Origin of the sequence: Kribbella antibiotica, from assembly GCF_004349055.1 — a bacterium.
In the GTDB taxonomy this organism is placed as follows: Bacteria; Actinomycetota; Actinomycetes; order Propionibacteriales; family Kribbellaceae; genus Kribbella; species Kribbella antibiotica.
Window position 1 is genome coordinate 57,278 of record NZ_SMKX01000002.1, and the last position, 57,048, is coordinate 114,325.

Below are 57,048 nucleotides of genomic sequence, written 5' to 3' on the forward strand. Positions count from 1 at the left end.
CGACGGCCGAGCCGCCGATGCGGAAGTAGATGTCGTGCAGCGACGTCGGGTTGGCGCTGTGGTCGGCCGATGAGTTCGTCGCGCCGAGCTCCATCAGCAGCGGCGAGTTGGTCGGGGCCGCGTCGATCAGCAGACCGGCGAGCTTGACCCCGTCCACGTCCGCGACCGAGAAGGCCGACGTACCGTTGGTCGGCATGATGGTCGCGAGACCGAGGCCGAGGACGACGGTGTTCGCGCGGTTGACCCGCAGGGTGTCGCTCAGCCGGTAGACACCGGGCGTGAACAGCAGGTCCTTACCGGCCGCCAGCTCCGAGTTCAGCGTGGCCGCGGTGACACCGGGCTTGGCGATGTAGAACTGACTGATCGGCAGCGACTGACCGGCCGGCGTACCGTTCGCCCAGCCCGGACCGGCCGAGTTGGACTTCAGCGCCGGGACGAACACCTGGTAGGCACCGGCGTTGTCGATGTACAGGTACGGCTTCTCCCGGATGATCGGGGTCTGCGCGACCTTGGTGTACGGCGGGTCCGGGAAGCTGCCCGCAGGCGCGTTCTCGGCGCCGACGAAGACCATGTTCCAGTTCTGGCCGGTCCAGCTGCCCCAGCGCGTGTTGCGCGAGATCCACTGCTGCTGGGTCCCCGAACGCACCTGACCGTCGACGATCGTGTCGGCCATGAAGCCGCCGCTCGACCAGCCGCCGTCGTCCAGCGCGAGGTTGCCCTTCAGGTGCATCCGCCGGTACGCCGATGCCTGGCTGACCGCCCAGCGGTCGAGCCCACCAGGGGGTGTGACCGTGAGGCCCTCGGCACCGCGCCAGAAGTTGTGGGTGGCGTTCTGCGGCGGGAACCAGTCGGCCTCGACGTGCACCGCACCGTTGATGTTCACGCTGCCCGGCGTCAGGCCGAGACCGGCGACCTGGGTGAAGAAGCCGACGTTCGCGCTGACGTTGTAGCTACCGGGCTTGAACAGCAGGGCGTACCGCTGCTCGCCGTACTGGTTCTCCTCCTGCTGGTTGAAGACCTGGTCCAGCCGGGACTGGATCTGGCTGGCCGGCATCGACGGGTCGAAGACCGAGACGTTCGGGCCGAGGTCCGGCGTACCGGGCGGGTTCGGCGGAGTATCCACTGACGTGATCCTGAACGATTGGGCGGCGCTTCCGTTGCAGGTGAACTGCACCAGCTGGACGCTGTCCGCGGTGGAGGCCGATGGTACGTCGAGACACTTGCCGCTGTTCCGGTTCACCAGGTGGTAGGCGCCATCCGCCTCCTCGACCGGCAGCCACTGCTGGTTGTTCCCGCCGCCGTACGCCCACAGGTGGACGAGCGCGTTGTCCGCCGTCGAAACGTTGGAGACGTCGACCACCTGAGCCGGGGCCGAGCGCACATTCACGCGCACATAGCCGCCGCTGGTCGGCTGGAACTGCCATTGCTGAGCGGTGCTCGCGTTGCAGGCGTACTGCTGGACGACGGTCCCGTTCGCCGTACCGGCCGAACGTGTGTCGAGGCACTTGCCGCTGTGCTTGGCGGCCACGGTGTTCCAGGCGGTCGGTGAAATGGCGGCGTTGGCCGACGGCGGCTCAGCCACGGTCAATCCGGCGGCAACGACACCGGCCAGCACCGTGCCGATCAGGACGGTCCGTCGGCGCCGGCGGTGTTGATGCTCGACGGGCGGCGGTGGGCGGAGATGGGCAGCTCCGGGCATGGGATCTCCTCGGTTGGGGCGGCAGAGGTCCGCTTAGGAAAGCGGATTCCCATCCTTAATTCAAGACCTGATCGAAGTTCCGGAACTAAAGTTGGAGCATGCGGATCTCAGTTTCTTCGGACATGGATCAGCCGGTCGCTCGCGCAGTCGTCGCGGAGCTGACCCGGCGCGGGCACCAGGTGACGGCGTACGGGGCTCTGACTCCTGACAGCGATCCCCAGTGGGCGGTCTGCTCCGAGGCGGCGGCGCATGACGTCACGGCCGGTACGGCGGACCAGGCGATCGTCTGTTGCTGGACCGGAACCGGCGCGTCGATCGCCGCGAACAAGGTGCCGGGGATTCGGGCGGCGCTCTGCACGGATGCCTACACAGCCGAGGGCGCCCGCCGCTGGAACGACGCGAACGTCCTCGCGTTGAGCCTCCGGCTGACCTCCGAGCCGCTACTCGAGGAGATCCTCGACGCCTGGTTCGCGACCGCCGCCAGCACTGACGAAACCGACCGCGGAAACATCGAGCGGGTCAGCAATTGACCGCCACCGCCGCCGACGTCCGAAAACTTTGCGTTATAGCGCCAAATTCTTCGAAAAGTGAGAAGAATTCCCGTGGTGATGGCCGATTACGGCCAGCGCACAAGGCAACGAAATCCTTGCAAAAGAGAGACTGGTAACTGAAGAATCCCCTACATCCAGCTGATTCGTGGGGAGTGTGTTTTTGGCACTCCGTGGCTTCTGGGGTGAGGCAACGTGCTCGGATCGCTCGACTCCGCTCATCGCCGTGTTCTCGAAGTGGCGGCCGTGATCGGCGCACTGCGGTGGGAGGTGCTGCTGCCTGTCGCTGAGGCCGACGACGGTCTGGTGTTCGCGGCACTGAACGCGGCCACCGAGCTCGATCTGCTGTCCGGAACGCAGGGAGCGGACTGGAATCCCGGAGCGCGCGAGGCGGTGCTTGGCGGACTGCCCGGCTGGCAGCGATCCATCCTGACCCGGCGGGCCGTCACAGTGATGCTCGACCTCGCCGAGCGGGCTGTGGAGGCTGAGACGGCTGCACTCTGGCGGCAGCGTGGGGCAGAGCTGTACGAGGAGTCCGGTGATCTCGACGAGGCGGGAGAGCTCTACCTGCTGGTCGCCCGGGACGGCTCTGTTCGAGGCGATCTCACCATCGCCGACACCACCCTGGCGGGGGCCCGGCGCTGCGGCATGCCGGCGGTCCGGATGGCCATCGAAGAAGTCCGGCTGGCCTGTCTCAAGGGGCAGTACCAGCGGGCCGTGGCGATCGGTTGCGAGGTGGTCGAGAGTGCCACCGGCGAACAGCACCTCGAGCTCTGCCGCCTGCTCGCCTGGGCCGCGATCGCCGCCCAGGACTTCGAGCTCTGCAAGGCCTTGATGGCGCAGGTCTGGGACGAGGACGACTGGGCTTCGGCCGGGGTCCGGTCCCGAATGGCCACGCTGCTGGGTGAGGAGGAGTTGGCCGAGAAGTATGCGCAAACAGCGATCCTGTACGCCGAACGGACCGGTGACCCGGAGGAGCTCTACCTGGCCGAGCTGGCCAGGGGGCACTGCGAACTGGCGCGCCGGCCGGACCTCGCCGCGGTCGCTTTCGGCCGGGCCCGTCGGGTGGCCGCTGAGCATGGGCTGGTGAGCTTGCGGGTGGTGGCCCTGCTGCGGATGGGCCACGCCGAGATGCTGTCCGGTCCGGAGGCGCCGTCCCTGCTGTCAGCTCGGGATCTGGCTGAAGAGTGCGGGCTCGCCGGCCTCGTGCTGCAGGTCGATCTGCTCCGGGCCGAGCTCCTCCTGCTCACCGAGGGCCCGGCCGCGGCCTCCGCGCTGATCGCCCAGGCACAGGATTCCGCTGTGGCGGCGGAGCATCCGCACCTGCGGCTGAGGGTCGGCCTGCTGTCGATCTACGCCCGAGCATTCGCCGGGGACCAGGTCGGCCTGGAGCGGGCGATCACCGAGGCCGGCCGGTATGGGCCGTTCCCGGAGCCGACGCGGAGTCTGGTGGAGTCCCTGCGAGCCGCCGCCCAGGTCGCGGTGGGCAACCTCGACCAGGGCGGTCCGGCTCTGGCGGCAGGGGTGGCGGACGTCCGAGGGGCGGATCTGCTGAGCACTCAGCTCGTCGGGCTGGCTCAGGTTCTGATCGCGGCAGCCGGTAGGACCTGGCAAGGGAGATCCGCGACCGCCCACCCACTGGCCGCTGTTGCTGCCGACTATGCCGCAGCGGTGACGGCCGGGCTTGACGGCAAGGCCACCGAGGCTGCCGAACTGCTGGCCCGAGCCAACTCCGGGTCGGCTCCGTACAAAGGGGTGAGCGGACTGCTTCGCTTTCCCCTGCTCGTCTCGCAGGCCGAGAAGGGTTGGGGTGAACCGCTGTCCCAGTTGAGGGCCGATCTCGTTGCACATCAGGAGATCGGCAGTACGGGTCTCGCCGAGGCGAACCGTTGGCTACTCCGATCGGCAGGGGCGAAGGTTCCGCACTCGACCGGACACGCTGAGATTCCGAGCGGCCTGCTTGCCGCCGGTGTCACCAAGCGGGAGATGGATGTGCTGACGATGCTGGCCACGGGCGACACCAACGCGGAGATCGCCGAGCGGTTCGGCCTGTCGGTCCGGACGGTCGAGACGCACGTCTCCAGCTTGCTCCGCAAGACCGATCTTCGCGACCGGCGTCAGCTCCGAGCGGCCTGCCTGCAACGCCGCTTCGACCACGTCTGACAAACCGCCCAGGCAATTCATTCTCGGTGGTGACCACTGAGTGGTGGCCGGGGGCCGCGCCGGTGGCCACTGAAAACTTCGGTGGTCGGCACGGAAGAACGCACTCTGCTATTCCCGCAGGATTGTGCCTAACCGAAAAGAAGTAAAGGCAGGAATGGCAGAAAGCAGGAGAAGATGACGATTAAGCGTGGGGCAACCAGGGCGGCGGCGATCGTGCTCGCGGGAGCCGGTCTGCTAGCGGGGGCCGGTGTGCAGCAGGCGGTGGCCGCCGACCCGCCGGGCGACCCGAACTTCAACAGCTGCGACCTCAGCCAGAAGGCGAACGAACTTGCCGGTTGGGACGACCAGGGCAAGTACAACGTCGTGGTCTGGAAGGAGAACCACCGGTACAGCTCCGTCTTCCACGGAGTTGTCGCCGAGGGGGAGACCGCCGACTACGACTGCAACGGCAGGTCCTTCGGCAAGTACTTCTGGAAGGTCTTCCGCAGCGGTGAGTTCACCCGCCAGGGTGACGGCGGCTATCGCAACTGGGCCTTCTACGGGGTCTGGACCCGCACCGGCAACACCGTCACGTTCCACAACCGCTGACCGCATTTCCCGCCCAGATACCAGGAGACAGCTATGCGAACCACTTACCAGCGGTTGATGGCACTGTTGATGGCCGGCGCGGCCAGCGCCGCGGTGCTGGTCCCCGCGACCGCCGCCCAAGCGGCTCCGGCCGCGGCTCCCGTCGCGTCCATCGCCGCGGCCCCTGCCGCGACTGCCGCCGATCCCGGCCCAAGGGTCGAGGTGATCGCGGCCTCGGTCAACATCACCAAACAGTTGATCAAGCTCATCGACGGCGCCATCCGCGCCAACCAGAACCGCGCCGGCTACGTGAAGTCGCTGAGCGAAGCGGCCTTCCATGAAGCCGACGGCCAGTACAACGTGATGGTCATCAACGATGCGAACCGGCGAGTGTGGAGCCTGAGCGACGTGGTCTACGAAGCCAAGGCCAGCGGACACCACGGCACCTATCACATCTTCGTCTTCAAGGCCGGTTTCATCCGGAACGAAGGCGACGGCGGCTATATCAACTGGGCCTATCAGGGCTGGTGGAACCGCGACGGGAAGACCGTCAATTTCCACCGGCCGTGAACCCGAATACCGCCCGATGTGAAGGGACTGGAAAATGAAACGTACGACCTTTGCCGCCGCATTCTTGCTGGCGTCGGCCACCTTTCTCGGAGCCGCCGCGCTCCCCGCCTCCGCAGTCTCCCAGGCCGCTGTCTCCCAGGCCGCTGTCTCCGAGCCGACGGGTTCGGTCTCCGTGGCCGCTCCCGCGAAGGCGCAGGGCGATGGGATCACGGTCTCGATCGCCCGGGACGAGATCGGCGCCGGCTTCGAGATCGCGAAGCAGATCTCCGCCCTCGATATCAAGCAGTCCTACGCGTCGTTCACCCAGAAGAGTGTGGATATCGCCTTCAACCAGGCCGGCCGGCGCTACAACGTCATGATCTTCAACCTCGACCAGGGCTATGACCATCGCCTGGCCGGCGTGAAGGTCTACGCGTCCGTCCGGTTCGCCGAGATCTACTACGGTCTCTGGGTCCTCGAGGAAGGCAGCTTCGCGAACACCGGCGACGGTGGCTACCGCAACTGGGCCTACTACGGCTGGTTCGACCGCCGCGGCCAAACGGTCTTCTTCCGCCGCCCGTAACCTGTGCGTCCGCAGAACCCGGTGCTACCGCATCGGGTTCTTCGGACGTAAGGCTTGAATACCGGAATCATCCCATTGACTCATTCTCTCCGCCGTCCGCAAACTCCGGTACATGACGGCAGAGAATGGACTGAACTCATTCCATGAAAGGAATGATATTCGGCTGGGACTGGTCGGTGCCGGGAGTGTTGCCGGGCTGTATGTCGAGGCTGCGGCAGGGCTCCCTGAGCTGGCGATCACGGCGGTCTGCGACGTACGGCGGGAGGCCGCGCAGGCGCTCGCTGCGCCACTGGACGCCCGCGTGTACGACGATCACCGGGCAATGTTTGCCGCCGGCAACCTGGATGCCGTCGTCATCACGTCACCGCACTCGCTGCACACGCCGATGGCCGAAGACGCGGCCGCCGCAGGTCTGCACGTGCTGATGGAAAAGCCGATGGCGACGACCGTGGCCGATTGCCGGAGAATGATCAAGGTCTGCGCGGATTCCGGCGTTCGATTGGCCATCGGCAATCTGCAGCGCTTTGTCCCGGCCGTGCGCCAGGCCGCCGAAATTCTCCGGTCCGGGCAGCTCGGCCGACCGCTGCTGATCACCGAGCGGCGGGCCGTCCGGTACGACCCCGAGTCCCGCCCGGCCTGGTTCTTCGATCCGGAGCTGGCCGGTGGCGGAATCATGATGAACATCGGCGGTCACAGCATCGACAAGGCTCAGGTGCTGACCGGCGAGAAGGTCGTCGCGGTCAATGCCCGGATCTGGCGGCGTCCTGGGATCGCCGTCGAGACCGAAGCCTCCGGCGTGATGGAACTGTCGGGCGACATCCAGCTCACGTTCTCGATCACCAGCACCGGACTGCCCCCGCAGGACGAGACGGAGGTCGTCTGCGAGAACGGCGCCCTCCGGCTCTCCCACACCGGCGGGCTCTGGATGTTCCGCGACGGCCAAGCCGTGCACCTGAAGGACCGGACCGGCCACGACGAGATCGTGACCGCCTTCCGCGACCAGCTCGTCGACTTCACGGGGAGCGAGACCCCGAGTGTCACCGGCGACTACGGCCTCTCGGTCGTGGCCGCCGTACAGGCCGTTTATGACTCGGCCGCCGATCGAACCCTGCAGCGAACGGAGTACTGATGAACCTCAACCGGATCACGCGAGCGGCGCTGGCCGCCGGGCTGGCCCTGGCCACCCTCGCGGCCTGCAACAGCAACGGCGCGCAGTCGGAAGACCCGAATGGTGTCGTCACCATCAAGTGGCAGGGCTACAGCCAGGAGCGGCTCGATTTCTACCAGGAAGCGGCGGCCGAGTTCCGCAAGGAGTTCCCGAACATCAATGTCGTCCCGGAGGAGCTGGCCGAGGCCGACTACAAGCAGGCCCTGCCGCTGAGTTTCCGGAGCAAGAACTCCCCCGATATCTACACCTACACCTGGCCGGCCGCCGGTGAGTACTTCGAGCTGGCCGACGTCATCAACAACAAGTGGGCTGTTCCGCTGGACGATTCGGTGCTGCCGGCCGCCGCCTTCCCATAGAACTCAGCCGGTCCCGCTTCCGCGACACCTCGAACCTGATGGAGCCGATCTACAGCCAGGGCGGCAAGATCTACACGACGCCGCGCCCGCCCGCGACCGGCACCATCGGCTTCGGCTACCTGTATTTCAACAAGGACGTCATCGCCAAGGCCGGGCTGACCGGCAAGCTGCCGGCGACGTGGGCCGAGTTCACCGCCGCCTGCCAGGCGATCAAGGACAAGGCCGGTGCAAGCTGCCTGGCCCAGTCGACCCAGGGACCGGACGAGATCGAACGGATGCTCACGACCTTCGTCGGGGTGAACAAGAAGGGCTACACGCCGAGCAAGGTCTCCCTGCAGACCGGCAAGTACACCGAGACCTCCGACCCGCAGTTCACCGAGGCGCTGCAGTACATCCGGTCTCTGTACGAGCAGAAGTACGTCTTCCCCGGTCAGTACGACAAGATCGCCGCCCGCCAGGCCGTCGTCGCCGGCAAGGCCGCGTTCTACTTCGACGGCGGCTGGATGTCGTCGGTCTTCCCGCAGACCTTCAAGTTCAAGAACTTCGGCGTCGCGCTCCCGCCGGCCAAGACCACCCCGGCACCGGGCGGGTACGCCGGCCGGATCGCTCAGGGACCGCCGTTGCCGGAACTGTTCATCAGCTCGCAGAGCAAGCACCCGAAGGAAGCCACCCAGTTCCTGGAATGGATGACCCGGCCCAAGGGCTGGTTCTCGGAACACTTCACCGCCAAGGGCTTCGACCTGCTCCCCTGGATCGACCCGGCCGATGCCGCGAAGTGGCTGCCGAAGGACAACATGGCGCGGGAGCTGATCCCGCTCGACCCGAAGGTGCATGTCCTGGCTCCGGTCCCGGCGCTCAAGTGCCCGGATCTGGCCAAGTCCGAGGCCATGAGCAAGGTCGACCGGATCCAGGAGAACCTCGTCTACAGCACCGTCAACAAGTACCTGCAGAGCGGCGGTGACTGGCCGGCGCTGGCCAGGGAGGTCGAGGACAAGCAGAACAAGGTCTTCGAAGCCCAGCTCAGCAAGGAGGCCGCGGCCGGGCTCAAGGTCTCCACCGACTGCTACGCCGAGCCGGACTGGGACGGCCTTACCCCGTTCAAGTTCGCGAAATGAGTCGCCGTACAGATCTGGGGAAGATCTACCTGGTCCTGATCCCGTTCCTCCTGCTGTTCCTGGCCTTCACGGTCTGGCCGCTGGTGCGGACCGTCCAGTTCAGCCTGCACGACTTCGACGGCATCGGTGCCCTCGGCGACTCGCCCAACGTCGGGCTCGACAACTACAAGACGGTCCTCACCGATCCCCTGTTCGGCAAGGCCTATGCCAACACCTGGGCGTTCACGATCGGGCAGACGCTGATCAAGCTGCCGCTGTCCTTCCTCATCGCCCTGCTTCTCACCCGCCCGTGGCTGCGCTGGCCGGCCTTCTTCCGGACCGTGTTCTTCCTGCCCTGGTTGATGCCTGCGTCGATCGTGGCGATGGTCTTCGGCTACCTGCTCAGCCCGTCGGACGGCGCGATCAACCAACTGCTCACCGCGCTGCACCTGACCGATCAGCCGATCGACTTCCTGCGCTCGGGACCGATCGCGTTCGCCACGATCGCCGTCATCTCGACCTGGCAGATCATGGGTCAGTACGTGATCTTCTGGATGGCGGCCCTCCAACTGGTCCCGCCGAACCTGCTGGAGGCCGCCGAGGTCGACGGCGCCGGTGCCCTGCAACGGCTGTGGCACATCATCTTGCCGCTGGTCCGGCCGATGGGCGTCATCATCGCGTCGCTCGGCCTGATCTGGTCGCTCGGCATCTTCGACTGGGTCCAGATCCTGACCTCCGGCGGGCCCGGCACCGATACCTACGTCATCAACTACTACGTCTACGAGATGGCGTTCGCCCAAGCCCGCCCACAGTTCGGTACGTCGAGTGCGGCCGCCTTCGTCTTCGGCATCACCGTGCTGATCGTGTACGCACTGGTCGGCAAGCTGGTCGGCCGCGCCCAGCTCAAGCGGAAGGAATACGGGGTCTAGTCATGCGCACCCAACGATGGACTCCACGCTCGGTCCTGCTGGTCGTCGTCCTGCTGGCCGTCTCGTTCATCTACCTCTACCCGTTCCTGTGGCCGGTCTTCTCGTCGTTCAAGTCCTCCAACGAGATGTACACGGCGGGCTTCAAACTCTGGCCCGAACACTGGACCGGCGAGAACTACGGCCGCGCCTGGACGACAGCGAACTTCAGCCGCTACCTGTTCAATTCGGTCTTCTACAGTACGGCGAGCACCGCCATCACCGTGATTGCGTCAGCGCTGGCCGGGTACACGCTCGCCCGCTACAAGTTCCCCGGCAGCCGAGTGATCGGCGTACTGATCCTTGCGTTCCTTTTCATGCCGACGGCAACGAGTGTGCTGCCGATCTTCGAGCTCATCCAGACCATCGGGCTGCTCAACACCGTCTGGGGTGTGTTGCTCGCCCTCACCGGCGGCGTCGGTTTCAGCACCTTGTTGTTCCGCGGCTACTTCAGCGCGATTCCGCAGGAGCTGTTCGATGCGGCCGCGATCGACGGGGCCGGCTTCTTCCGCACCTTCCGGCTGATCTTCCCGCTGGCCAAGCCGATCATCGCCACAACTGCGATCCTCGGCTTCACTTCCAGCTGGCAGGAGTACTTCGTGCCACTGATCTTCACCCTCGGCAATCCCGAACTGCGCACCGTCTCGGTGGGCCTCCGCGCGTTCACCCAGCAGTACAGCGTCGACCTGTCCGGCTTCGCCGCCGCGGTCACCTTGTCGATGGTTCCGATCGTTGCCGTCTTCCTCTTCTTCCAGCGCTACTTCATTGAGGGCTTGGCCGGAGCGGTCAAGGACTGACCTGTCGGGTGGTGACCGCGTGCACGGCGGTCACCACCGCGTCGATCTCCGGGATCTCCTGCTCACCGTCGCGGCACACCACCACGCTGTACCGCTTCGCATCGACAGCCTCGAGCGGCACCCGCCGGATCGAGCTCTCCGGCGCACCCGGCGTCAGATCCGGCGCGATCGTCACACCCCAGCCGACGCCCGCCAGACCCAACGCAGTCGCGACATCGCCGACCGTGGCGGCCACCCGCGGCCGGAAGCCGGACCCGGAGCAGAGGCCGAGCAGTACCGTGCTCAACGGATGGTTCTGGTAGACGATCCACGGCTCTTCGCGGAGCTGCTCGATCCGGCAGCTCTCCAGCTCGGCCAACTCGTGCTTGGCGGGCACGCACAGACTCAGCGGATCACACCCGAGAATCCATTGCCGTAAGCCGGGCTCGGGGAGTGGCGGGCCGGCGCCGAAGGTCGAGAGGATGACCACGTCCAGCCGGCCGCGTTTCACCTCCTCGGCGCCCTGCTGGTCGCTGATCGCGACCAGTGAGATCTCGAGCCGGGGATAACGCTGGCGCACCTTGGTGAGCGCCGTGCTCATGATCGGCGGACCTTCACGAAACGGGATGCCGATCTTCAGGTGGCCCGCCACCCCACCGGGCTGCCGCAGCGCCGACTCGGCGGCGCGGAGCTCGACCAGGATGCGTTCGGTGTGCTCGATCAGCCGGCGACCGAGCGGCGTCAGCGTGACCGTCTTGCCACCGCGAATCAGCAGTGAGACTCCGGCCGATCGCTCCAGCGCCGACATCTGCTGGGACACCGCCGAACGCGTGTAGCCGAGCTCGCGGGCAGCACCGGCGATCGAGCCGTGTTCGGCCACGGCCCGCAGGACGAGCAGTTTCGCTGTATCGAGCATGCGTCACCTCTGTTAACGCTCCATGACCTCAAGCGTCAACCTACGCCTATTGCTGCGCGTGGGACAGAGCTTGTTCTCTTAGCTATGGCCCGTAAATTGAGCGAACTCCAGCGCATCCCCACTTCGGGCGCTCGCGCCGTCGAAGCCTTCGCGATCGACGGCCGGGAACTGCTCGCCATCCCGCAACTCGCGTACGACGTGCCCGGGACAGCAGCCGGGATGAACGCCGGAGACAGCAACACCGAGTTGCTCATCCTCGAGCGGCAAGGCGCTGAGTACGTCGCGTTCGCCACCCTGCCCGCACCCGGTGGTGAGGACGCGGAGTTCTTCACGATCGCGGATCGGTCCTTCCTCGCAGTCGCTTGTATCCGCACCGGCTCCGGCCCGTACGGGTACTTCACCGACTCGTTCATCTACGAGTGGAACGGCACCGAGTTCGAGCTGTTCCAGGCGATCCCGGCCTTCGCCGCCAAGCAGTGGAAGCACTGGACGATCGGCGACCGGCACTTCCTCGGACTGGCCCAGGGGCTGGCCCTCCCCCACTTCGAGGGCCGCAATCGCGACTCGGTCATCTTCGAGTGGGACGGCAGCAAGTTCGGTGAGTTCCAGACCATCCCCTCGCAGTGGGCCTACAACTGGCACGCGTTCGAGCTGGCGGATCAGCACTTCCTCGCGCACGCCGATCACGTGGGCGAAAGCGTTCTCTACCGGTGGACCGGTTCCCAGTACCTGCCGCACCAGCCCTTGCTCGCACGGACCGGCCGAGCCTTCGCCACCTTCTCGACGTACCTGATCGTGGCGGGCCTGAGCGAACCACCATCGGTACTGCGCTGGGACGGCGACCGTTTCGCCGCCAACGGCACGCTCGACGGACTGGGCACCCGCGAACTCACGATCGTCGAACACGACGGACACACCTACCTGATCCGGATCAACTTCATCCTCGGTACGCCGGCCGATCCGCAACCGTCGTTGACCTCGCAGCTCTACGAGTGGCGCGACGGTTTCGAGCTGCTCGCCGATTTCCCGACCACCGGCGGCACCGACGCCGAGGTGCTGAGCGTCGACGACGGGATCGTCTTCGCCGTCTCGAACTCGCTCAGCGCCGAGATCAGATTCGCAGGAGAGACCGTCATCTACCGGCTGGCGGACTGATGATGGACCGCTACGAGTCACCCGCGTTTGCCCGGCTCTTCTTCGCCTACACCGGTTCGCCACGCAGCATCGGCGGCCAACTCACGCTCGCCTCCGAACGCCGGTACGCCGCCGCCCCGCTGATCGTCGCCACCCACGGCGACCTCGCGCTCTACCCCGGCAACGGCGCCGAGCCCACGATCGAAGGCTTCCGCCTCTCCACCCGCGGTTTCAAAGAGCTCACCGCCGTCTCACACCTCGGTCCCGCGCTCGCGACCCTGGCCAGGATCAAGGAGCTCGACCCCGACGGTCCCTGGCCAGCCGGCGCAGCAGAACTGCTAGCCGCAACGCAGGAGACACGAGAAGCCAACTCACCCGAGCTCTGGCGCGACCTCGTCGGCATCAAGAGCTTCGCCGGCCGCGAACCCGCCATCGCCGCGATGATCGACCACGCCTGCCTGGTGACCGAGCGATTCCTCCAGCGTGCGCTCGAAAATCCGTCGTCCCTGACCGCAGAGACCGTACGCCGCGATGCGCTGGAGGGTCCGTCGGACGAGCTACCGGTTTCGCTCAACCGCATCATGGTCGCGACCTTCTATCTCTTCGGGATGGATCTCGGCCACCGGCTGATCACCTGGTTCGACGGCCTCGGGCTCCCCTGGGAGGACACGATGGTGATCATCGCCGGCCGCCAAGGCCGTCCCACCGCCGGTGTCACCCGCGACAGCAACAGCGTCGCCGGCATCATCAGCGCCGCCTCCCGCAACCGGCTCCCCGAAACCAGCCTGCTGATCGCTCCCCACGCTCCCGTCTTCCCGACGTACGACGGCAGCAATCTCGATGCGGTCGCCGCACTCGAACCGGAGTACCGGCGGCTGTGGTCGGGCGTCCGCGCGACCACCGAACTCGGCGAGCAGATGTTCGCCGGCTACCCCCGTTTCGAACCAGCGCGTACCGGCGGCCAACGCATCCGCCCCGGTACGGCGACCATCAGCGAGCTACCGGCCATCGACGGCCCGGCGGACTGGTTCGCACTGACCTCGCGGCTGCGGCTCGTGCTCGAGGATCCACGCCAACTGCTCTCCGGAGCCATCACCGATTTCGCCGCCCGGCAACTCGTTGACAACGGCAACAATCCGGCCCAGCTCTTCGTCCCGGGACTGGACGGCGAGCCGTATCCCCTCTGCAGTGTCCAAGGAGAGGCATCATGAGACGTCCAGTCAACCGCCTACGCACGGGCAGCGCCCTCGTCGCGCTGCTCGCTCTGACCACCGCCTGCGGCCTGGCCGCCGAGAAGCCGGCCGACCAAGCGACCAGCACCGAGCCGATCGTCATCGGCATGTCTCTTCCACTCAGCGGGCCGGTCGCCGACCGCGCCAAGCCCGGGATGGAGGGCTACCAGTACTGGGTCGACGAACTGAATGCGGCGGGTGGCCTGCTCGGTCGCAAGGTCGAACTCAAGGTGCTGGACGACAGCTTCGACCAGCAGACCGCGATCTCCGACTACACCCGGCTGATCTCCCAGGACAAGGTCGACCTGCTTCTGGGGACGTTCTCCTCCGACCTCAACATCGCCGTCGCGCCGGTCGCCGAGCGGTACAAGTACGTCTACGTCCAGCCCTCGGGCGGTGCCGACGAGATCTTCGCGCGGGACTTCAAGTACCTCTTCTTCGCACAGCCGGCCACGACGCAGAAGCTGCCGGACCGCTTCGTTGACCTGATCGCCGGGCTGCCGGCCGACCAACGCCCGAAGTCGCTGGCTTTGGTCCAGCTGGACGACCCGAACACCACCCAGGCGGCCAAGCTCTTCGGCGAGCGGCTCGGCGCGCTCGGGGTCAAGACCGTCTACAACAAGACCTACGCACCGGACACATCGAACTTCGACACGATCGCGAATGCGATCAAGCAGGCGAAACCCGACCTGGTGATCAACGGCTCGATCGCCGGTGACGGAATCTCGCTCATCCGCTCGTTCCAGAAGGTCAGCTTCTCCCCGAAGCAGTTCTACCAACTCAACACCCCGACCGACCCGTCGTTCGCGAAGTCCATCGGCGCGAGCAGCACCGAGGGAATCTTCACCTACCTGGCGTGGAGCCCGGAGGCGAAGTACCCGTCCAACGCCGGGTTCGTTGCCGGATACACGAAACAGTTCAAGGCTGCGCCGAGCGAAGATGCGGCGAACTCCTATACAGCGGGGCAAGTCCTGGCCACAGCTGTGAAGGCTGTCGGCAAGCTGGATCAGACCGCCATCGCGGACTGGCTGCACAAGAACACCGTCGAGACCGTCGTCGGTCCGCTGAACTGGGACGCGACCGGACGGCCGCAGGGCGACATGCTGCTCGGCCAGTTCCAGAACGGCAAACTCCAGATCGTCAGCCCGAAGTCGGCGGCCACGTCGGCCGACGTACTGTTCGTCAAACCGGGTTGGAGCGGCTCGTGACGCTCCTCGTCCAGACCGTCATCCTCGGCCTCCTGGTCGGTGGCGTGTACGCGTTGATGTCCTCCGGCTTCAGCCTCGTCTTCGGCGTGATGCGGATCATCAACCTCGCCCACGGCGCCATGATCGTGCTCGCGGCCTTCCTCTCCTGGTGGGTGTGGGACCGCACCGGCATCGACCCGCTGCTGGTCGGCGTCATCATCACGCCGGTCATGTACGTCGTTGGTCGCGTCCTCTACCGCCTGGTCATCGCCCGGGTCCACCGCATCGACCACGAACTGGCGATGGTGGCCTCATTCGGAGTCGCCATCGCCGCCGGTGGAGTGATGGCGCTCATCTGGGGCACCGAGGTCCGCTCCGCCACCCCGAGCTACTTCAACACGTCCTTCCAGCTCGGCTCGGTCGTCATCCCCCAGGCCCAGCTCTACGCCTTCGCCGGCGCCCTGGCCATCCTCGGCGCCCTCTACGGTCTCCTCCGCGGCACCTTCCTCGGCCGTGCCATCCGCGCCTGCTCCGAGAACCGCGACAGCGCCGCTCTGGTAGGCATCGAGGTCGAGCGCACGATGGCCCAGATGTTCGCCATCGGCGCCGCCACCACCGGCTTCGGCGGCGCCGCCCTCTCGGTCATCTATCAGTTCGTCCCCGACTCCCACTACGTCTGGATCGGCCGCATCCTCTGCGTCGTCATCCTCGGCGGCCTGGGCAGCCTCCTGGGCGCCGCTCTCGGGGCCGCGATCCTCGGCTTGGGCGAGGCGCTCACTTCCTCGTACGTCGATACGCGCTGGGCGACCGCGGTCCCGTACATCCTCATCATCGTGATCCTGCTCGTCCGCCCCCAAGGTCTACTCGGCGGAAAGCTCCGCGCGGACGGAGCGAGGGCATGAGCGCCGAAACATCTGCACCTCGTCGACGAGTCCCCAAGCGATGGCTGATCGGCTTGGGTGTGCTGGCTGCAGTGGCCATCCCGTTCCTGACACCGAGCTCCTACATCCACAACGTGCTGATTCTGACGTTCCTGCTGGGTGTGCTCGGGTCGGGCTGGAACGTGATGTCGGGGCTCACCGGGTACGTGAGTCTCGGGCACAGCGCATTCATCGGCGTCGGCGCCTACACGGCCGGTATTCTCGCGAGCCAGTGGGCGGTCTCGCCGTTCCTCGTCGCACCACTCGGCGGAATCGCCGCCGCCCTCGTCGCCTTGGCGCTCAGCTGGGTCACGCGTCGTACGAGGGGTGTGGCTTTCGTGATCGTCTCGTACGCGATGCTCGAACTGCTCGGCCTGATCGTGCGGAACTGGTCGTCGCTGACGGGCGGCAGCCAAGGCTTGCTGATGCCGTTGCCTGACTGGGATGTGCGCTTCCACAACTGGCCGTTCTACTACGCTCTCCTCGCACTCCTGCTGCTCAGCGTGGCGATGACGAGCGCAATCCGCCGCTCGAAGTTCGGCCTCGGGCTGGTCGCGATCCGCGACGACGAGGACAAGGCTGCGGGTATCGGTGTCCCGGCGCCGATCTACAAGAGCCTCGCGTTCATGGCGTCGGCGGTGCTCGTCGGCGTGGCCGGCGCGATCTACGGCTACTACGTCAGCTTCCTGACGGTCAGCACGATGTTCGACATCGTCCTCAGCCTGCAGGTGGTGCTCGCGGTCCTGCTCGGCGGACGAGCCACCGTCTGGGGTCCGGTCCTGGGCGCGTTCATCATCGTGCCGCTCGCCGAGGTGACCAACACCTCGATCGGCGGCGTTGATGCCGGAGCCTTCCGTCTCATCATGTTCGGCGGGCTGCTGCTGCTCGTCACGCTCGCCCTGCCCCGCGGCATCATCGCGTCGGTCGCCCGCCTCCTCGACCGCCGCACCGCGCAAGCAGGCGCCCGTCTAGCCAGTACGGCGCTGCCTGTCGCGCCGATGAGCAGTCGCACGCTTGCCCCCGGCACCGACCTCTTGCGAGTCGACGGCGTCACCGTGCAGTTCGGTGGCGTCAAGGCACTCGACAACGCATCGATCGTCGTACCGGCCGGTTCCATTACTGCGCTGATCGGCCCGAACGGTTCAGGCAAGACCACCCTGTTCAACGTCATCGACGGCACCTACGAGCCGGCGGCAGGCGACGTCGTCCTGAACGGCAAGTCGCTGGCGAAACTCGACCGCACCGGCCGCGCCTTCGCCGGTATCGGCCGGACCTACCAGCTTCCCCGGCTCTTCGACAGCCTGACCGTGCTGGAGAACGTTGCCGCAGTCAACGATCGCTTCGAACCCCGCCGCCTCGTGCACTCCGCGGTCTCGGGCGCCGAGGCAGCCCGAGCGACCGGACTGCTCGAGTTCGTCGGCCTCGGCGAGTACGTGGACGCCGCCGCGACCGACCTCTCCTACGGCCAACGCAAACTGGTCGAACTCGCGCAGCTCCTGATGCTCGACCCAGCCGTGATCCTCCTCGACGAACCGGCGGCCGGTATCAACCCCACCCTGCTCCAGCGCCTGGCTGAGCTGATTCGCTCGCTCAACGCGACCGGCCGGACCTTCGTCATCGTCGAGCACGACATGCAGTTCGTCCTCGCGCTCGCCGACCAGACCACGGTCCTTGCCCACGGCAAGGTGATCGCCTCCGGTGACCCGGCCACGGTCAGCACCGATCCCGCCGTACTGGAGGCCTATCTGGGTGACGACTTCGTGCTCGAACCAACGACGGGACCGCGACCATGATCGAGTTCGAGAACGTCCGTGCCGGGTACGGCGGCGGTGACGTCCTGCAAGGGGTCACGCTGACCGTCGAGCGGGCCGCGATCACTTGTGTCGTCGGACCGAACGGCGCCGGCAAGTCCACCCTGCTCCGCGTCCTGAGCGGCCTGCTCCGGCCGAGTGCGGGAACGATTCTGCTGGATGGAAAGCCTGTCCACGCGCTGTCACCCGCCGAGGTCCTGGCAGCGGGGGTCGCCCAGGTTCCGCAGCAAGGTGGACTGTTCGGCAACCTCACGGTCCGCGACAATATGCTCCTCGGCGGCTACCTGATCCGCAGCGAACGCGGTCGCCTGAAGAAGCGCCTCGACGAACTGGCCGAGGCGTTCCCGGTGATCACCACGCGAGCCCATGACAAGGCCGCCGACCTGTCCGGCGGTCAGCGCCGGATCGTCGAGTTCGCCCGCGCCCTCGTCACGAACCCATCCGTCGTCCTGCTCGATGAGCCGACCCTCGGCCTCGACCCGAAGACCTGCGAGGTCGTCTTCGAGAGCACCCAGACGATGAACGAGCTCGGCGTCACCGTCCTGATGGTCGAGCAGAACGTGCGGTTCGGCCTCAAGCTCGCCCACCACGGCGTGGTGATGGAACGCGGCCAAGTCCTGTTCGCCGCACCGGCCGACGAACTCCTCGCCCGCCCCGACATGGCCGCGCTGTTCTTCGGCGCAGCCCCAGAGACTAGCCATCCAGAAGGTGGTCTATGAACAGATTCGTCCAGCAAACCAGCGCCGGTAACGACTTCCTCGGCCGGCTCCGAAACGGCCAGCCGACTCTCATGCTCGGCATCCGCGGTTCACGCACCACAGATATCGCCCGGATCGCCCACTCCACCGGCCACCACGCGATCCTGGTCGACCTCGAACACTCCACCATGCCCATCGACACAGCAGCCGGCATCTGCGCCCTCGCCGCCGATCTCGGCGTGATGCCGCTCGTCAGGACTCCAGAACGCGAGTACGGCGCCATCGGCCGACTCCTCGATGGTGGCGCGCTAGGTGTCGTCGCGCCCCGGATCGAGACCGCCGAGGAGGCGCAGACCGTCGTACGAGCGTGCCGTTTCCCTCCCCGTGGACAGCGTTCCCAACTCTCCAGCGTTCCGGCGCTCGGAATGCGGCCGACCCCGGCGGGGGTTCTCAACCCCACTCTCGATTCGGCGACCGTCGTACAGATCCTCATCGAGACGCCGCTGGGGATCGCGAACGCCGACGAGATCGCAGCGATCGACGGCGTCGACATGCTGTCGCTCGGCGCGAACGACCTGACTGCCGAGCTCGGGATTGCCGGGCAGTACGACCATCCGCTCGTCCGCGAGGCGGTCGGCACGGTCGCGAAGGCCTGCGCCAACCACGGCAAGCTCTTCATGCTCGGCGGAGTCGCCGATCCGGTCCTGTACGCATCGCTCGCCCAGCTCGGTGTCTGCCCGCTCGTCGTGACCGGCATGGACACCGACCTGCTCTATTCGGCCGTGCAGTCCCGCGCCGAGTCCGTCCTCCGCTCGCTCACCGAGGTGTCCGCATGACTGCTCTGCAAACCCTGCCCATGCGTCTGGCGTCGTCCAACACCGCGCCGACCTTCGAGCTCCCGCCCGGCAGCTGCGACGCGCACTTCCACGTCTTCGAACCCGGCTATCCGCATGTCGCGAACCCGCTCTACACCTTCCCCGACGCCACGCTCGACCAATACCTGGCGGTGACCGACTACCTCGGCATCGACCGGATGGTGATCGTCCAACCCACCTTCTACGCCACCGACAACAGCCTCGCGCTCGAGGTCCTGCGCCGGGTCGGCGACCGTTGCCGGGCCGTCGTCCGGGTCGAGGAAGACATCACCGACGCCGAACTCGACCGGTACGACGCCGTCGGCGTACGGGCGATTCGCCTCGATCTGTTCGCCCGCGCCGAGCAGCCGACCGCCGGAATCATCGCTTACGTTCGCCGGATGGCACTCCGGACCGCGGCACGCGGCTGGCACCTCCAGTTCTACACACCCGGTTGGGTGGTCCGCGATCTCCTGCCGTTCCTGGCCGACTTCGACCAGCCGTACGTGATCGACCACATGGGTTATATGAAGGAAGAAGACGGCCTCACCCCCGCCGACGCCGACCGCCTGCTGACCGTCCTCCGTGACAACGGCAACTGCTGGATCAAACTCTCCGGCCCCTACCGCATCGCCAAGGACAAACCACTCAGCTCGATCCAGGAACTCGGCGCCGCCCTCGTTGCCACCCGCCCCGACCGCCTCCTTTGGGGCTCCGACTGGCCGCACCTCCCGAACGGGCAACGCGACACCGGCGAGCTCCTGAATCTCTTGCCTGCTTGGGCACCTGCCGCTCAGGACCGGCGCCTGATCCTTTCCGGAGCCGCCGATCTCCTTTTCTTCGCGCACTGACGAAACGAACCAAATCGGGGAGCTCCGCGTCTCACGGGTTACCAACGGGGTGACGTGAAGTTCTGGGGGAATTTCAATGAGCGCGGTACTGACGCATGTCCAATTACCTGACGAGCTGCCGGCGGCACGGCGGATTCTCAAGCATCCAAGGCTGATGCAGAGCCACCGACTGACTCTGCTGGTCGTTCTGACCAATGCCGTGCTGCTCGGAGTAGGGATCGGGAACGGCTGGTGGGGATCGGTCGTTAATGTCGCGTTGATTGCGCAGATCAACTTTGCGCTGGGCATTCTGATCCGCCAGCAGTTCTTCGTGAATGCGTTGTGCACGCTGGTGATGCGGGTGCCGAAGTCGTGGCCGCTCAAGATTCGCTGGACGCTTGCCAAGGGCTACCACTTGGGCGGGCTGCACGTCGGCGGCGCGATCTGCGGGACGCTGTGGTTCTGGGCGCTGACGGTGATCGCGATCGGCCAGGTCGATGCGGGTCTGCAGGTCACCTACTGCCTGCAGTCCCTGCTCCTGTTCGCGATCGTGATGACCTCGCGGCCGAAGTTCCGGACCGAGCACCACGACCTGTTCGAGCGGATGCACCGGTTCGGCGGCTGGGCGTTGTCCGCGCTGTTCTGGATCAGCGCGATCCAGCTCGGCAGCGCCTCGACGATCGTCGTACTGACCATCACCACGGTCAGCTCGCTGCTCCCGTGGACGCTGCTGCGGCGGATCCCGGTCGATGTGATCCGGCCGTCGTCGCACGTCGCACTGGTCAGCAGCAACCGCTACCGGCCGATGGCGGGTTCGACCCGGTCGATCGCGCGGCATCCATTCAAGCAGTGGCACAGCTTCGCCGTGATCCCGACGCCTGGCGCACCGGGGTTCCGGATGGCGATCTCGCGGGCCGGTGACTGGACGAGCTACTTCATCGACAATCCGCCGTCGCACATCTGGGTCCGCGGGATCGCAACGGCCGGGATGGCGAACTACGGCAGCGTCTTCAACCGCGTCGTGTACGTCGTCACCGGCAGCGGAATCGGTCCGGTCTTGGCGCACATCCTCGCCAACCGGGTCCCGATGCAGCTGGTCTGGGTGACACGGAACCCCGTGAAGACCTACGGGCAGGCGCTTGTCGACGAGATCATGCGGGCCCAGCCGGACGCGATCATCTGGGACACCGATGCCGACGGCAAACCCGACATGGTCAAGCTGGCCTACTCGGCGTACGAGTCGTCGAACGCCGAGGCCGTGATCTGCGTGTCCAACCGGAAGCTCACCTGGACCGTCGTACACGGCATGGAGAAGCTCGGCATCCCCGCACTCGGCCCGATCTGGGACTCCTGACTTCACTTGAGGCCTGAGTGCGCCAACCCTTCGACAAACTGACGCTGCAGGAGCACGAAGACGACCAGCATCGGCAGCACGGTCATCGTGGCGGCGGCCAACTGCGTGTTCCACATCTGGCCGCCGTACGCGTCAGTGAATCTCGTCAGCGCCTGCGGCAACGTGAACAACTCCGGCGAGGTGATGTACACGGTCGGCTCGAGATACAGGTTCCAGGACGCGAGGAACGTCAGGATCGCCACTGCCGACAGGGCCGGTTTGGCCAGTGGCAGACAGATCCGGAACCAGATCCCGGGCCGGCCGAGCCCGTCGAGCCGAGCCGCCTCCTCGAGCTCGACGGGCAGCGCGATGAAGAACTGCCGCATGATGAACGTCGCCAGCACACACGGCGCCGCCAGCGCGGTGACCAGGATCAGCGGCCAGTGGGTGTTGATCATCCCGGCCCGCTTGAACATCTGGAACAGCGGGACGATCGTCACCTCACTCGGCACCAACAGCCCGGTCAGTACGACGAGGAACAGCGCATTCGCGCCAGGGAACTTGATCCGCGCGAACGCATATCCGCCCAAGGCCGAGACCGCGAGCGTGATCAACGTGACCAGTACGGCGATGTAGACGCTGTTCAGGTACTGGCGCGCAAACGGCTGGAAGCTGAACGCCTCGCCGTACGCGGCCAGTGTCGGGTGCTTGGTCCACAGCGACGGCGGAGCCGCGAAGATCTCCGGCAGCGGTTTCACCGAGGCGGCCACCATCCACACCGTCGGCACCACGAACGGAATCGCCAGCACGGCCAGCGCAAGGACGAGTAGAACGCGCCTACTCCTCATAGAACACCCACTTCCGGCGCAGCTGCCATTGCAGCAAGGTCAGCACCATCACGAAGCTCAGCAGCATCAGCGCCAGCGTCGAGCCGTAGCCGATGTCGTTGAACTTGAAGGCCTGCTGGAACACGTAGTACACGAGCACCGTCGTCGAGAGCTCCGGCCCACCTGCCGTCAGGACGGCGATCTGTGCGAACGACTGCAGTGCCCCGACCACCGTGACGATGACGGTGAGCAGAATCGTCGGCGAGATCAGCGGCAACGTGATCCGGCCGAACACCGAGCGGCTGCTCGCCCCGTCGATCCGGGCTGCCTCGTACAGCTCCCCCGGAACGCCTTGCAACGCGGCCAGGAACAGCACCATGTTCACGCCGACACTTCGGACCACCTGCGTGAACACGACCGAGATCATCGCGGTGTCGCCGTGCTGCAACCAGTTCGGACCATCGATCCCTATCCCTCCCAAGAGACCGTTGATCCCGCCGTTGTCCTGGAGCAGAAAGCCCCAGACCAACGTCCACGCCACGACCGACACCACGACCGGTGAGAAGAACACCGTCCGGAAGAACGTCACCCCACGAAACTTCCGGTTCAGCAGTACGGCGAGCAGCAGGCCGAGCGCGATGTTCAGTACGACGACTCCGCCGGAGAACAAGGCGGTTGCCCCCAGCACCTTCGGCAACTGCGGATCATCGGCCAGCGCCGCATAGTTCTCGGCCCCCACGAAAGTCTGCTTGCCGGTGAACACGTTCCAGTCGTTCAGGCTGTACCAGATCGCCATCCCCACCGGCAGCAGCACGAACACCGCGACTCCGGCCAGCTGCGGCAGGATGAACAGGTAGCCGGTGAGCACATCCCGCCGGCGGATTGTCCAGTACGACATTCCAATCCCCGACGACACTCCAATCCCCGACGACACTATTTTGCCAGGACGGGTTGGATCGCCGTACAGACCGAGTTCAGAACGGCGGGGATATCGGCGCTGGCCGTCCACAGCGCGTCCAGCGCGGTCTTGCCCTTCTGGGCGATCTCGGCCGGGCTGGTGTGGTTCGGCAGCGTGACGGCGTTCGGCAGTTGGTCGACGACCGCAGCCTGCAGTTGGGCGGCATTGAGCACCTTGTTGTTCGCAGCGAGTTGGGCGCCGGTCAGCAGCGACTTGCGGGGCGGCGGGAAGAACTGCGCCAGCTTCGCCGCGTTCTCCGGGTTCGACAGGTAGCTCAGGAAGTCCACGGCCTGGTCGCGTTGCTTGCTGGAGGCAAGCACTCCGACACCGGCCTGGCCGATCACCGAGTACTTGCCCTTCGGGCCGGCCGGCAGCGGATACAGACCGAACTTGAACGAACCGGTGAGGAGCGCCGAGCGGGACACCTGCGCCACCGTAAAGGCAGCATCACCCGCGAAGAAGTCGGCAGTCACCCCTGGTCCAGGCATCGCCTTGGTCTTGAACGCGGCATCGTGCAGGAAGGTGAACGCCTGCTGCATCTCCGGGCTGGCGAACGTACAGGTCTTCCCGTCCGCACTCCACGCCTGGGCGCCCCAGCCCGTCCAGACCGTGGCCAAGGTGTTCCACGACTTGTAGTCGAAGTCGCGGACGACGAAGCCGGCCTTCCCGGTCTTGGCATTGACGGCGGCCCCCGCGGCGGCGACCTGATCCCAGGTCAGCTTGGCCGGATCGATCTTCTGCCCGGCCTTCGCCAGCAGGTCCGTGTTCACGTACAAGGCGAACGGCGAGTTGGAGAACGGGTACGCATACAGCGTGCCGTCCTTGCTGAACTCCTTGGCCGCGCTGTCGACCAGGTCGTCGTACTTCCAGCCCTCCGTCGCCTTCAACGGCTCGGTCAGCCCGACCAGCGCATCGGCGGCGATCAGGTCCTTGGAGATGTCACCCATCCAGGCCAGGTCGGGTGCGTTCCCACCGGCGATCTGGGTGGTCAGCGTGGTGTTGTAGTCCGCGAACGGCAGGCTCTCGAAGGTGATCGAGGCAACCTTCGGGTGCTCGGCCTTATAGGCATCGGCGATCGAGTTGAGCAGCTTCAGCTGGGCCTCGTTCGAGGTCCACACTGTCATCCGCAGTTTCGCGTCCGCGGCCTTGTTCGCGGTCTCGGTGGCGGGTGCTCCGCAGGCCGTCAGGGCGGCGGCCGTCACCAGGGCGACCGTGCCCAGCAGCTTCCTTGTAGTCATCAGAAAGATCCTTCGGGTCTAGTAGCCGGCGATCTCGGGCCAGTGGAGTTCCACTCCGGCCTCGGTCAGCCGGTGCTGAACTTGCGTGACAAGGTCCGGATCGGTCGCGACCTGCTGTGGGCTCAGCCCGTGGTCGAGGCAGAACGCCGCGAGCTCCCCGGTGGCCTCACCGACGTTCCACTCGACCGGATGCAGCCGGTAGGCGCCGTTGGTGATGTGGGTGGTGCCGATATTTTTGGCCGCAGGCAACAAGTTCTGGGTGGCGACCGGCACCAGCGCGCCCAGCGGAATCTCGAACGGCGCACAGTCGACATCGATGTAGTTGTCGCCCCCGGTCGACGGGTGCAGGTCGATCCGGTACATCCCGACCCCGACCGAACCCTCGAACTGCGCCGGCCCGCCGTACCCACGGACCTTGATCGACACGTCCTGCTCGCGCACGGTCGTGAGCGCCTTGATCCGCCGCGATTCCCGGATGTACGGCGCCTGGGCGAACCCGTCGTCCGTCCCGACCACGTCCGGGCGCAACCGCAGCCCGGGCCAGCCGTGTCCTCCATCCGGCCGCGGCGCCTCGGTCTGCAGCCAGTACACATAGGCGCGCGACTGCGCCTTCGCAGCCGCCAGGTGCACAGCTCGGTCCTCGAACTCAATGATCGAGCCGCCGACATAATCGAGCTGCGGCCAGTTGGCGAGCACGACGTCGCTGTCGTAGAAGCCCTCTGCGAACGTGTTGCGGGCCGCGATCCGGCGGAAGATCCACAGATCCCGGTCACCCGGATCGATGCGTGGATCTCCGGTCGCGTCGAACTCCGGGTTCACATGCATGGTCCGCTCTTCCGGCACCAGCGTGCGCGGGTTCGGGGCGGTGAACGACAACATCGGTGCGCCCCAGTACGGCAGTTCGAACGAGCGCCAGTACTCGTAGTCCACCGGCCGCTCGATCGTGTGATCCCCCGCCACGTGGTCGAACACGAAGCACCAGGCGATCGACTGGACATTCCCCGCATCGGCGACCTCGGGCGCACTCGGCTCACCCGTGTCCGCCTGACTCTCGGCTCCGACGACGAACGCCGTACCGGTCATGGGGAGCAGGTCGCCTGTCTCAGTCCCATCCAGGAAGAACTCGGCCACGATCTCCGTCTCGGCCCCGGTCCGCAGATCGACGACCGTCACCCCACGCACCGTCGTACCGTTCATCTCGGCCGACACCGGCACGACAGGCTGCAGCACGGTCAACTGCCCATTGGACCGGTACGGCGCCAGCTGGGCGGTGATCACCGCGTTCGCAACCCGCGGTTCGTGGCAGAGCTTGCTGACGCGACCGCGTCCCGGATTCAGCTCGCGGTCGATCCGGGCGGACGCGGACAGCGGATAGTTGTCGCGGTAGTACGTCCGGATGCCTTCCCGCAGCGCTCGATAGCGCGCAGTGATGCCGAACTGCTCCACCCAGATGTGCTCATCCGGCGGCACGGCCTGCGAGGTCAGCTGCCCACCGAGCCACGCGTACTCCTCGGTCAGCACCACGCGCCGCCCGCGCTGCAGCAACGCGAGCGCAGCGGCGACGGCCCCCAGCCCACCGCCGATGATCGCGACCTCCGTCGTGATCAGCTTGGCCGCAGCCGAGGTCATGCTTGGGCCTTTCTTGGCACGATCGTCTCGCTGGAACGCACCTCGGCCAGGAGCAGCCGGCGGATCTCCAGCGTGTGCCACTCGCTCGGCTCCGTGCTGATCAGCAACTGCAGCAGGTCGAGCGCCTCAGCGGCCAGGCGTTCCCTCGGCACGTGGAAGCCGGCCAGCGCGCGTCCCTCGACACGATGCCCTCGCACCTCGGCGAGCGCGGCCACCGAGATCTCATCCGGTACGGAGATGCCCCCCGCGGTCAGCGAGTGCACGACATCCTCGGTCAGGAACGCGTCCTCACCGAGGATCACGGTCGCACCAGTCGCCTGAGCCAACCGCGGCAGCTCGGGAATGCGCTCCTCGCCGACCAGCAGGAACGACAGCCGTCCCTCTGCAGACGCGGCCTCAACGGCGATCCGGCGGTCGCGCGCGGTCGGCGTATCCGTCCCGCGGTGCACATACAGCGCCTGCTGATGCCCACCGGCCGCCGCTTGGTCCATCAGCTCGTTGGCCGGGGTGATGTAGTCGATCGCCACATACGGTACGGCGGCCGCGGTCTCGTCCCGACGCCCGATGCAGACGAACGGGAACTGCTCGGCGACCAGTCGCTCCAGCTCGGAGGCAACCATCTGCTGACCGAGCAGCACGCAACCGTCGGTCAGCCGGAGCCGGGTTTTGCGGTGGAACAGACTGCGGGTGCCGTTCTCCACCGGTGAGGAGGTGAAGAACAGGAGATCCCAGCCGACCTGCTCAGCAGCGCGCTCCAGCCCGTTCAGCAGGGGCCCGTAGAAGTCCATGCTCTCCGGCGAGAGCGCAGGCTCGTAGGTGAACAGGCCGATGATCTGGTTGTCCATCCCGGCCAGCCGGCGCGCGGCCGGGTCTGCGACATAGGTCAGCTCCTCGATGGCCTGCTTCACCCGGGCCCGCGTCTCGGCGGGGATCCGCACGTTCTTCCCGTCGCGATCGTTCAGCACGACCGATACCGTGGTCTGGCTGACGCCCGCGATCTCGGCGATCTCGCGCTGGGTGACCCGGCGAGGCTTCGATGGCATCTCGGCTCCTGATAATGCGTATCTTCAGTGGATAGCCGAAACCCTAGAGCAAACCCCTTCGAAAGCGCAATACCCCCTTGACAGGAAGGCAATCTCCTTGAAATCGTCCTCGGCATGGATCTGCAGATACGCATTATCAGGTTGATCTGCAGACCATCCGCCGAACCAAGGAGCCGTCGATGACTTTTCCAGACCCTCGACTCAAGGGCACCAGTCGCCGCCGGTTTCTTGGTTCGGCCCTGGCCGCTGGGGTGGTGCTCACCGCCGAGGCCACCCCGATCACCGCCTTCGCCGCGGATGCACTGGCCGGAGACATCCCGTTGAACTCCACTGGCATCAGCCTGCTGGCCAGCCCGGGCGGCCGGCTCGCGATCCGTGACACTGCTGGTGGCACCACGCGATCCGCCGGGTCGAAGGTCATGGTCAAGACCAAGGTCGGCGAGGAGCCCACGGTCACCTATACCTCCACCGGCGGCACCCCGACCTCGGACGCCCTGGCAGACGGTACGCCGGCGATCAAGATCGTCTACACGTTCGACGCGGCCGCTGTCGCCGCCGGGATCGCAGTAGTCGGCTGGTTCAGCGTCAGCACCAACCACGCCGTACTGGAATGGCACATCACCGGTCGCAACACCCTGCTCCCGGACGGCTTCTCGTTCAGCCGGGCCATCCAGTTCGCGACCGAGCCCGACGACTACATCGCGGTCACCGAATGGGTTCGCGACAGCCGCGGCGGCATTCCTTACGAGGACACTGCCGGCGTCGCCCACACCTCGACCTGGGGAACCAAGCACGGCCTGTTCCTCCTCGAGATGTCGAAGCAGGGCTGGACGAACGACACCTGGATGCACGCTCCCAGCGTGGCCGCCCCGAACGACGGCTGGGTCAGCCGGGCCGACTTCTACTTCACAGACAAGCGGCCGTCAGCCACTGCCACCATCGGCCACGGCGACGAGCTCGGCCTCGAGCTGACCACCAACGCAGACTTCAACGTCTACGGCGCTCCCGGCGCTCCGGCGCAGATCACTGCGCTGGTCGCGAACGGCGGCACCACTGCGAAGACTGTCCAGCTCCAGCTGATCATGCGTGACTTCGACGGCATCCAGCTCGCGTCGTTGACCATGCCCGGACAGGTCCCGGCAACCGGCACCTGGCAGCACACGTTCAACGTCGCTGCGCCGGCGGCCGGAATCGCCTTCGCCGAGGTCGTCGTTCGCTCCGGCAACGACGAGGCGTTCGCGCGGACGAACCTCGCGACGCTGCCGCCGTACAGCTATCAGGCCGGGGCCACCAGCATGTTCGGGATGGCGAACTATCCGTGGCTGGAGCGGCCGAGTCTGAACGCCGTCCTGGATCTGTGGCAGCGGATCGGGGTCAGCTTGGTGCGGATCGGCATCAAGGATGGTCCCGGACCGGATCCGAGCGTCTACGACGGGCGCGGGATGCGGCACAACATCGAGCTGCAGCCGGACATCAAGACCGTCGATCCAGAGGTCATCACCAACTGGGCATCCAGCAAGCTGACCGTGGCAGTCAATTCCGGAGCCAAGTACTTCGAGGTCGGCAACGAGCTGAATCGCCCGTTCGCCAGCGGCCAGTTCGTCGCGGAGTACCTGGACAAGGCGCTCCGGCCGGTCTTCAACCGGCGCGCCGTCACCGGCGACGCCATCAAGCTGATGAACAACGGCCTGGCCGGGATGGACAAGAAGTGGGTCGACAACTTCATCGCCCTCGGTGGCTGGGACCTGATCGACGCGTTCGCCTACCACCCCGGCCGCGGCAACTTCACGCCCGACTACGTCCCGCCGGGCGACTGGACCGGCGGCCCGAACGGTCCGTACTGGAACTTCGCCGGCGGTCTGCAGCAGCTCAAGGCGCTGATGACGCAGCACGGTCAGAAGGAGATCTGGCTGACCGAGGCCTACGCGCCGACCCGCCCGAACAGCTGGTGGGGCGACACCTACCGGCATGCTGCCGAGAACGTCCTGCTCACGCTGGCGATCTCGAAGGCCGAAGGCATCAAGTGCGTCTGCTGGTACCAGTTCCAGGACAGCATCGTCGGGATGCCGCAGGTCGCCGACCCGCTCAACACCGAGTACCACTTCGGTCTCGTCAACCGTGACCTCAGCCCGAAGCCGTCCCTGCTGGCGTATGCCACCGCCGCCCGCACCCTCGACCAAGCGACCTTCCGCGGCAAGCTCACCTTCGCCAACCCGAAGACGTTCGGCCTCTGGTTCGACACTCCGGCCGGTCCCGTGACCATTCTCTGGAACCGCGCCGACGGCTACATCCTCAACACCGTCGGCCAGCGCACCGACTGGCACTTCCCGGCGCCCGAGGTTTGGGTCGACACCTGGCCGACCAAGACCACGTTGACGGTCGCCGCTACCGCCGCCGTACGGCAGGTCGACGCGATCGGGCGCAGCAAGACCCTCTCCCCCAGCAACGGCCGCATCACCCTGAAGCTCGACGGCGCGCCGCGGATCTACCACGGCCTCAACCCGCAGACGATCCAGGGAGTCCACCGCCTCCCGGTCTGCTCCGGCTAAAGTGGCCAGGTGGGGATATCCAAGGCGGACCGGACCGCGGAGGAGTTCAAGCAAGCCGCTCGGCGGGTGTTCGCGGCGCAGGGGTATGCGGCCACGAAGATCACCGACATCACAGCGGAGGCCGGGCGGGCAACCGGTGGGATCTACCGGTACTTCCCCTCCAAGGCCGCCGTACTGAAGGCGCTCGCTGACGACTTCCTGGCGGCGCGGCACACCCGCGTCGCCCATGCGTCCGGTGACGGGCACCGGATGACCACCGAGCAGGACGTGCGCGACCACGTGCAGGCGTACTGGCGCTCGTACCGGGAGCACCTGGCCGAGATGGTCGCGATCTCCGACGCGGCCGCCTCGGACCCCGAGTTCGCCGAGGTCCATCGGCAGATCCGCGCCGCAGATGTGGCGATCTGGCGCCGGCACATCAAAGAGCTCCGGGCCGAACTCGGTCTATCGGTGACCGAGTCGGCCGCATTGGCTCAGATGGTCGTGAGCCTGCTGGAGAGCTACTGCCACGCCACCTTCCATCCGTCCACCGGCACCTCGCGCGGAAGCGTCGGCACGCTGGCCGGCTTCGTGTACGGCGGCATCACGAACTGAAGTTGAGCCAGGTCCCGGCCGGCGGCTGCTGACCGATTCCGGGGCGGGTGTAGTCACAGACACCGGATGGGAAGGCCTTCCGGAGGGTGGCGCGATCCGCGGCTGTGAACGCGACCTGGTAAGCGGAGAAGTTCAGCGGCTTGAGGGCACACTTGAGCTTGCTGACACCGATGTCCGAACCAGCCGCGATCCGCGGATTGGCCGCTACCGGGTACGTCGCACCACACGGACCGGACGGCGGATAGTTCAACGGCTGGTCGACCCGCTGGATCGCCGACAGATAGCAGCCGTCCTTCAAGTCGGCGGGCTTGTTCGCGATCACCTTCTGCTGAGCGCTTCGGTGCGAGCCGTCCGCAGTGATGGCAGCGAGCCACCTGTCCATCGCATCCAGCTCGTACCTCGAGGCCGCGGCCGACTGCGCCGGGTCGAGCGACGACATGATGATCACCTGGTTCGCCGCCGTACCGTTTGCCTTGAGCAACCGGTCGCGCGTGACGAACGAGACCTCCGCGGTGTGGATGTCGATGCCGAAGCCGGCCCGGTCGGCGTACGACCGCTGATCGATGATCGGCGTCGACCTGAGCCCGAGTCCCCCACTGAGCTGCAGGTCGCTCCGGTACGCCGCGCGCAGTGCGGCCGGATCCGCGGTCGCCCGCTCGGCCACCAGCTGACCGGCCGGGTCCACGCTGCCGACCTTCGCGTTCAGATCGGCGAACTGGGCAGGGGTGATCGCACCGGACTGCAGCGCGTGCAGTCCGTACTGGACGCCGATGTTGTCCCGGACCGAGCGCGGCAGCCCGGTCTTCGGGTCACGGCCCAGCTGGGTCACCCACTGCTCGGCCGACATGCATTTGATACCGGTCGGGTTCAGCACGGGGTCCCAGAACGCGGTCGGCGGGATCGGTGCGCCCGGTGCCCGGTTGCAGCTGCCGATCGGGGTCATCTTCGGGCCGAAACCGGCCTGCCATGAAACGCACGGGCTACTGCTGACGAATCCGGTGATGGCGGTCTTCTGTGCCTCGGTCAGGGCCGTGCCGGCGAAGTACTTGTTCAGAACGCTGCAATCGGCCGCGGACGTGAACGCGCTGAACATGTCCGGGAAGGACACTCCTGGGACGATGCCGTCCAGGATGCCGGGGTAGCCGTCGGCGATCTCGTGCTGATTGACGCTGCCGCCCGACCCGCCCCAGCCGATCGTGTAGCGCGTCGGCCCGTAGGTCTCGATGAAGTGTTCCTTGACCATCATCGCGGCCTCGCCGGAGATCACCGTGCTGCAGTTCGTCTCCGGCACGTTCAGCGTGGACGACGCGACCGCGTAGCCCTGCGACAGGAACAGGTCGTTGAGGACGTTGCCGGTCTGGTTGCCCTGGTGGAATCCGGCGTTGCAGCCGCCGCCGAAGGCGTAGACGAGCTTGCGGTTCCAGTTCTGCTGGGAGCGCAGCGGCGTCGGATCAGTGCCGTCGTACAGGGCTGCGAATTGGTACACGGCTCGGTCGATCGTTCCGGTCTCCACCCGGACGATGTACGGGACCGTGCGGCCATCGAGGACGGTTGTCGCCAGATCTGCGGGCCGTACGGCGGGGTCCGGCAGCACGACGAATGCCCCGGCCGTGGTCCGGTAGCGATACGTCACCTTGGTCGGCGCCTCGCACAGCGGTTGCGCCGCTGGTGCGAGCCCGAAGGCCGTGGTCTCGCAGTAGAACGGGACCTGCTGTGGGCCGGAGAAGATCGGGCCGGACAGCGGGTACGACGTCACCCGCAGCGACGTCTCTCCCGCGGTCAGCACGTTGGCCCCGGTACGCAACCCGGTCACCAGACCGAGCAGCGATTGATCGGGCTGAGCGGCGAATTCCGCCGTGATGTCGCGGCCGTTCAGCTTCACCGTGGCCGACCGGCTGACCTTGACGAGCACGTCTCCACCACTGACGTACTCCGGTTTGGTGTTCGACAAGACAGTGAGCGCCACCGGGCCGGGCGACTGGGTCGCCGAGGCGGGCGCCGCGACGGTGCCGACCAGTGCAGCAGCCAGAATCACCGCTCTTAATGAATTTGAACTCATTTTCACGTACCTTAGGCAGACACCGTTCCGTGCACAATCCTCTCCGGATGGAGATAGCGTGCCGCCCTCCACCGTGCGAAGGTCATGATGTGAGTACCGAGCGTGCTGCCGACGAGGTCGCCGAGCGGCTCACTGCGCTCGACGAGCTGTTGCGCGAGCGGCACGGGCTGCTGACCGTGATGGACCGGATCGTGGCCCTGCACGGGACCGCCCGGATGATCCGCAGCGAGACCGGTGCCGACTCCGGGTTCGTGGCCGACCTCGAGGCGCCGGACCAGGCGGTCGTCCGCTGGATGTCCGGGACCCGGACGAACCAGTTGCAGAACCTCGTCGTACCGATCGGTCAGGGCATCGGCGGCCGGGTGCTCGCGTCGGGCACCGCGGTGCGGGTCGGCGACTACATCAGCTCCCCCGCGATCACTCATCACTTCGACGTTCAGGTCCGGCACGAGGGCATCGGCGGGATGGTCGCCGTACCGGTGATCGGACGGGACGGCCGGACCATCGCGATCGCGTACGCCGCCATGCGGCAAGCGACGTCGTTCGGTGACTTCGCGGTCGACAAGATGCTCGACATCGCCGACCAGGCGTCGACCGCGCTCCGGATTGCCGATGCGGTGGAGGCGACCAGGTCCGATGCGGTCGCCGCCGAGCGGCAGCGGGTGCAGAGCGCTTTGCACGACTCGGTCGGTGCGTTGCTGTTCTTGATCGGCGTCCAGGTCCGGGATCTGCATCAGTCGGTGCAGGACAATCCGCCGCTGGTCGATCGGTTGCGCCGGCTGGAGTCCGACGTCTCCGCCGCGTCGGCCGCGTTGCGTGAGTCCCTGCTGGTCATGACGGATACCGCGCCGGAACGCGCGCTCGCGGTGGAGATCGCCGAATACACCCGGTCGTTCGAGGCCAGGACCGGCGTACCGGCTCGTTTTGTCGAGTTGGCGACGGTCGCGGCCCTGGATGCGGAACGCACTGCCCTGCTGGTGGCCGTCGTCCGCGAGGGCCTGTTGAACATCGAGAAGCATGCGAAACCGCACTCGGTGATCGTCAGCCTCGGTACGGCGGACTCCGGCGGCGTCCACCTGGTTGTCGCCGATGACAGCATCGAGGACGGCACGGACAGCCCGAGCAGCGGTCTCGGCGTGAAGTCGCTGTCCGAACGCGCGATTCGCCTAGGTGGTCAGGTCAGCCTGATCCGCGACGAGGACGGCGGTTCCACCTTGCGCTGCTGGCTCCCGCAATGACCTCGACCGTCTTCGTCGTCGACGATCATCCCGTCGTGCGCGACGGGGTGACTTTGTTGCTGCGCTCAGATCCCGCACTGACCGTCGTCGGATCGGCCGAGTCCGGGCGGGTTGCGGTCGAATGCATTGCCCAGCTGCGGCCTGACGTCGTACTGCTCGACCTGCGGCTGCCGGACATGCTGGCGCCCGAGGTGATCCGCGAGCTGCGGAAAGTCCAGCCCGCGGTGAAGATCGCGATCTTCACCGCCCACGCAGACCACCACTGCATCACCGAATCGCTCGATGCCGGTGCCAACGCCGCACTGATCAAAGACCTGGCCGGCACCGACCTGCTGGCCGCGCTACGACAGGTACTGCGCGGCGAACGGGTCGTCGACCCACGAATCCGGCCGCACCCCGCCCGACGCTCAGACGCCTTGGCACGCAGCGGTCTGACCCGTCGCGAGTACGAAGTCCTCCGGTACGCCGCCCAGGGCCTGACCAACCCAGAGATCGCCGAGGCGACCGGCCTGACCCGCAACACGGTCAAGACGTACCTTCAGTCCGCTTTGCACAAACTCGGCGCCCGCAACCGCGTAGAGGCGATCGTCAAGGCAAGTGAGGCCGGACTGCTCTGAGGTCACCCTTGCGAACCTTGCCGGAGGCCGTCCGCGGCAACCGGTCGACGAACTCGAACCGGGACGGCACCTTGTACTTCGCCAGCCGCCCGAGCAGGAACTCGCGCAACTCGGCCTCGGTGACCGGCACCGCCGGTACGACGAACGCCCGGCCGGCCTCGCCCCACTTGTCGTCCGGCATACCGACCACCGCTACCTCAGCGACCGCCGGATGCCCGAACATGACGTTCTCCACCTCGGCCGGGTACACGTTCTCACCGCCGGAGATGTACATGTCCTTCTGCCGGCCGACGATCCGGAAATGCCCATCCGGATCGATCGCGGCAAGATCACCGGTCCGGAACCAGCCGTCCTCGGTGAAAGCCGCCTCGGTCGCGCCGGAGTCACGCCAGTAGCCAGGCGTCACGTTCGGGCCGCGCACCAGCACCTCCCCCGGCCCCGCCCCAGGGCGGTCGAGCCGGACATCGGCGAAGAACACCGGCACTCCGGCCGAGCCCACCTTGGCGGCGCTCTCGCGAGCTTCCAGGAAGGTCACACCGGGAGCGGTCTCGGTCATCCCATAGCCCTGGCAGAACGTCAGACCGCGGCGCTGGTACGTGCGGACGAGCTCCTCGGGCACCGCCGCGCCGCCACACATCAGGCTGCGCAACGACGTGAGGTCGGCCGATTCCCACTGCGGTACGGCGGCCAGACCGGCGTACATGGTGGTGACGCCGAACATCCAGGTCACCCGGTGTTTCGCGATGAGCTCGTAGACGCCGTCGACATCCCATCCCGGTGTGATCAGCGCGCAGCCGCCCTTGATCAGCGTGGGCAACAGGGTCTGGGCCAGCGCAGCGATGTGGAACAGCGGTGCCGAGATCAGGGTGACCTCGTCGGCGCCGACGTCGACGCCGATCAGCAGGTTGACGGTGTTCCAGGTCAGGTTGGCGTGCGTGAGCATCGCCCCCTTGGGCCGTCCGGTCGTGCCGGAGGTGTAGAGGATCAGCGCCACGTCATCGGCTGCCACCGCAACCTCGACAGCCGCAGCCGCAGCCGGCCAGTCACCGTACAGCTGCTCCCCCGGCCCAGGGTTGCTCAAGGCAACCACCTGCTGCGGGGTTGCTTCCAGCATCTGCACGACAGCTGCGCACTCCGGCGCATAGACCAGCACGGTGGGTTCGCAGTCGCCGAGGATCTGGGTGATCTCCGGCGCCGTCAGCCGGAAGTTCAGCGGGACGAAGATGCCACCCGCACTCACCGTGGCGAACAGCGTCTCCACGAACGCCGGATGGTTCGGCCCCAGATAGGCCACCCGGTCGCCCTTGCTCAGCCCGGCCGCAACCAGGTGGGCCGCAAGACTGCTGATCCGCGCGGACAGTTCGGCGTACGTGGTCGACTCGTCTTCGAAGAGCAGAGCGGTGCTGTTCGGCGACATCAGCGCACGTCTGGCCGGCCAGCCACCGATTCCCTCGTTGGGCATGATCACACTCCTACTCGCACCAAGCTTCGCCGATTGGTCTCCTGCAACGCCAGGACACACCCGACACAGAGCAGGCAGAACGCCGCGATCGTGCAGGCGATGGCCGTGGTCGCCGGGCCGCCCGACGCGCGCTGGATCTCGGCGAACAGGACCGGAGCGATCCCGGCGCCCAGTCCGGCGAGCTGATATCCCAGCGAGGCACCGGTATACCTGGTCTCGGTGTCGAACAGTTCGGTGTAGAGCGCGGCGAGCGGTCCGTACATCATCGGATGCAGCACGCCTTGCCCGATGACGAGCGCTACCACCAGGAGCGCCGTACTGCCGGACTCGACCAGCGGGAAGAGCGCGAAGGCGTAGATCGCCGTCGCCACGGCACCGGCCACCACCACCGGACGGCGGCCGACCCGATCCGAGACCGCGGACCAGCCGATGATGCCGAAGACCGCGCAGGCCGACGAGACCGTGAGCACGTTCAGCACCTCTTGCCTCGTGTGGCCCACCCGGACGCCGTACGCGAGGATGAACGTCGTCAGCGTGGCCTGGACGACGAACGCCGCCAGACCGACGCCGACACTGAGCGCGAGGATCCGCGGCTGGTTGCGCAGCACCTCGACCAGCGGAATCCGGCGTCTCGGTACGACGCTCTTGGCTGCGAGGAAGGCCGGGGTCTCCTCGACCTGGGAGCGGACGAACAGCCCGATCGCGAGCAGAACGATGCTGAGCAGGAACGGGATCCGCCAGCCCCACTCGAGGAACGCGGCCTCCCCGGTCAGCGCCGCGGTGGTCGTCATCGCCACCGTGGAGACGACCATCCCGCTCGGCGCACCGGCATTGGTGAAGCTTGCCCACAGCCCCCGTCGAGAGGTCGCATGCTCGGCAGACATCAGTACGGCGCCGCCCCACTCACCGCCGACCGAGATCCCTTGCAGCACTCGCAGCAGGATCAGGCCGACCGGAGCGGCAGCGCCGATCTGCTCAGAGCCGGGCAGCAGGCCGATCAGGAAGCTGGACAATCCCATCATCGTCATGGTGAGCACGAGCATCCGTTTGCGGCCGAGCTTGTCGCCGAAGTGCCCGAACAGGATGCCGCCGAGCGGCCGCGCGAGGTATCCGGTGGCGAACGTTCCGAAGCTGGCCACGGTTGCCAGCGCGGGGTCGAGGTCGGAGAAGAAGACCTTGCTGAAGACCACCGCGGAGGCGGTCGCATAGAGCAGGAAGTCGTAGTACTCGATCAGGCTGCCGAGGTAGCTCGAGGCGACTGCCCGGCGAAGCTGGGTCTGCTGATGTGGCATGGCGGTGCCCCTCGTTCAGGTGTAGTGGCGGTACACGGCACGGGCGACGCAGGCGGGCTTGTCCGCGCCTTGGAGTTCGACGGTGAAGTCGAGCAGCATCTGCACGCCGCCCTCGATCGCGATCACGTCCGCGACGACGGCCGCGAGCCGGATCTTGGCGCCGACCGGGACCGGGCTCGGGAAGCGCACCTTGTCGAGGCCGTAGTTAACGCTCATCCGGACCCCTCCGATCTCCAGCAGGTCGGTGAACAACGGGATCAGCAGCGACAGCGTCAGATAGCCGTGCGCGATTGTGGTGCCGAACGGGCCGGCGGCCGCACGGACGGGGTCGACGTGAATCCACTGGCGGTCGTCGGTGGCGTCGGCGAACCGGTCGATCCGGTCCTGCGTCACCTCGATCCAGTCGCCGTGACCGAGGCTGCGGCCGGCCAGTGCGGTGATCTCGTCCAGTCCATTGGCAGTGGTTTTCATCCGTGCGCACCTTCCTTGACGGCCAGGCCCAACAGCCCGGCCGCGTTGTCTTTGAGGATCTTCGAGCGGACCTCCGGCTTGATCTCCAGCTCGGCGAAGTCCGCGAGCCAGCGGTCCGGAGTGATCACCGGGTAGTCGGAGCCGAACAGGACCTTGTCCTGCAGCAGGGTGTTGGCGTAGCGCACGAGCTGGGGCGGGAAGTACTTCGGCGACCAGCCCGACAAGTCGATGTAGACGGAAGGTTTGTGGGTCGCGACCGCGAGTGCCTCGTCCTGCCACGGGAATGACGGATGCGCCAGGATGATCCGCAGATCGGGGAAGTCGGTGGCGACATCGTCGACCAGCATCGGATTCGAGTACTTCAGCCGGATTCCGCCACCACCCGGCACACCGGCACCGATCCCGGTCTGCCCGGTATGGAAGAGCGCCGGAACACCGAGCTCCTGGATGACGTCGTACAGGGGGTAGGCCATCCGATCGTCGGGCGCGAAGCCCTGCAGGCTGGGATGGAACTTGAAACCGCGGACGCCGTACTCCTCGACCAGCCGCCGCGCCTCCCGCGCTCCGGCTCGCCCCTTCCACGGATCGACACTCGCAAACGGAATCAGTACGTCGGAGTGCTCCGCACAGCTCGCGGCGACCTCCTCGTTCGCGATCCGCGGATGCCCGGTCGCGTGCTCGGCGTCGACGGTGAACACCACGGCCGCCATCCGGCGTTCCCGGTAGTAGGCCGCCATCTCCGGGATGGTCGGCTGCCGGTGGTCGTGTGCCTTGAAGTACTTCGCCGAAGCGCCGAACAGCTCCGGGCTCAGTGAACCGTGTCCGTCCTTGGAGATCTCGGCGTGCGTGTGGACGTCGATCGCGACGATCTCGTCCAGATCGATGCCCATCTCAACGGCCTTGTGGTGCTGGGATTCCGTAACTCTCCGGCTCGGCGCCGATACCGCTGGACCATGAGGCCGCGATCCCCTCCGCGGTCCACCCGTCCTGGCTGTAGGCAACGGACTTCTCTGCCGGATGCGACCACAGCGCCAACCGGTCACCGCCGATACCGATCGCCTGGCCGGTCACCTCGGCCGACGCATCCGAGGCCAGGAAGACGATCAGGGACGCGACATCTTCGACCGTACCGAGTCCTTCGTCGCGGCGAAGCCAGCGCGGCAGTGGCGCACCGGTCCGCTCAGCTTCTTCGATCGCGGGCGCGAAGGCCGGAATGGTCCGGGTCATCTCGGTGGCAGCGACCGGTACGACGGCATTGACCAGGATGCCGGCTTTCGCCAGCTCCATCGCCCAGGTCCGGGCCATCGCAGCGATCCCCGCCTTGGCGGCGGCGTAGTTGGTCTGGCCGAAGTTCCCCCGCTGACCTGCCGGCGAGGCCACCAGGATCAGCCGGCCGCCCTCCCCCTGCTCGCGCATCCGCTGGGCTGCCGCGCGAGCACAGGTGAACGTGCCACGCAGGTGAACGCGGATGACGTCGTCGAACTCTTCGTCCGACATCTTCCAGAGCACCCGATCGCGCAGAATCCCCGCGTTGGTGACCATCACATCCAACCGGCCGAACTCCGCTACCGCAGTGGCGACCAACTGGTCCGCGACTGCGGTTTCGCCAACCGGCGCGACGACAGCAGTCGCCCGGCCGCCCGCACTCTCGATGGCGTCGACCACCTGCTTCGCCGCATCGCCGTCCACGTCGTTGACCACGACAGCTGCCCCGGCGGCAGCAAGCGCCTCCGCATAAGCCCTGCCCAGCCCGCGACCGCTCCCGGTGACTACTGCGACCTTGCCGACCACATCCATGGCGACGTCCTCTCCTCAGCTCGTCGAACCGCCAAAGTAGGTCACTTTTCTGACGACCGTCAATGACTTGCCCAACTTTATGTTCTAGGGTGTGGGGGTGACAGACGCCAACGAGGCCGGTGCGCACCGGCCACAGTCCCTGATGCTCAACTTCCTGGGCCTGTACGTCCTAGGCCGGGACACCGCGGTCTACTCCGGCAGCGTGATCGACGTCTTCGCCCGCGTGGACGTGTCGGAGGAGGCGGTCCGCTCGACCCTCACCCGGATGGTCAGCCGCGGCCTGCTCACCCGGCAGCGCCAAGGCCGCCGGGTGTATTTCGGTCTGACCAGCCGTGCCACCGAGGTTCTGGACGACGGCGCGCGCCGGATCTGGGACACCGGCGCGGTCAACCGGGACTGGGACGGCACCTGGACTCTCGTCGGCTACTCACTACCCGACAGCAGGCGCAGCGACCGGCACGACCTGCGCAGCCAGCTCACTTGGGCCGGATTCGGCCTGCTGCAGAACGGTTTGTGGATAGCTCCCGGTCAGCGCGACGTCATTGCATTGGTCGAGCCGCTGGGCCTCACCGACCACGTGACCGCCTTCACCGCGGCCGCGATGAAACCGACCGAGACAGCCGGCCTGATCGATCGAGCGTTTGAAACGGCGGCGATTCGCGAGCAGTACAAGGCGTTTCTCGACCGGTGGGACACACCGAATCCACTCCCCAGCGCTCCGGACGACCTCGCGCGCCGGCTCCTCCTACACACCGACTGGCTTCAGGCGATCCGCCAAGACCCGCATCTTCCCGCTGAGCACCTCCCCAAGGACTGGCCCGCCATCCGCGCCGAGCAGCTGTTTCGCCGCCTGGACGAAGAGATCCGCCCAGAGGCAATCCGGCTCGCCGAAGAAGTCCTCGACGAGATCCCGCTCGTGCACTGAGGCCGGGTTGTTACCGGCAACGTCTCCACTTGGGGGTGTGAGGCGAGGCGCGGTTCTTCGCAGACTGTGCGCCACCGGCCTGTCCAGGGGCCGGTCGGAGGAGCGGAGGGCAGCCAGTGCTCAGCATCCGGAATCTGCGCGTGCGGTACGGCCGGTCGATGACCGCCTTGCACGGTGTGGATCTCGACGTTCCGGACGACGGTGTGCTTGCCGTCCTCGGGACCAACGGCGCGGGCAAGTCCACCTTGCTGCGCGCGATCTCCGGGACGCTGCGCCTGCACCGCGGTGTCATCACCGCCGGGACAATCCAGTACGGCGACCTGCGCATCGACCGCCTCGATCCCGCCAGGATCGTCCGGTACGGCGTAGTCGGCGTACCGGAGGGTCGGCAGATCTTCGCACGGATGACCGTGGCCGAGAATCTGCGCGCCGGCGGGATCGCGACCAAGCCCGCCGAGAGAGCGGCGGCCCGGAAACGAGTGAGCGCTCTCTTCCCGTTGCTGGACGAGCGTGCCGACCAACGCGCTGGGCTGCTCTCTGGTGGCGAGCAGCAGATGCTGGCGATCGGGCGGGCGCTGATGGCGGTCCCGAAACTGCTACTGCTCGACGAGCCATCGCTCGGGCTCGCGCCCAAGCTGGTCGAGCGAATCGGCGAGGCCGTTCGCGAGATCCACGCGCAAGGCACAGCCGTCGTACTGGTTGAGCAGAACGCGTCGATGGCGCTGTCCGTGGCGGATCAGGCGGTGGTGCTCAGCGTTGGTTCGGTCGCGCTCTCGGGGTCGACTGAGGAGATCGCAGCAAGCGTTCACCAGCACTATCTCGGTACGCCCGCGCCGGAGCGACGTTCGCTCGCGAGGTGGTCGTGATGCTGGTACTCGATCGGGTCACGCTGCGGTTCGGTGGACTGGTTGCCCTGGACGAGGTCTCATTCACAGTGACGCCGGGATCGCTGCATGCGTTGATCGGTCCGAACGGTGCCGGGAAGTCCAGCTGCTTCAACGTGATCAGCGGCCTCTACCGGCCGACCTCCGGCGCGGTCCGGCTGGGAGAGCAGAACCTGCTGGAGCTACGGCCGCATCGGCTGGCCGGGCTTGGTATCGGGAGAGCGTTCCAGAACACCGCTCTCTCGACGCACTCCACCGTTCTCGACAACGTGCTGCTCGGCCGGCACACGCTCACCCGCGGCGGTTTCATCGCCTGCTCGTTGCGCTGGACGCGCCGCGAGGAGAAGCGGCACGCGGCCCGAGCCCGGGAGATCTGCGACTTCCTCGGGATCGGCGCGGCCGTCGACCAGCCGCTCGGCTCCCTGCCGTACGGAGTGACCAAGAAGGTCGATATCGCCCGCGCCCTCGCAGTCGAGCCGAACCTGCTGCTGCTCGACGAGCCGGCCGCCGGGCTGAATACCGAGGAGACCGCCGAACTCGCCGCGACCATCGGCCAGATCCGGACCGACCTCGGGATCGCGATCCTGCTGGTGGAACACGACATGGACCTGGTGATGGGCATCGCCGACCAGGTCACGGTGCTCGACTTCGGCCGGGTGATCGCCGACGGTACGCCGGGCGACGTCCAGACCGACCCTGACGTGATCAAGGCCTATCTCGGAGCGACGACATGACGACCTTCCTCCAACTGATGCTCAACGGGCTGGGCAAGGGCGCCGTGTTCGCCTTGCTGGCCTTGGGCTTTGTGGTGATCTTCAAGGCGACCGAGGTGGTGAACTTCGCGCACGGATCGCTGGTGCTGTTCGGCGGCTACCTCGTCCTCGTCACCAAGGACACGGTCGGCTGGGCTGCGGCGGCCGTGATCGGGATCGTCAGCGCCGGTCTCCTGGCGCTGGCCGTGGAGCGGCTGCTGCTCGCCCGGTCCCGGCATGCCGATCCGTTCAGCCTGGCGTTGCTGACCATCGGCGTGGACGTGATCATCACTGAAGAAGTCGTCCGGCGGCTTGGTGTCTCGTTGCCGTTCATCGGTGATGCCTGGGATGCGAAACCACTGCAGTTCGCGGGGGTCACGCTCTTCCGGACGCACCTGGTGGCGCTTGGAGTCGCGGCTGTCCTGATCACCGCGTTCTTCCTCGCGTTCCGCTACACCACCTGGGGAATCGCGCTCCGGGCCCAGGCCGAGAATCCCGAAGCCGCAGCCCTGGTGGGGATCCGCCGCTCGCGGGTCACCGCGTCGGCCTGGCTGATCGCCGGTCTGCTGGCCGGAGTCGCCGTACTGTTCATTGCCACCCAGGACTTCTCCGGCGCCGGGCTGTCGCGCGGAACGCACTCGATCGCGCTCGCTGCGTTCCCGGCCGCGATCATCGGCGGTCTCGATTCGACGGCCGGAGCGATCGTCGGTGGGCTCGCGGTCGGACTCGTCGACGCGTTGTCGACGGAGTACATCTCGTTCGCCTTCGCGAAGAGCGCCGTGTTCCTGGTGATGCTCGTTGTACTGGTGGTGCGCCCGGCCGGGCTGTTCGGAACGCGGGAGACAACACGTGTCTAAACTCCTGTGGATTCCGGTGGCCGTGGTGCTGCTGGCCCTCCCCCTGTATCTCGACGCGTCCTGGCTCAAGGCCGGTCAGTACATGATGATCGGCGCGGTCGGCGCCATCGGGTTGACGCTGCTCAGCGGCCAGGCAGGCCAGCTCTCGCTCGCGCACGGATTCTTCCTGCTGGTCGGCGCTACGTCGTACTCGGTGCTGTCGGGAACCGATGATGACCTCGTCGGTCTCGGGCTCAACCCACTGCTGGCGTTGATCGGCGCGGTCGCGATCAGTGCCTTGGCCGGGGTCGCCTTCGCGCCGGTCGCGGGCCGGGTGCGCGGGATCTACCTCGGCGTTGCCTCACTCGCGTTGGTGTTCCTCGGGCTGTACCTCGGCCAGGCGGCTGGATCACTGACCGGCGGTACGTCGACCGGTCGCGCACCGGCGACCTTCGAACTCTTCGGCTTCTCGTTCTCGAACGAGGGCACGCTGATCGTCGCCGGGGTGCCACTCCGCGGGACCGAGCGGCTCTGGTACCTGTTCCTCATCCTGCTGGCGTTGTCCTACTGGTTGGCCAAAGGCGCAGTCGGCACCCGCATCGGCCGGTCATGGCGCGCAGTCCGCGACAACGAAGCGGCGGCAACCGCGATGGGTGTCGACGTACGCCGTACCAAGGCCGGTGTCTTCGCCGTCTCGTCGGCCTATGCCGGGCTGGCCGGCGTGATGATCGTGCTCTGGTTCGACATCCTGAAACCGGACGAGAACGAGTTCGGCACCTACGGCATCAACACGTCGATCGCGTTCCTGGCGATGGCCATCATCGGCGGTCTCGGTTCGATCCCTGGCGCGGTGGCCGGCGCAGTGGTCGTCTACGGGCTGCCGCAGCTCCTCACCTTGTACTCCACCGACCTCGGCTGGTTCACGGGTTCCGTGACTCCGGTCCTGGTCAGTTCCTTCGTGTACGGCGCGGCAATCGTGCTCGTCGTCCTTTTCGAACCCGGCGGTCTGGCCGCGATCGGCCGCAGAATCAAGGAGTTGAGATCATGAGACGTCTACTGTTCAAGGCCGCTGCCGTGGCACTGGTGCTGCCATTGGCCGCCTGCAGCACCAAGGGCGGTGCCGAGACGAACTCGACCGGAGTCACCGACAAGGAGATCACGCTCGGTGTGATGGCCGACCTCAGTGGCCCGTTCAAGTCGTTGTCGACGGCAATCACCCAGGGCAACGAGTTGTGGGCCAAGGACGTCAACGCAGCCGGTGGGGTCTGCGGTCGGCAGATCAAGCTGGAGACTGTCGACCACGGCTACAAGGCCGACACCGCCAAGACGCTCTACCCGCAGATCGAGCCGAAGGTGCTCGGCTTCGTCCAGCTCACCGGCTCCCCCGTGATGGCCGCGCTCGGCAAGAACATCGAGGCCGACAAGGTGACCACCACCCCGGCGTCCTGGTCGTCGGAGCTGCTGAACAACCCGTACGCGATGATCGTCGGGACGACGTACGACATCGAGATGATCGACGGGCTCAGCTATCTGCAGGAGAAGGGCATGCTGGCCGACGGCGATTCGGTCGGGCACATCTACGTCGACGGCGAGTACGGCGCGAACGGACTGCGCGGCTCGAAGTACTACGCCGAGCAGCACAAGCTGCAGTTGCACGACGTCAAGATCACGTCGACCGACACAGACCTCACCAATGTGGTCACGGGCCTCAAGGGCCAGGGCGTGAAGGTCATCCTGCTGACCACTACACCCAAGCAGACCGGCTCAGCGGCCGCCGCGAACAAGGCGCTCGGCCTCAACGTGCCGATCCTCAGCAACAACCCCGCCTTCGACCCGGCGCTGCTGAAGAGCCCGGCGGCGAGCGCGCTCGACAAGCTCTACATCGTCGCGAGCACAGTCCCGTTCTCCGCAGACATCCCGAAGGCCAAAGAGATCGCTCAGAAGTACGCCGCGGCCGGCTACAAAGAGCCGCCGAACGCAGGGACGCCGTACGGGTATGCCGTCGGTGAGGTCTGGGGAACCGTGCTCAAGAAGGCCTGTGAGAACAAGGACCTGACCCGCGACGGCATCCACAAGGCGATGCAGCAGACCACGTCTGCCGACACCGGCGATCTGGTTGCCGCCCTCAACTTCGGTACGCCGGGCGCTCCCGCCACTCGCCAGGTCTATGTCGCCCAGCCGGACGCCTCGGCACCCGGCGGAACGAAGTACGTGCAACCGTTGTTCGAAGCCGAGGCGGCCAAGGCGTACAAGGCGCCCCACGAAGGGCAGTGAGCCTCAACCCTTGAGCACAAGGATCAAGAGGACTCAGAGGTGAGCGCGGAAGAAGTCGACGACGTAGTCCATCAGCGCGGCACTGGTCCAGACGGCGGGGTGCTCGGACAGAGTGCCGTGGCCGGCGCCGCGGACGACATACCGGGTGCTCTCGATGCCTGCGGCAAGTAATGCCTGATGCAGGATCGCGGTCTGGGCCGGTGCGATCAGTCGGTCGTCGTCGCCGTGCAGGAGGAGGAACGGCGGGGTCTGGTCGGTGACGCGACCGGCCGGGTTCCCCTCGCAGAAGTCGGGAACGTACGCCGCGATCGCGTCCGGCGCCTCGATGTCGAAGCCGTCGGTGAGCGTGCTGAGGTCGGAGGCACCGAACATGCTGACCGCGGCGACGAACTGGTTATCCGGCTCGGTCGCGGCCATCGACGCCAGGTAGCCGCCGGCCGATTCGCCCCAGACTGCGATCCGCATCGGGTCGAGGTGATACTCGGCTGCATGGGCGTGCAGGAATCGCAGCGCCGCGGCGACGTCCGCGAGACCGTCACGGTAGGTCGCGCCGTTGGACGTGGTGCGGTAGTCGATGCTGGCCACCGCGAACCCGGCGTCGGCAACATAGGCTCGTTGCTTACTGGCCATCTGTCGGCGGGCGGCGACGAAGCCGCCACCGGGTAGGTACAGAACGACCGGATGCGGGCCGGGGCCGGACGGAACCAACAGGTCCATCCGAAGCTTGCCGTCGTACCGGATGCCCTTGGTGGAGTGCACGGATCGGCCCGGACGAATCTGTACGGCGGGGTCCGGGTCGATCGCGATGCTGTTCGGGTCTGTTTCCGGCGCGGGGATGGTGGACAGGCGGAGCTTCGCGAGCTTGGTCAGCAGCAGCAAGGTCAGGTTCATGCCAGCGTCCTTTCGACGACGGGCTGCCAGGGGCGAGCGAAGAGCAGAGCGACGGAGGCGAGTGCCAATGCGGCCAGCATGAGCACGGACATGGTGCCGACCGTACCGCCGCCGAGCGGGCTGGTCAGCGCGCCGAACAGGTAGGAGCCACTGCCGGACAGAGCGGCCGCGGTACCCGCACGGGAGCGGCCGATGGTCTGGGCGATGGTGGTGACCGACGGGAAGGTGCCGCCGATGCCGAACAGGACGACGGCCAGGCAGATCCACGTCCCGGCCAGGGTCGGCGCAGTGGTGGCCTGGATCGCCAGCCCGACGGCGCCGGCGAGGGCGACCGCGATGTAGCGGGGTAGCAATCGCTCCGGAGGGATGCGTTTCGAGGTGATGCCGAAGACGACGTTCGCGACCAGCATCACGCCGGCGTTGGAGGCGAAGACCAGCCCGTACTGCGCCGCCGACAATCCGAAGGTGTCCTGGAAGACGAAGCTCGAGCTGGCGATGTAGAGGAACATCGCGCCCGCAGCGAAGGCCAGGGTCAGGACGTAACCGGTGAAGGCTCGGTCACGGAGCAGCGTGCCCATCGTCGCGAACGTACTGCCGATTCCGCTGGTGGCGCGGCGCTCGGGTGGCAGCGACTCCGGCACCTGAACAAGCACTGCGGTGAACAGCACGACGCCAAGGGCCGCGAGCACCCAGAACACTGCCCGCCAGCCGCCGGCCGTGACGATCAGTCCGCCGATCACCGGCCCCAGCACCGGGGCCACCCCCAGGATCATCGACTGGATCGAGAAGTAGAACGGTAGCCGCGGTCCGGCGAATCGATCGGTCAGCACCGCTCGCGCGAGAACCGTCCCGGCCGCTCCGGCGCAGCCCTGCAGGAACCTCCCCGCGAGCAGGAATGGCATGGTCGGAACCAGCGCACAGACAACGGACAGTACGGCGAAGAGCGCCGTACCGGGGAGCAGTAGCCGGCGGCGGCCGATCCGGTCGCTGATCGGCCCGATCACCAATTGACCGACCACGAGCCCGATCAGGAACACGCTGATCGACAACTGCACGACCGAGGACTCGGCGCCGAGCTCGCGCCCGAGCTCCGGGAAGCCCGGCACGTACATGTCGATCGCGAACGGCGCGACCGCCGTCAACCCGCTCAGCACACCGATCAGCAGCAGCGGCCGCCGGACAGTGCTCACCTCCGTCATCACCATGAGAACAAGGTAACCGATCGTCAACCGGTTAACAATACTGTTCTCAGGGCGCGGGCTTCTGCAAACTGACCAGATAGCGCCGGTAGGCGTACTCCGTGATGAACGGCGGCAACGTCTCGCGGAGCGCGCCGAACCGGACCAGATCCCGCAAGGCCTCACCTCGCTCAGCCGAGGCCTGAAGAGCAGCGAGCTCGAAGTCCAGCAACTGCGCGATCAACGGCACGGTCACTCGGGCGCCGTCATCCATCACCGTGCCGTGGTGGATCCATTGCCACAGCTGGCACCGCGAGATCTCCGCCGTCGCCGCGTCCTCCATCAGGCCGTCGAGCCCGACCGCACCGCGGCCATCCAGCCACGCATCCAGGTAGCGCACCAGCACCGACACATTCGTCCGTACGCCGTTCGCTGTGACAGTGCCCGGTGTGTCGGCAACTGCCAGCAGGTCGTCCTCGGTTGACGACACCTCGTCCCGAGTCCGGTGCAGCTGGTTCTGCCGCTGACCGAGCACCTCGTCGAACGCCGTACGGCAGGTTTCGACGAGACCCGGGTGCGCCACCCACGAACCGTCGTACCCGGCCGTTGCCTCGCGCTCCTTGTCGACGCGCACCTTCTCCAGCGCCGCTGTGGATTCGCGGCTCGGAATCACCGCAGCCATGCCACCGATGGCATAGGCGCCACGCTTGTGACACGTCTGCACGAGGAGCTCGGTGTACGCCCGCATGAACGGAACCGCCATCGTCACCTCGGCGCGGTCCGGCAGCACGAACGACGCATCTTTGCCGTAGTTCTTGATGATGCTGAAGATGTAGTCCCAGCGGCCGGCGTTCAACCCGGCGGCGTGGTCGCGCAGCTCGTACAGGATCTCGTCCATCTCGAACGCGGCCGGGATGGTCTCGATCAGCACGGTCGCGCGGATCGTCCCCTGCGGGATGCCGAGGCGGTCCTGGGCGAAGACGAACACGTCGTTCCACAGCCGCGCCTCGAGGTGGCTCTCCAGCTTCGGCAGGTAGAAGTACGGTCCACTCCCCTGGTCGATCAGCCGTTGCGCGTTGTGGAAGAAGAACAGCCCGAAATCGACCAGCGACGCCGGGACCGGGTTGCCGTCGACAACGATGTGCCGCTCCAGCAGGTGCCAGCCGCGCGGCCGGACGACGATGGTCGCCAGGTCCGCGCCGAGCGAGTATTCCTTGCCCTCGGCACTGACATGCCGCAGCGTGCCCGCGATGGCATCCCGCAGATTGACCTGACTCTCGATCACGTTGGTCCAGGTCGGGCTGGTGGCGTCCTCGAAGTCGGCCATCCAGACGTTCGCGCCCGAGTTCAGCGCGTTGATCGCCATCTTGGCGTCGACCGGTCCGGTGATCTCGACGCGGCGGTCGACCAGCCCGGGTGCGGGCGGCGGGACCGTCCACGTCGGGTCCTCACGGATCGCCTTGGTTTCGGTCAAGAACCCCAACCCGGTACGGCGAAAGCGGCGGTCGAGCACGTAGTTGCGCCGGTCGATGAACGTCCGATGCAGATCACGCAGGAAGTCGAGTGCTTCCGGCGTGACGATCTCGTCGTACCGGGGACCGTGGGCACCGCGGACCTCGACGTGGTAGCGGGCCGAGCAGGTGGCTGCCTGGACATTCATCAGAACTGCGCCTCCTCGGTCGAACCGGTCAGCGCGGTGGTCGACGCCTGCGGGTTGATCGTCGTACTGAGGGCGTCGAAGTAGCCGGTGCCGACCTCGCGCTGGTGCTTGGTCGCGGTGTAACCGCGGGACTCGGCGCCGAACTCGCGCTCCTGAAGCTCGACATACGCGGTCATGCCGTTCTGGGCGTAGCCCTGGGCGAGGTCGAACATCGAGTAGTTCAGCGCGTGGAAACCGGCCAGCGTGATGAACTGGAACTTGTAGCCCATGGCACCGAGTTCGCGCTGGTATTTGGCGATCGTCGCGTCGTCGAGGTGCTTCTTCCAGTTGAACGACGGCGAGCAGTTGTAGGCTAGCAACTGCTCCGGGTGCTCCTTCTTGATCGCCTCGGCGAACTGGCGGGCGACCTCGAGGTCCGGCTCGGACGTCTCCATCCACAGCAGGTCGGCGTACTCGGCGTACGCGAGACCGCGGTCGATACACGGCTCGATGCCGTTCGTCACCCGGTAGAAGCCCTCCGCGGTGCGCTCACCGGTGACGAACTTCTGGTCGCGCTCGTCGACATCGCTGGTGATCAGCGTCGCGGCCTGCGCGTCGGTCCGCGCGATGACAACCGACGGTACGCCGGCCACGTCGGCCGCCAGCCGGGCTGCGTTCAGGGTGCGCTCGTGCTGCTTGGTCGGGATCAGCACCTTGCCACCGAGGTGACCGCACTTCTTCTCCGACGCGAGCTGATCCTCCCAGTGCACACCGGCCGCGCCGGACGCGATCATCGACTTCATCAGCTCGTACGCGTTCAACGGGCCGCCGAAGCCAGCCTCCGCGTCGGCCACGATCGGAACCAGCCAGTCCCGGGTGACGTTGCCCTCGGCATGCTCCAGCTCGTCGGCGCGGAGCAGCGCGTTGTTGATCCGGCGGACCACGGACGGAACCGAGTTGGCCGGGTACAGGCTCTGGTCGGGGTAGGTATGCCCGGACAGGTTGGCGTCTGCAGCCACCTGCCAACCAGACAAGTAGATCGCCTTCAGCCCGGCGCGCACCTGCTGGACGGCCTGGTTTCCGGTCAGCGCGCCGAGGGAGTGGACGTAGTCCTCGGTCTGCATCAGGTCCCACAGCCGACGCGCACCGAGATCGGCGAGCGTGTGCGCCTCCTGGACAGTCCCCCGCAGCCGTACGACGTCCGCGCCGGTGTAATCGCGCTTCACCGTCGCCCACCGCGGGTCGGTCGCCCACTGCTGGTCGAGCTGTTCTCCGGTGCTGGTCATCGTCGTCTCCTTGAGCCTAAAAATTCTGCGCCGTGCAACCTGGTGCCACGACACTCACACCGCCGGTGGTTGCCTGTCAGGGGGCGGAACCTGCGAAGTTCCGACAACCAAGAGAGGCCGATTTGCTAACTTTGTTAATGCCGGTCTTCGCAAGAACGCGGTAACTTGGCGGAGTGGACAAGGTGTTCGCCGGTGGGCGGCTGAAGCGATTGCGGCAGGACCGCGGCATGAGCCAGGTCGACCTGGCCCGCGTCCTGGCGATCTCGGCCAGCTACCTGAACCAGATCGAACACGACAGCCGGCCGCTGACCGTGAGCGTGCTCGTCCGGCTGACCGAGGTCTTCGGGATCGACGCCACGTTCTTCGCTCCGCAGGACTCCGCCCGGCAGCTCGCCGAGCTTCGCGAGGCTCTTCCCAACCGCCCGGGCGGATCCCCTGTTCCGGCCGCTGACCTGCAGGAACTCGCCGGTTCGATGCCTGAGGTCGCTGAGGCTGTCATCGCGCTCTACCGCAAGCACCGCGGGCTGGCCGAGCACCTCGAAACCCTCACAGACAGCCGGACGGCATCGCCGACCGACGGCAGTCCACACGAACTGGTCCGCGACTACTTCTACCGGCACCAGAACTACTTCGACGGCCTCGACCGCGCAGCCGAAGCATCCGCCAAGGAGCTCGGCACCCGGCGCGGCGAGGTGCGGCGTCGGCTGCGCGACCATCTGAGCGAGACGCACGGCATCCGGATCGCGCAGCGGTCGCTCGACGATCCGGCCGATACGAACGACCTCCATCACTACGCACGGGCCGAGCGAACGCTGTACTTTTCCTCACACCTGCAGGCCGGGCAGCAGGCCTTCCGGATGGCGACCCAGCTCGCGTTCCTTGAGGCCCAGCCGCAGATCGACGAGCTGCTGGACACCGAACCGTGGCCCGACGACAAGACCCGGCAGCTGGCTCGGATCGGACTGGCGAACCACTTCGCGGGCGCATTCATCCTCCCGTACACGCCGTTCTTCCAAGCTGCCGAACGCTTCCGGTACGACGTTGAGCTGCTCGCCGACCATTTCGGCGTGAGCTACGAAACGATCGCGCACCGGCTGAGCACGTTGCAGCGACCGAGCCTGCGTGGAGTGCCGTTCATCTTCGTTCGAGTGGATCGCGCGGGGAACATCTCGAAGCGCCAGTCCGCGACCAGCTTCCACTTCTCGCGCAGCGGCGGCACCTGCCCGCTGTGGAACGTGTACGAGTCGTTCGCCGCTCCCGGCCGGGTGATCACTCAGGTCGCGGAGATGCCTGACGGGCAACGGTACTTGTGGGTTGCGCGGGCGTTGACCCGGAGTCGTGGCGGCTATGGGCAACCTGCGAAGACCTTCGCGATCGGGCTTGGCTGCGAAGTTCGGCAAGCCGGCCGACTGGTGTACGCCGACGGTTTGAACCTCGAGGATCGCGGCTCGGCGATGCCGATCGGGCCGGGCTGCCGGACCTGTGAGCGGCCGCGCTGCCCGCAGCGCGCGGCGCCGCCGATCGGGCGTCCGCTGAACGTCGACGAGGACCGCAGCACGTTCGTCCCGTATCCACTGTCGGTGCCGGAGCGCCACAGCTAGCCCTGTGTCATTGCAAATCTTGGCTTTCACAAGTTGGCAAATTGGCTCTCTTTCACAAGCCTCTCCCCCGGTGCGAATCTCGGTGCATACCCACCGTTTTCGGCAGAGGAGATGCACCAGTGATCGAGCACGACGTCCGCGTCCACCCCAGCAGTGACCGTCTGTCCCGGACGGACCAACTCGCCTGGAAGCTCGCGGAGGTCGCCGCCGACCCGGTCGAGGTGACAGCGGACGTGGCCGACATGGTGATCAACCGGATCATCGACAACGCCTCCGTGGCGGTCGCTTCGGTCAACCGCCAGCCGGTGGTTGCGGCCCGCGGCCAGGCCCTGGCGCATCCGCAGGCCCGCGGTGCAGCAGTGATCGGTACGGCGCCTGATGTCCGCGTCTCCCCCGAATGGGCGGCCTGGGCCAACGGGGTCGCCGTACGGGAGCTCGATTATCACGACACGTTCCTCGCGGCGGACTATTCGCATCCCGGCGACAACATCCCGCCGCTGCTCGCGGTCGCCCAGCATGTAGGGGCTGATGGCAACCAGTTGCTGCGGGCGATCGCAACGGCGTACGAGGTGCAGGTGAATCTGGTCACCGGGATCTGCTTGCATGAGCACAAGATCGACCACGTTGCGCATCTCGGGCCGTCGGTCGCGGCTGGGCTCGGGACGTTGCTTGGTACGTCGCCTGAGATCACGTTCCAGGCGATCGGCCAGGCGCTGCACACGACGACGGCCACGCGGCAATCGCGCAAGGGTGAGATCTCCAGCTGGAAGGCTTACGCGCCTGCCTTTGCCGGCAAGGCGGGGATCGAGGCGATGGACCGGGCATTGCGCGGCGAGGGTGCGCCGACCCCGATCTACGAGGGCGAGGACGGCTTCATCGCCTGGCTGCTGAGCGGGCCGGAGGCGGCGTACACGGTGCCGTTGCCGGCGCGTGGTGAGGCGAAGGCTGCGATCCTGCGGACGTATACGAAGGAGCACTCGGCGGAATACCAGAGCCAGGCGCTGATCGACCTCGCGCGGCGGATGCGGGGGCAGATCGCCGACCTGAGCCAGATCGAGTCGATCCTGATCCGCACCAGCCACCACACGCACTACGTGATCGGTACCGGCGCGAACGACCCGCAGAAGCTTGACCCTCAGGCGAGCCGCGAAACTCTTGACCACTCGATCATGTACATCTTCGCGGTCGCTCTGCAGGACGGCACCTGGCACCACGTGGATTCCTACGCTCCCGAGCGCGCGAACCGCCCGGACACTGTTGACCTCTGGCACCGCGTCACGACGGTCGAGGACCCGACCTGGACCGAGCGCTACCACGCAACCGAGCCCGAGTTCGGCGGCCGCGTCGAGATCACTTTGAAAGACGGCACGGTGGTGGCCGATGAGCTCGGTGTCGCGGACGCGCACCCGCGCGGCGCCCGACCGTTTGCCCGCAGCAACTACCTCACCAAGTTCCGGCGGCTCGCCACCGGAGTTGTGTCGGAGCCTGAGCGTCGCCGGTTCATCAACTTGGTCGAACGCCTCCCGGAGCTGACCGCCGCCGAGGTCCGCGATCTCACGGTGACCGTCGACGAGGTCAAGCTCGCTGACGCCCCGGAAGGCCTGTTCTGATGGAACAGCGAATTGCCTTGCGGGAGGGGTTGGCCTCCGGGCGGCTGCTTCGTTTCCCTGGGGCCTTCACTCCGTTGACTGCTCGGCTGATCGAGGACCGCGGGTTCGACGGCGTGTACATCTCCGGCGCCGTACTGGCTGCCGAACGAGGGTTACCGGATATCGGGCTGACGACGCTCACCGAGGTGGCGGATCGCGGTCGCGACATCAGCTCGGTGACGAACCTGCCGACGTTCATCGACGCCGACACCGGGTTCGGCGAGCCGATGAACGTGGCTCGAACGATTCTCAGCCTGGAGGCTGCCGGGGTGGCCGGTTGTCATCTTGAGGACCAGGTAAATCCCAAGCGTTGCGGGCATCTCGACGGCAAGTCGGTGGTTGAGCCGGCCGAGATGGTACGGCGGGTTCGGGCTGCTGCGAGCGCCCGCACCGACCCGAACTTCGTCATCGGCGCCCGCACCGACGCGCGGTCGATCGAGGGCCTGGATGCGGCGATCGAACGTGCCAAGGCGTACGTCGACGCCGGTGCCGACCTGATCTTTCCCGAGGCGCTCGAGACCGTGCAGGAGTTCGAGACCTTCCGCGCCGCGGTCGGCGTACCGGTCCTGGCGAACATGACCGAGTTCGGCAAGAGCGAGCTGTTCCGGGCGAGTGAGCTCGCGGATGCCGGGGTCAGCATCGTCATCTACCCCGTGACGCTGCTCCGGATCGCAATGGGTGCGATCGAGCGCGGTCTCGACCTGATCGCCGACGACGGGACGCAGGCCAAGCTCGTCCCCGACATGCAGACCCGTGCGCGACTGTATGAGCTGCTCAAGTACGCCGAGTACAGCCGCTTCGACGCCGACATCTTCAACTTCGACATTCCGCAGGAGCACTCATGACCGGCCTGATACCTTCCCCGCCCCACCACCCCGGTCAGATCTTTCGAGGCCTTGCCGGCGTCGTCGTCGACACCACCACGATCTCGATGGTGAACCAGGAGACCAACTCGCTGACCTACCGCGGGTACCCGGTCCAAGAGCTCTGCGAGTCCTGCAGTTTCGAGGAGGTCGCCTGGTTGCTGTGGCACGGCGAACTGCCGACCGCCAACCAGCTGGCCGAATTCAAGCTGGTCGAGCGCAACCGCCGTACCCTCGGCCGTAACGTCACCAGCGCACTCTCGCGGCTGCCCGAGGACTGCCACCCGATGGACGTCCTGCGGACCGCGATCAGTTATCTCGGCGCCGACGACCCGACCGAGGGTCTCGACGACCGCGACCACAACCTGGCGAAGTCGATCGACATGTTCGCCAAGCTCCCGACGATCGTCGCATTCGAGCAGCGCCGCCGCCGCGGGCTGGAGCCGATCCTGCCGGACGCGAACCTCGGGTACGCCGAGAACTTCCTGCAGATGTGCTTCGGCGAGATCCCGCCGGCCGAGCAGGTCCGCGCGTTCGAGGTCTCAATGATCCTGTACGCCGAACACAGCTTCAACGCATCGACCTTCACCGCCCGCGTCGTCACCTCGACGCTGTCCGACATCTACAGTGCGGTCACCGCAGCGATCGGCGCGCTCAAGGGCCCGCTGCACGGCGGCGCCAACGAGGCCGTCATGCACCTGCTCGCCGAGATCGGCGACGTGGCCAACGTCGAGCCCTGGCTGAAGCAGGCCTTCGTGGACAAGCGCAAGATCATGGGCTTCGGGCACCGCGTCTACAAGAACGGCGACTCTCGCGTCCCCACCATGACGGCCGAGCTACGCAAACTCACCAGCGACGGCAAGTCCGCCGACCTGTTGGCGACGTACGACGCCCTCGCAGCCGCCATGCTGCGGGTCAAGGACATCCACCCGAACCTCGACTACCCCACCGGGCCGGTCTATCACCTGATGGGTTTCGACATCCCGATCTTCACGCCACTGTTCGTGATGAGCCGGATCACCGGCTGGACCGCGCACATCATGGAGCAACTCGAGTCGAACTCCCTGATCCGGCCGCTCAGCAGTTACGTCGGCGTCGAGCAGCGCAAGGTGCCGACCCTTGCCGGCTGACCCCTCCCTGAACGGCACAGTGGTCTGCGAAGCAGTCGACGGGATCGCGACCGTCACCCTTGATCATCCCGGCAAATGCAATGCGCTGACGATGTCCATGTGGCGCGACCTTGACCGCGTCCTGCGTGACCTGTCCGACGACCCCCGGATCCTCACCATCGTGATCCGCGGCGAAGGCGCCGACTTCAGCGCCGGCGCCGACATCGACGACCTGCCGGACGACCCCGACGAGTTCCATCGCGTGCATTTGGCGACCGAGCAGACCATCGCGCGGCTCCCGAAGCCCGTCATCGCGGCCGTCCGCGGTAGCTGCGTCGGCGGAGGCTGCGAGATCGCCGTCGCCGCCGACTTCCGGTTCGCCGATGCAACCGCCCGGTTCGGCGTCACCGCCAGCCGCCTCGGCATCGTCTATCCCTACGCCCCAACCCACCGCCTGATCGGACTGGTCGGCCTGGGCAACACCCGCCGGCTCCTCTACGCCGGCGAGTTGCTCGACGCCACCTGGGCCGAACGCGTAGGCCTCATCACCGAACTAACCACCGAAGACGTAGACAAACGCGCGTTGGACTTCGCGCGGTTGCTGACCACCCGCTCCCAAACCACCATCGCAGCCGCCAAACAAATCACCGCTGGTACTCACAGCGATCTCGCGTGGCCTGATTCCGACTACACCGAAGGCGTCAACGCCTTCCGAGCCCGCCGCAAGCCGGTGTTCCCTTCCGCTCACCAGTTCCTGCCGGGCGGCTGACCTTCGGCGGGGATGGTTGCTCGACGCTCCGGACAAGCCGGGCACGTTGTCTGTGGCTGGTCGCCGCGGCGGCCGCGTTACATAAAGAGCTTGGCTGAGACCGGCGGGTGGTTGAGGTACTGGCGAGGTCGGCGATCGCGTTCCCGCTGCTTGAGGTGCCCGCTATGGCTGAGGTCCAAAAGCGGCGCCGAGGGTGGAAACTTCATGTCGCCATTTGCACAAAACGTTCCACCCAGCTCGCCAGGCGGGCTAGTGGGGTGGGGCCGGGGAGCTTTACCCGTCATTCCAGGTCAGTTTCGCTCCCCAGCCCGCCCGGATACCTCACGAATCGGGCACTGGGGAGTCCTACTGGCATACCCGCCCACCGATTCGCACTACGCGGAGATTTTTCGGGTCCATACGCCGAAAAAGTCACGTGTAATGAGGGTTGCCGGGGTCAGCCGGGCGCGGCGGGGTCAACTGCCGGGGGTTTGAACAAGAAACGGTGGGCGGGAACAGGTAACTACTTGTTCAAGCCCAGCGGGGTGACCTGGGTCAGCCGGGCGCTGCAGCACCCCACGCCTCCTTGCCAGCGCTTTTCACCACAGCGGCGGGTCACTTTCCAGGCATCCCCACAACCGGCCGCAACCATAGCGAGCACCTCAATCGGCGGGAACGCGATCGCTGACCTCGCCAGTACCTCAACCAGGCACCCGGCCCAGCCAAGCTCTTTATGTAACGCGGCCGCCGCGGCGACCAGCCACAGACAACGTGTCCGGCTTGTCCGGAGCGGCGATCAACCATCCCGCCGTACCGGGCGCCGACCGCAGGCACGTAGCTAACGTCCGAAAAACCGGAGACGGGCCCTCCGGTGCTTCGGACGTTAGCGGTCAGCCCGTTAGCGGTGGGTGAACTTCGCTGGGCGCTTCTCGATGAAAGCAGTCATGCCCTCGGTGCGGTCTTCGAAGGCGAAGGTCGCATGAAAGGTGCGGCGCTCGAAGAGCAGGCCTTCGGCGAGAGTGCTTTCGAAGGCTCGGTTGACGGCTTCTTTCGCCACGTAGAGAGCGGGTAGCGACATTTCGGCGATCTTGTGAGCGACGGCTGCGGCTTCTTCCAGCAAGTCCGAGGCCGGTACGACGCGGGAGACCAGACCGGCGCGTTCCGCTTCGTCGGCGCCGATGGTGCGGCCGGTGAGGATCAGGTCCATTGCCTTGGCCTTGCCGATGGCGCGAGTCAGGCGCTGGGAGCCGCCGATG

The 57,048-nt window shown here is 66.6% G+C and carries 52 protein-coding genes (2 of these 52 only partly in view); 34 read left to right on the forward strand and 18 right to left on the reverse strand.

Features of this window, described 5'->3' with window-relative positions; all coding sequences use genetic code 11:
* Positions 1-1,699, reverse strand: partial view of an RICIN domain-containing protein gene (locus tag E1263_RS00965; protein ID WP_132164275.1) — the 5' portion only. Its footprint begins 542 nt before the window's first position; the window shows 1,699 of its 2,241 coding nt (coding positions 1-1,699); its start codon is at positions 1,697-1,699; its stop codon lies beyond the left edge, outside the window.
* 98 nt (positions 1,700-1,797) lie between these two features.
* On the opposite strand from E1263_RS00965, the gene E1263_RS00970 reads away from it, so the two are divergent.
* The 10 genes from E1263_RS00970 (at position 1,798) to E1263_RS01015 (ending at position 10,489) form a co-directional block, all read left to right on the forward strand.
* Positions 1,798-2,229, forward strand: coding sequence for an RpiB/LacA/LacB family sugar-phosphate isomerase (locus E1263_RS00970; RefSeq protein WP_132164277.1), 432 nt, complete (start codon positions 1,798-1,800; stop codon positions 2,227-2,229).
* A 213-nt stretch (positions 2,230-2,442) separates the two neighbouring features.
* Positions 2,443-4,410, forward strand: a complete 1,968-nt coding sequence (locus tag E1263_RS00975; RefSeq protein WP_132164279.1) for a helix-turn-helix transcriptional regulator — start codon at positions 2,443-2,445, stop codon at positions 4,408-4,410.
* Positions 4,411-4,584: 174 nt separating this feature from the next.
* A complete protein-coding gene (locus tag E1263_RS00980; protein ID WP_132164281.1) occupies positions 4,585-4,998 on the forward strand; it encodes a hypothetical protein in 414 nt (137 codons plus the stop codon).
* Between the two features lie 33 nt (positions 4,999-5,031).
* Complete coding sequence (locus tag E1263_RS00985) at positions 5,032-5,547, forward strand: stress protein (RefSeq protein WP_132164283.1); 516 nt, start codon at positions 5,032-5,034, stop codon at positions 5,545-5,547.
* A gap of 34 nt (positions 5,548-5,581) precedes the next feature.
* Positions 5,582-6,109 (forward strand): stress protein, encoded by a 528-nt coding sequence (locus E1263_RS00990; RefSeq protein WP_132164285.1) that lies wholly within the window; start codon positions 5,582-5,584, stop codon positions 6,107-6,109.
* A 112-nt stretch (positions 6,110-6,221) separates the two neighbouring features.
* Complete coding sequence (locus tag E1263_RS00995) at positions 6,222-7,238, forward strand: Gfo/Idh/MocA family protein (RefSeq protein WP_132164287.1); 1,017 nt, start codon at positions 6,222-6,224, stop codon at positions 7,236-7,238.
* Complete coding sequence (locus E1263_RS43975) at positions 7,238-7,633, forward strand: extracellular solute-binding protein (RefSeq protein ID WP_132164289.1); 396 nt, start codon at positions 7,238-7,240, stop codon at positions 7,631-7,633. Before E1263_RS00995 ends, E1263_RS43975 begins: the two co-directional genes overlap by 1 nt.
* A 38-nt stretch (positions 7,634-7,671) precedes the next feature.
* Complete coding sequence (locus tag E1263_RS01005; RefSeq protein ID WP_132164291.1) at positions 7,672-8,748, forward strand: ABC transporter substrate-binding protein; 1,077 nt, start codon at positions 7,672-7,674, stop codon at positions 8,746-8,748.
* The gene (locus E1263_RS01010) at positions 8,745-9,656 is read left to right on the forward strand and encodes a carbohydrate ABC transporter permease (protein WP_132164293.1); all 912 of its coding nucleotides are present in this window, start codon (positions 8,745-8,747) and stop codon (positions 9,654-9,656) included. The genes E1263_RS01005 and E1263_RS01010 overlap by 4 nt, the downstream gene beginning before the upstream one ends.
* A gap of 2 nt (positions 9,657-9,658) precedes the next feature.
* Positions 9,659-10,489 (forward strand): carbohydrate ABC transporter permease, encoded by an 831-nt coding sequence (locus E1263_RS01015; RefSeq protein ID WP_132164295.1) that lies wholly within the window; start codon positions 9,659-9,661, stop codon positions 10,487-10,489.
* On the opposite strand, the gene E1263_RS01020 is transcribed toward E1263_RS01015, so the two are convergent.
* Entirely contained in the window at positions 10,479-11,384 is a 906-nt protein-coding gene (locus E1263_RS01020) for a LysR family transcriptional regulator (RefSeq protein ID WP_132164297.1), read from the reverse strand. The genes E1263_RS01015 and E1263_RS01020 overlap by 11 nt on opposite strands.
* A gap of 84 nt (positions 11,385-11,468) precedes the next feature.
* Between E1263_RS01020 and E1263_RS01025 the strand changes: the two genes are divergently transcribed.
* The 9 genes from E1263_RS01025 to E1263_RS01065 all read left to right on the forward strand — a co-directional run bounded on the left by E1263_RS01025 (position 11,469) and on the right by E1263_RS01065 (position 21,404).
* The gene (locus tag E1263_RS01025; RefSeq protein ID WP_132164299.1) at positions 11,469-12,539 is read left to right on the forward strand and encodes a hypothetical protein; all 1,071 of its coding nucleotides are present in this window, start codon (positions 11,469-11,471) and stop codon (positions 12,537-12,539) included.
* A 2-nt stretch (positions 12,540-12,541) separates the two neighbouring features.
* Positions 12,542-13,729, forward strand: coding sequence for a DUF5624 domain-containing protein (locus tag E1263_RS01030; protein WP_132164301.1), 1,188 nt, complete (start codon positions 12,542-12,544; stop codon positions 13,727-13,729).
* A complete protein-coding gene (locus E1263_RS01035; protein WP_132164303.1) occupies positions 13,726-14,958 on the forward strand; it encodes an amino acid ABC transporter substrate-binding protein in 1,233 nt (410 codons plus the stop codon). Before E1263_RS01030 ends, E1263_RS01035 begins: the two co-directional genes overlap by 4 nt.
* Positions 14,955-15,839 (forward strand): branched-chain amino acid ABC transporter permease, encoded by an 885-nt coding sequence (locus tag E1263_RS01040; protein ID WP_132164305.1) that lies wholly within the window; start codon positions 14,955-14,957, stop codon positions 15,837-15,839. Before E1263_RS01035 ends, E1263_RS01040 begins: the two co-directional genes overlap by 4 nt.
* Positions 15,836-17,650, forward strand: coding sequence for a branched-chain amino acid ABC transporter ATP-binding protein/permease (locus E1263_RS01045; protein ID WP_132164307.1), 1,815 nt, complete (start codon positions 15,836-15,838; stop codon positions 17,648-17,650). The genes E1263_RS01040 and E1263_RS01045 overlap by 4 nt, the downstream gene beginning before the upstream one ends.
* Positions 17,647-18,387 (forward strand): ABC transporter ATP-binding protein, encoded by a 741-nt coding sequence (locus E1263_RS01050; protein WP_132164309.1) that lies wholly within the window; start codon positions 17,647-17,649, stop codon positions 18,385-18,387. The genes E1263_RS01045 and E1263_RS01050 overlap by 4 nt, the downstream gene beginning before the upstream one ends.
* Positions 18,384-19,202, forward strand: coding sequence for an HpcH/HpaI aldolase family protein (locus E1263_RS01055; RefSeq protein ID WP_132164311.1), 819 nt, complete (start codon positions 18,384-18,386; stop codon positions 19,200-19,202). The genes E1263_RS01050 and E1263_RS01055 overlap by 4 nt, the downstream gene beginning before the upstream one ends.
* Positions 19,199-20,071 carry an amidohydrolase family protein gene (locus tag E1263_RS01060; RefSeq protein WP_132164313.1) on the forward strand — a complete coding sequence of 291 codons (873 nt, stop codon included), beginning with the start codon at positions 19,199-19,201 and terminating at the stop codon, positions 20,069-20,071. Before E1263_RS01055 ends, E1263_RS01060 begins: the two co-directional genes overlap by 4 nt.
* 154 nt (positions 20,072-20,225) lie before the next feature.
* Positions 20,226-21,404: a ferredoxin reductase domain-containing protein gene (locus E1263_RS01065; protein WP_238161015.1), complete on the forward strand. Its 1,179-nt coding sequence runs from the start codon at positions 20,226-20,228 to the stop codon at positions 21,402-21,404.
* A gap of 2 nt (positions 21,405-21,406) precedes the next feature.
* On the opposite strand, the gene E1263_RS01070 is transcribed toward E1263_RS01065, so the two are convergent.
* The 5 genes from E1263_RS01070 to E1263_RS01090 are packed head-to-tail and all read right to left on the reverse strand — an operon-like array spanning position 21,407 to position 27,078.
* Positions 21,407-22,231, reverse strand: coding sequence for a carbohydrate ABC transporter permease (locus E1263_RS01070; protein WP_132164317.1), 825 nt, complete (start codon positions 22,229-22,231; stop codon positions 21,407-21,409).
* Positions 22,221-23,108 carry a carbohydrate ABC transporter permease gene (locus E1263_RS01075; protein WP_132164319.1) on the reverse strand — a complete coding sequence of 296 codons (888 nt, stop codon included), beginning with the start codon at positions 23,106-23,108 and terminating at the stop codon, positions 22,221-22,223. Before E1263_RS01075 ends, E1263_RS01070 begins: the two co-directional genes overlap by 11 nt.
* A gap of 35 nt (positions 23,109-23,143) precedes the next feature.
* A complete protein-coding gene (locus E1263_RS01080) occupies positions 23,144-24,406 on the reverse strand; it encodes an ABC transporter substrate-binding protein (protein WP_202868661.1) in 1,263 nt (420 codons plus the stop codon).
* Positions 24,407-24,424: 18 nt separating this feature from the next.
* A complete protein-coding gene (locus E1263_RS01085) occupies positions 24,425-26,035 on the reverse strand; it encodes an FAD-dependent oxidoreductase (protein WP_238161016.1) in 1,611 nt (536 codons plus the stop codon).
* Positions 26,032-27,078: a LacI family DNA-binding transcriptional regulator gene (locus E1263_RS01090; protein WP_132164323.1), complete on the reverse strand. Its 1,047-nt coding sequence runs from the start codon at positions 27,076-27,078 to the stop codon at positions 26,032-26,034. Before E1263_RS01090 ends, E1263_RS01085 begins: the two co-directional genes overlap by 4 nt.
* 179 nt (positions 27,079-27,257) lie before the next feature.
* Here E1263_RS01090 and E1263_RS01095 point away from each other — a divergent pair, with 179 nt between their 5' ends.
* The gene (locus E1263_RS01095; protein WP_132164325.1) at positions 27,258-29,627 is read left to right on the forward strand and encodes a hypothetical protein; all 2,370 of its coding nucleotides are present in this window, start codon (positions 27,258-27,260) and stop codon (positions 29,625-29,627) included.
* A 9-nt stretch (positions 29,628-29,636) separates the two neighbouring features.
* Positions 29,637-30,221: a TetR/AcrR family transcriptional regulator gene (locus E1263_RS01100; protein WP_132164327.1), complete on the forward strand. Its 585-nt coding sequence runs from the start codon at positions 29,637-29,639 to the stop codon at positions 30,219-30,221.
* On the opposite strand, the gene E1263_RS01105 is transcribed toward E1263_RS01100, so the two are convergent.
* Positions 30,211-32,280, reverse strand: coding sequence for a DUF6351 family protein (locus E1263_RS01105; protein ID WP_132164329.1), 2,070 nt, complete (start codon positions 32,278-32,280; stop codon positions 30,211-30,213). The two genes, E1263_RS01100 and E1263_RS01105, sit on opposite strands and share 11 nt — an antisense overlap.
* A gap of 89 nt (positions 32,281-32,369) precedes the next feature.
* On the opposite strand from E1263_RS01105, the gene E1263_RS01110 reads away from it, so the two are divergent.
* Positions 32,370-33,518: a GAF domain-containing sensor histidine kinase gene (locus tag E1263_RS01110; RefSeq protein ID WP_202868662.1), complete on the forward strand. Its 1,149-nt coding sequence runs from the start codon at positions 32,370-32,372 to the stop codon at positions 33,516-33,518.
* On the forward strand, positions 33,515-34,135 hold the full coding sequence (locus tag E1263_RS01115; RefSeq protein ID WP_132164333.1) for a response regulator: 621 nt from the start codon (positions 33,515-33,517) through the stop codon (positions 34,133-34,135). Before E1263_RS01110 ends, E1263_RS01115 begins: the two co-directional genes overlap by 4 nt.
* Here the strand turns inward: E1263_RS01115 and E1263_RS01120 are convergent.
* Genes E1263_RS01120 through E1263_RS01140 form a run of 5 tightly spaced genes read right to left on the reverse strand, consistent with a single transcriptional unit; the run spans position 34,107 to position 39,157 of the window.
* Positions 34,107-35,597: an acyl-CoA synthetase gene (locus E1263_RS01120; RefSeq protein WP_132164335.1), complete on the reverse strand. Its 1,491-nt coding sequence runs from the start codon at positions 35,595-35,597 to the stop codon at positions 34,107-34,109. The genes E1263_RS01115 and E1263_RS01120 overlap by 29 nt on opposite strands.
* Positions 35,598-35,599: 2 nt before the next feature.
* Positions 35,600-36,889, reverse strand: coding sequence for an MFS transporter (locus tag E1263_RS01125; RefSeq protein ID WP_132164337.1), 1,290 nt, complete (start codon positions 36,887-36,889; stop codon positions 35,600-35,602).
* 15 nt (positions 36,890-36,904) lie between these two features.
* Positions 36,905-37,360, reverse strand: coding sequence for a MaoC family dehydratase (locus E1263_RS01130; RefSeq protein WP_132164339.1), 456 nt, complete (start codon positions 37,358-37,360; stop codon positions 36,905-36,907).
* The gene (locus tag E1263_RS01135; protein ID WP_165956420.1) at positions 37,357-38,250 is read right to left on the reverse strand and encodes an amidohydrolase family protein; all 894 of its coding nucleotides are present in this window, start codon (positions 38,248-38,250) and stop codon (positions 37,357-37,359) included. The genes E1263_RS01130 and E1263_RS01135 overlap by 4 nt, the downstream gene beginning before the upstream one ends.
* Before the next feature lies 1 nt (position 38,251).
* A complete protein-coding gene (locus E1263_RS01140) occupies positions 38,252-39,157 on the reverse strand; it encodes an SDR family oxidoreductase (RefSeq protein ID WP_132164341.1) in 906 nt (301 codons plus the stop codon).
* 97 nt (positions 39,158-39,254) lie between these two features.
* On the opposite strand from E1263_RS01140, the gene E1263_RS01145 reads away from it, so the two are divergent.
* The 6 genes from E1263_RS01145 to E1263_RS01170 all read left to right on the forward strand — a co-directional run bounded on the left by E1263_RS01145 (position 39,255) and on the right by E1263_RS01170 (position 44,828).
* The gene (locus tag E1263_RS01145; RefSeq protein WP_165956421.1) at positions 39,255-40,082 is read left to right on the forward strand and encodes a PaaX family transcriptional regulator; all 828 of its coding nucleotides are present in this window, start codon (positions 39,255-39,257) and stop codon (positions 40,080-40,082) included.
* A 116-nt stretch (positions 40,083-40,198) separates the two neighbouring features.
* Positions 40,199-40,948, forward strand: coding sequence for an ABC transporter ATP-binding protein (locus E1263_RS01150; protein WP_132164343.1), 750 nt, complete (start codon positions 40,199-40,201; stop codon positions 40,946-40,948).
* Positions 40,948-41,700 carry an ABC transporter ATP-binding protein gene (locus tag E1263_RS01155; RefSeq protein ID WP_132164345.1) on the forward strand — a complete coding sequence of 251 codons (753 nt, stop codon included), beginning with the start codon at positions 40,948-40,950 and terminating at the stop codon, positions 41,698-41,700. The genes E1263_RS01150 and E1263_RS01155 overlap by 1 nt, the downstream gene beginning before the upstream one ends.
* Entirely contained in the window at positions 41,697-42,575 is an 879-nt protein-coding gene (locus E1263_RS01160; protein ID WP_132164347.1) for a branched-chain amino acid ABC transporter permease, read from the forward strand. Before E1263_RS01155 ends, E1263_RS01160 begins: the two co-directional genes overlap by 4 nt.
* Complete coding sequence (locus E1263_RS01165) at positions 42,568-43,602, forward strand: branched-chain amino acid ABC transporter permease (protein WP_202868663.1); 1,035 nt, start codon at positions 42,568-42,570, stop codon at positions 43,600-43,602. Before E1263_RS01160 ends, E1263_RS01165 begins: the two co-directional genes overlap by 8 nt.
* Complete coding sequence (locus tag E1263_RS01170) at positions 43,599-44,828, forward strand: ABC transporter substrate-binding protein (protein WP_132164349.1); 1,230 nt, start codon at positions 43,599-43,601, stop codon at positions 44,826-44,828. Before E1263_RS01165 ends, E1263_RS01170 begins: the two co-directional genes overlap by 4 nt.
* 33 nt (positions 44,829-44,861) lie before the next feature.
* Here the strand turns inward: E1263_RS01170 and E1263_RS01175 are convergent, their stop codons facing one another.
* The 4 genes from E1263_RS01175 to aceA are packed head-to-tail and all read right to left on the reverse strand — an operon-like array spanning position 44,862 to position 49,822.
* Positions 44,862-45,719, reverse strand: coding sequence for an alpha/beta hydrolase (locus E1263_RS01175; protein WP_132164351.1), 858 nt, complete (start codon positions 45,717-45,719; stop codon positions 44,862-44,864).
* Positions 45,716-46,924, reverse strand: a complete 1,209-nt coding sequence (locus E1263_RS01180; protein WP_202868664.1) for a multidrug effflux MFS transporter — start codon at positions 46,922-46,924, stop codon at positions 45,716-45,718. The genes E1263_RS01175 and E1263_RS01180 overlap by 4 nt, the downstream gene beginning before the upstream one ends.
* A 43-nt stretch (positions 46,925-46,967) precedes the next feature.
* Positions 46,968-48,557, reverse strand: a complete 1,590-nt coding sequence (aceB, locus tag E1263_RS01185; RefSeq protein WP_132164353.1) for a malate synthase A — start codon at positions 48,555-48,557, stop codon at positions 46,968-46,970.
* Complete coding sequence (aceA, locus tag E1263_RS01190; RefSeq protein WP_132164355.1) at positions 48,557-49,822, reverse strand: isocitrate lyase; 1,266 nt, start codon at positions 49,820-49,822, stop codon at positions 48,557-48,559. The genes aceB and aceA overlap by 1 nt, the downstream gene beginning before the upstream one ends.
* Before the next feature lie 173 nt (positions 49,823-49,995).
* Between aceA and E1263_RS01195 the strand changes: the two genes are divergently transcribed.
* The 5 genes from E1263_RS01195 (at position 49,996) to E1263_RS01215 (ending at position 55,813) form a co-directional block, all read left to right on the forward strand.
* The gene (locus E1263_RS01195; RefSeq protein WP_132164357.1) at positions 49,996-51,423 is read left to right on the forward strand and encodes a short-chain fatty acyl-CoA regulator family protein; all 1,428 of its coding nucleotides are present in this window, start codon (positions 49,996-49,998) and stop codon (positions 51,421-51,423) included.
* A 119-nt stretch (positions 51,424-51,542) separates the two neighbouring features.
* Complete coding sequence (locus tag E1263_RS01200; protein WP_132164359.1) at positions 51,543-53,033, forward strand: MmgE/PrpD family protein; 1,491 nt, start codon at positions 51,543-51,545, stop codon at positions 53,031-53,033.
* The gene (prpB, locus tag E1263_RS01205; protein WP_132164361.1) at positions 53,033-53,917 is read left to right on the forward strand and encodes a methylisocitrate lyase; all 885 of its coding nucleotides are present in this window, start codon (positions 53,033-53,035) and stop codon (positions 53,915-53,917) included. The genes E1263_RS01200 and prpB overlap by 1 nt, the downstream gene beginning before the upstream one ends.
* The gene (locus E1263_RS01210) at positions 53,914-55,065 is read left to right on the forward strand and encodes a bifunctional 2-methylcitrate synthase/citrate synthase (protein WP_132164363.1); all 1,152 of its coding nucleotides are present in this window, start codon (positions 53,914-53,916) and stop codon (positions 55,063-55,065) included. Before prpB ends, E1263_RS01210 begins: the two co-directional genes overlap by 4 nt.
* A complete protein-coding gene (locus E1263_RS01215; RefSeq protein ID WP_132164365.1) occupies positions 55,055-55,813 on the forward strand; it encodes an enoyl-CoA hydratase/isomerase family protein in 759 nt (252 codons plus the stop codon). Before E1263_RS01210 ends, E1263_RS01215 begins: the two co-directional genes overlap by 11 nt.
* Positions 55,814-56,690: 877 nt before the next feature.
* Here the strand turns inward: E1263_RS01215 and E1263_RS01220 are convergent.
* Positions 56,691-57,048: the 3' portion of an enoyl-CoA hydratase gene (locus tag E1263_RS01220; protein ID WP_132164367.1), read on the reverse strand. Its footprint extends 419 nt past the window's final position; 358 of the gene's 777 nt are visible here — the last part of the coding sequence; its start codon lies beyond the right edge, outside the window; the stop codon is at positions 56,691-56,693.

Excerpts from the sequence above, each read along its gene's own strand:
- E1263_RS01055 (WP_132164311.1), top strand. The coding sequence starts at position 18,384 with ATGAACAGATTCGTCCAGCAAACCAGCGCCGGTAACGACTTCCTCGGC.
- E1263_RS01020 (WP_132164297.1), bottom strand. The coding sequence starts at position 11,384 with ATGCTCGATACAGCGAAACTGCTCGTCCTGCGGGCCGTGGCCGAACAC.
- E1263_RS01035 (WP_132164303.1), top strand. The coding sequence starts at position 13,726 with ATGAGACGTCCAGTCAACCGCCTACGCACGGGCAGCGCCCTCGTCGCG.
- E1263_RS01140 (WP_132164341.1), bottom strand. The coding sequence starts at position 39,157 with ATGGATGTGGTCGGCAAGGTCGCAGTAGTCACCGGGAGCGGTCGCGGG.
- aceA (WP_132164355.1), bottom strand. The coding sequence starts at position 49,822 with ATGACCAGCACCGGAGAACAGCTCGACCAGCAGTGGGCGACCGACCCG.
- E1263_RS01175 (WP_132164351.1), bottom strand. The coding sequence starts at position 45,719 with ATGAACCTGACCTTGCTGCTGCTGACCAAGCTCGCGAAGCTCCGCCTG.
- E1263_RS01135 (WP_165956420.1), bottom strand. The coding sequence starts at position 38,250 with ATGGGCATCGATCTGGACGAGATCGTCGCGATCGACGTCCACACGCAC.
- E1263_RS01065 (WP_238161015.1), top strand. The coding sequence starts at position 20,226 with ATGCAGAGCCACCGACTGACTCTGCTGGTCGTTCTGACCAATGCCGTG.
- E1263_RS01050 (WP_132164309.1), top strand. The coding sequence starts at position 17,647 with ATGATCGAGTTCGAGAACGTCCGTGCCGGGTACGGCGGCGGTGACGTC.
- E1263_RS01010 (WP_132164293.1), top strand. The coding sequence starts at position 8,745 with ATGAGTCGCCGTACAGATCTGGGGAAGATCTACCTGGTCCTGATCCCG.
- aceB (WP_132164353.1), bottom strand. The coding sequence starts at position 48,557 with ATGAATGTCCAGGCAGCCACCTGCTCGGCCCGCTACCACGTCGAGGTC.
- E1263_RS01130 (WP_132164339.1), bottom strand. The coding sequence starts at position 37,360 with ATGAAAACCACTGCCAATGGACTGGACGAGATCACCGCACTGGCCGGC.
- E1263_RS01070 (WP_132164317.1), bottom strand. The coding sequence starts at position 22,231 with ATGAGGAGTAGGCGCGTTCTACTCGTCCTTGCGCTGGCCGTGCTGGCG.
- E1263_RS01160 (WP_132164347.1), top strand. The coding sequence starts at position 41,697 with ATGACGACCTTCCTCCAACTGATGCTCAACGGGCTGGGCAAGGGCGCC.
- E1263_RS43975 (WP_132164289.1), top strand. The coding sequence starts at position 7,238 with ATGAACCTCAACCGGATCACGCGAGCGGCGCTGGCCGCCGGGCTGGCC.
- E1263_RS01045 (WP_132164307.1), top strand. The coding sequence starts at position 15,836 with ATGAGCGCCGAAACATCTGCACCTCGTCGACGAGTCCCCAAGCGATGG.
- E1263_RS01060 (WP_132164313.1), top strand. The coding sequence starts at position 19,199 with ATGACTGCTCTGCAAACCCTGCCCATGCGTCTGGCGTCGTCCAACACC.
- E1263_RS01115 (WP_132164333.1), top strand. The coding sequence starts at position 33,515 with ATGACCTCGACCGTCTTCGTCGTCGACGATCATCCCGTCGTGCGCGAC.
- E1263_RS01170 (WP_132164349.1), top strand. The coding sequence starts at position 43,599 with ATGAGACGTCTACTGTTCAAGGCCGCTGCCGTGGCACTGGTGCTGCCA.
- E1263_RS01030 (WP_132164301.1), top strand. The coding sequence starts at position 12,542 with ATGGACCGCTACGAGTCACCCGCGTTTGCCCGGCTCTTCTTCGCCTAC.
- E1263_RS00995 (WP_132164287.1), top strand. The coding sequence starts at position 6,222 with ATGACGGCAGAGAATGGACTGAACTCATTCCATGAAAGGAATGATATT.
- E1263_RS00970 (WP_132164277.1), top strand. The coding sequence starts at position 1,798 with ATGCGGATCTCAGTTTCTTCGGACATGGATCAGCCGGTCGCTCGCGCA.
- E1263_RS01180 (WP_202868664.1), bottom strand. The coding sequence starts at position 46,924 with ATGGTGATGACGGAGGTGAGCACTGTCCGGCGGCCGCTGCTGCTGATC.
- E1263_RS01005 (WP_132164291.1), top strand. The coding sequence starts at position 7,672 with ATGGAGCCGATCTACAGCCAGGGCGGCAAGATCTACACGACGCCGCGC.
- E1263_RS01080 (WP_202868661.1), bottom strand. The coding sequence starts at position 24,406 with ATGACTACAAGGAAGCTGCTGGGCACGGTCGCCCTGGTGACGGCCGCC.
- E1263_RS01090 (WP_132164323.1), bottom strand. The coding sequence starts at position 27,078 with ATGCCATCGAAGCCTCGCCGGGTCACCCAGCGCGAGATCGCCGAGATC.
- E1263_RS01025 (WP_132164299.1), top strand. The coding sequence starts at position 11,469 with ATGGCCCGTAAATTGAGCGAACTCCAGCGCATCCCCACTTCGGGCGCT.
- E1263_RS00980 (WP_132164281.1), top strand. The coding sequence starts at position 4,585 with ATGACGATTAAGCGTGGGGCAACCAGGGCGGCGGCGATCGTGCTCGCG.
- E1263_RS01015 (WP_132164295.1), top strand. The coding sequence starts at position 9,659 with ATGCGCACCCAACGATGGACTCCACGCTCGGTCCTGCTGGTCGTCGTC.
- E1263_RS01085 (WP_238161016.1), bottom strand. The coding sequence starts at position 26,035 with ATGACCTCGGCTGCGGCCAAGCTGATCACGACGGAGGTCGCGATCATC.
- E1263_RS01120 (WP_132164335.1), bottom strand. The coding sequence starts at position 35,597 with ATGCCCAACGAGGGAATCGGTGGCTGGCCGGCCAGACGTGCGCTGATG.
- E1263_RS01095 (WP_132164325.1), top strand. The coding sequence starts at position 27,258 with ATGACTTTTCCAGACCCTCGACTCAAGGGCACCAGTCGCCGCCGGTTT.
- E1263_RS00990 (WP_132164285.1), top strand. The coding sequence starts at position 5,582 with ATGAAACGTACGACCTTTGCCGCCGCATTCTTGCTGGCGTCGGCCACC.
- E1263_RS01075 (WP_132164319.1), bottom strand. The coding sequence starts at position 23,108 with ATGTCGTACTGGACAATCCGCCGGCGGGATGTGCTCACCGGCTACCTG.
- E1263_RS01210 (WP_132164363.1), top strand. The coding sequence starts at position 53,914 with ATGACCGGCCTGATACCTTCCCCGCCCCACCACCCCGGTCAGATCTTT.
- E1263_RS01125 (WP_132164337.1), bottom strand. The coding sequence starts at position 36,889 with ATGCCACATCAGCAGACCCAGCTTCGCCGGGCAGTCGCCTCGAGCTAC.
- prpB (WP_132164361.1), top strand. The coding sequence starts at position 53,033 with ATGGAACAGCGAATTGCCTTGCGGGAGGGGTTGGCCTCCGGGCGGCTG.
- E1263_RS00985 (WP_132164283.1), top strand. The coding sequence starts at position 5,032 with ATGCGAACCACTTACCAGCGGTTGATGGCACTGTTGATGGCCGGCGCG.
- E1263_RS01105 (WP_132164329.1), bottom strand. The coding sequence starts at position 32,280 with ATGAGTTCAAATTCATTAAGAGCGGTGATTCTGGCTGCTGCACTGGTC.
- E1263_RS01155 (WP_132164345.1), top strand. The coding sequence starts at position 40,948 with ATGCTGGTACTCGATCGGGTCACGCTGCGGTTCGGTGGACTGGTTGCC.